General features: G+C 69.2%; 44 protein-coding genes, 2 tRNA genes, 1 other RNA gene and 2 pseudogenes. 27 read left to right on the forward strand and 22 right to left on the reverse strand.

Annotated features, from left to right (window positions below; genetic code table 11):
• The coding region (locus LI92_RS03605; protein WP_046316024.1) for a histidine phosphatase family protein at positions 1-251 on the forward strand (251 nt) is incomplete at its 5' end.
• 8 nt (positions 252-259) lie between these two features.
• On the opposite strand, the gene LI92_RS03610 is transcribed toward LI92_RS03605, so the two are convergent.
• The gene (locus tag LI92_RS03610) at positions 260-586 is read right to left on the reverse strand and encodes a LapA family protein (RefSeq protein WP_046316026.1); all 327 of its coding nucleotides are present in this window, start codon (positions 584-586) and stop codon (positions 260-262) included.
• A 103-nt stretch (positions 587-689) separates the two neighbouring features.
• Here LI92_RS03610 and LI92_RS03615 point away from each other — a divergent pair, with 103 nt between their 5' ends.
• The gene (locus tag LI92_RS03615) at positions 690-1,286 is read left to right on the forward strand and encodes a putative glycolipid-binding domain-containing protein (protein WP_046316029.1); all 597 of its coding nucleotides are present in this window, start codon (positions 690-692) and stop codon (positions 1,284-1,286) included.
• On the opposite strand, the gene LI92_RS03620 is transcribed toward LI92_RS03615, so the two are convergent.
• Positions 1,252-2,193 carry a prephenate dehydrogenase gene (locus LI92_RS03620; RefSeq protein ID WP_046316032.1) on the reverse strand — a complete coding sequence of 314 codons (942 nt, stop codon included), beginning with the start codon at positions 2,191-2,193 and terminating at the stop codon, positions 1,252-1,254. The two genes, LI92_RS03615 and LI92_RS03620, sit on opposite strands and share 35 nt — an antisense overlap.
• An 84-nt stretch (positions 2,194-2,277) precedes the next feature.
• Between LI92_RS03620 and LI92_RS03625 the strand changes: the two genes are divergently transcribed.
• From LI92_RS03625 to LI92_RS03635, 3 genes are all read left to right on the forward strand, one after another.
• Complete coding sequence (locus LI92_RS03625; protein ID WP_046316034.1) at positions 2,278-2,799, forward strand: tRNA adenosine deaminase-associated protein; 522 nt, start codon at positions 2,278-2,280, stop codon at positions 2,797-2,799.
• Positions 2,796-3,263 (forward strand): nucleoside deaminase, encoded by a 468-nt coding sequence (locus LI92_RS03630; protein ID WP_046316036.1) that lies wholly within the window; start codon positions 2,796-2,798, stop codon positions 3,261-3,263. Before LI92_RS03625 ends, LI92_RS03630 begins: the two co-directional genes overlap by 4 nt.
• 29 nt (positions 3,264-3,292) lie before the next feature.
• A tRNA-Ser gene (locus tag LI92_RS03635) sits at positions 3,293-3,383 on the forward strand.
• Between the two features lie 80 nt (positions 3,384-3,463).
• On the opposite strand, the gene LI92_RS24245 is transcribed toward LI92_RS03635, so the two are convergent.
• The 3 genes from LI92_RS24245 to LI92_RS03650 all read right to left on the reverse strand — a co-directional run bounded on the left by LI92_RS24245 (position 3,464) and on the right by LI92_RS03650 (position 6,277).
• A complete protein-coding gene (locus LI92_RS24245; RefSeq protein ID WP_082109532.1) occupies positions 3,464-3,787 on the reverse strand; it encodes a DUF4333 domain-containing protein in 324 nt (107 codons plus the stop codon).
• 289 nt (positions 3,788-4,076) lie between these two features.
• Positions 4,077-5,519: a neutral zinc metallopeptidase gene (locus LI92_RS03645; protein WP_286134835.1), complete on the reverse strand. Its 1,443-nt coding sequence runs from the start codon at positions 5,517-5,519 to the stop codon at positions 4,077-4,079.
• Between the two features lie 26 nt (positions 5,520-5,545).
• Positions 5,546-6,277: an Rv3717 family N-acetylmuramoyl-L-alanine amidase gene (locus LI92_RS03650; RefSeq protein ID WP_046316040.1), complete on the reverse strand. Its 732-nt coding sequence runs from the start codon at positions 6,275-6,277 to the stop codon at positions 5,546-5,548.
• Positions 6,278-6,327: 50 nt separating this feature from the next.
• On the opposite strand from LI92_RS03650, the gene LI92_RS03655 reads away from it, so the two are divergent.
• Together LI92_RS03655 and LI92_RS03660 are read left to right on the forward strand one after the other, a co-directional pair.
• Positions 6,328-7,692 (forward strand): WS/DGAT/MGAT family O-acyltransferase, encoded by a 1,365-nt coding sequence (locus LI92_RS03655; protein WP_046316042.1) that lies wholly within the window; start codon positions 6,328-6,330, stop codon positions 7,690-7,692.
• Between the two features lie 2 nt (positions 7,693-7,694).
• Positions 7,695-8,168, forward strand: a complete 474-nt coding sequence (locus LI92_RS03660; protein WP_046316043.1) for an NUDIX hydrolase — start codon at positions 7,695-7,697, stop codon at positions 8,166-8,168.
• Here the strand turns inward: LI92_RS03660 and LI92_RS03665 are convergent.
• The 3 genes from LI92_RS03665 to LI92_RS03670 all read right to left on the reverse strand — a co-directional run bounded on the left by LI92_RS03665 (position 8,165) and on the right by LI92_RS03670 (position 10,601).
• Positions 8,165-9,961: a fatty acyl-AMP ligase gene (locus LI92_RS03665; protein ID WP_286134836.1), complete on the reverse strand. Its 1,797-nt coding sequence runs from the start codon at positions 9,959-9,961 to the stop codon at positions 8,165-8,167. The genes LI92_RS03660 and LI92_RS03665 overlap by 4 nt on opposite strands.
• Positions 9,962-10,037: 76 nt before the next feature.
• On the reverse strand, positions 10,038-10,172 hold the full coding sequence (locus LI92_RS24250; RefSeq protein ID WP_286134837.1) for a DUF8730 family Cys-rich protein: 135 nt from the start codon (positions 10,170-10,172) through the stop codon (positions 10,038-10,040).
• A 12-nt stretch (positions 10,173-10,184) separates the two neighbouring features.
• Positions 10,185-10,601: a DUF302 domain-containing protein gene (locus LI92_RS03670; RefSeq protein WP_046316047.1), complete on the reverse strand. Its 417-nt coding sequence runs from the start codon at positions 10,599-10,601 to the stop codon at positions 10,185-10,187.
• A 77-nt stretch (positions 10,602-10,678) separates the two neighbouring features.
• On the opposite strand from LI92_RS03670, the gene LI92_RS03675 reads away from it, so the two are divergent.
• The 3 genes from LI92_RS03675 (at position 10,679) to LI92_RS03685 (ending at position 13,852) form a co-directional block, all read left to right on the forward strand.
• A complete protein-coding gene (locus LI92_RS03675; RefSeq protein WP_046316049.1) occupies positions 10,679-11,584 on the forward strand; it encodes a haloalkane dehalogenase in 906 nt (301 codons plus the stop codon).
• 206 nt (positions 11,585-11,790) lie between these two features.
• Positions 11,791-12,834 carry an ATP-dependent DNA ligase gene (locus LI92_RS03680; RefSeq protein WP_046316112.1) on the forward strand — a complete coding sequence of 348 codons (1,044 nt, stop codon included), beginning with the start codon at positions 11,791-11,793 and terminating at the stop codon, positions 12,832-12,834.
• Position 12,835: 1 nt separating this feature from the next.
• Positions 12,836-13,852: a DNA polymerase domain-containing protein gene (locus tag LI92_RS03685; RefSeq protein ID WP_046316051.1), complete on the forward strand. Its 1,017-nt coding sequence runs from the start codon at positions 12,836-12,838 to the stop codon at positions 13,850-13,852.
• Position 13,853: 1 nt separating this feature from the next.
• Here LI92_RS03685 and LI92_RS03690 read toward each other — a convergent pair whose 3' ends face one another.
• On the reverse strand, positions 13,854-14,519 hold the full coding sequence (locus LI92_RS03690) for a TetR/AcrR family transcriptional regulator (RefSeq protein ID WP_046316053.1): 666 nt from the start codon (positions 14,517-14,519) through the stop codon (positions 13,854-13,856).
• 131 nt (positions 14,520-14,650) lie between these two features.
• Between LI92_RS03690 and LI92_RS03695 the strand changes: the two genes are divergently transcribed.
• The 3 genes from LI92_RS03695 (at position 14,651) to LI92_RS03705 (ending at position 18,668) form a co-directional block, all read left to right on the forward strand.
• A complete protein-coding gene (locus LI92_RS03695; RefSeq protein ID WP_046316055.1) occupies positions 14,651-15,070 on the forward strand; it encodes an MmpS family transport accessory protein in 420 nt (139 codons plus the stop codon).
• Positions 15,067-17,979, forward strand: coding sequence for an MMPL/RND family transporter (locus LI92_RS03700; RefSeq protein ID WP_046316058.1), 2,913 nt, complete (start codon positions 15,067-15,069; stop codon positions 17,977-17,979). Before LI92_RS03695 ends, LI92_RS03700 begins: the two co-directional genes overlap by 4 nt.
• Before the next feature lie 197 nt (positions 17,980-18,176).
• On the forward strand, positions 18,177-18,668 hold the full coding sequence (locus LI92_RS03705; RefSeq protein ID WP_502691391.1) for a DUF5078 domain-containing protein: 492 nt from the start codon (positions 18,177-18,179) through the stop codon (positions 18,666-18,668).
• Between the two features lie 43 nt (positions 18,669-18,711).
• On the opposite strand, the gene LI92_RS03710 is transcribed toward LI92_RS03705, so the two are convergent.
• The 3 genes from LI92_RS03710 to LI92_RS03720 all read right to left on the reverse strand — a co-directional run bounded on the left by LI92_RS03710 (position 18,712) and on the right by LI92_RS03720 (position 19,994).
• Positions 18,712-19,095: a DUF4226 domain-containing protein gene (locus LI92_RS03710; RefSeq protein ID WP_052740691.1), complete on the reverse strand. Its 384-nt coding sequence runs from the start codon at positions 19,093-19,095 to the stop codon at positions 18,712-18,714.
• Between the two features lie 30 nt (positions 19,096-19,125).
• Positions 19,126-19,827 carry a lipid uptake coordinator LucA gene (lucA, locus tag LI92_RS03715; RefSeq protein WP_046316064.1) on the reverse strand — a complete coding sequence of 234 codons (702 nt, stop codon included), beginning with the start codon at positions 19,825-19,827 and terminating at the stop codon, positions 19,126-19,128.
• A gap of 81 nt (positions 19,828-19,908) precedes the next feature.
• Positions 19,909-19,994, reverse strand: a tRNA-Ser gene (locus LI92_RS03720).
• A 203-nt stretch (positions 19,995-20,197) separates the two neighbouring features.
• Here LI92_RS03720 and ffs point away from each other — a divergent pair.
• The 4 genes from ffs to LI92_RS03735 all read left to right on the forward strand — a co-directional run bounded on the left by ffs (position 20,198) and on the right by LI92_RS03735 (position 24,297).
• An RNA gene (gene ffs / locus LI92_RS22150) (signal recognition particle sRNA small type) lies at positions 20,198-20,292 on the forward strand.
• A gap of 31 nt (positions 20,293-20,323) precedes the next feature.
• Positions 20,324-21,598 (forward strand): aspartate aminotransferase type Ic, encoded by a 1,275-nt coding sequence (locus LI92_RS03725; RefSeq protein WP_046316066.1) that lies wholly within the window; start codon positions 20,324-20,326, stop codon positions 21,596-21,598.
• 95 nt (positions 21,599-21,693) lie between these two features.
• The gene (locus LI92_RS03730; RefSeq protein WP_046316068.1) at positions 21,694-22,305 is read left to right on the forward strand and encodes a CHAP domain-containing protein; all 612 of its coding nucleotides are present in this window, start codon (positions 21,694-21,696) and stop codon (positions 22,303-22,305) included.
• A 54-nt stretch (positions 22,306-22,359) separates the two neighbouring features.
• Positions 22,360-24,297 (forward strand): DNA polymerase III subunits gamma/tau, encoded by a 1,938-nt coding sequence (locus LI92_RS03735; RefSeq protein WP_046316070.1) that lies wholly within the window; start codon positions 22,360-22,362, stop codon positions 24,295-24,297.
• Position 24,298: 1 nt separating this feature from the next.
• Here the strand turns inward: LI92_RS03735 and LI92_RS03740 are convergent, their stop codons facing one another.
• On the reverse strand, positions 24,299-25,585 hold the full coding sequence (locus LI92_RS03740; protein ID WP_046316072.1) for a class I SAM-dependent methyltransferase: 1,287 nt from the start codon (positions 25,583-25,585) through the stop codon (positions 24,299-24,301).
• Between the two features lie 164 nt (positions 25,586-25,749).
• On the opposite strand from LI92_RS03740, the gene LI92_RS03745 reads away from it, so the two are divergent.
• Positions 25,750-26,964 (forward strand): FAD-dependent oxidoreductase, encoded by a 1,215-nt coding sequence (locus LI92_RS03745; RefSeq protein WP_082109533.1) that lies wholly within the window; start codon positions 25,750-25,752, stop codon positions 26,962-26,964.
• Positions 26,965-26,983: 19 nt separating this feature from the next.
• Here the strand turns inward: LI92_RS03745 and LI92_RS03750 are convergent, their stop codons facing one another.
• The 3 genes from LI92_RS03750 to LI92_RS03760 are packed head-to-tail and all read right to left on the reverse strand — an operon-like array spanning position 26,984 to position 30,482.
• Entirely contained in the window at positions 26,984-28,288 is a 1,305-nt protein-coding gene (locus LI92_RS03750; RefSeq protein WP_046316075.1) for a class I SAM-dependent methyltransferase, read from the reverse strand.
• On the reverse strand, positions 28,285-29,664 hold the full coding sequence (locus LI92_RS03755) for an FAD-binding oxidoreductase (protein ID WP_046316077.1): 1,380 nt from the start codon (positions 29,662-29,664) through the stop codon (positions 28,285-28,287). The genes LI92_RS03750 and LI92_RS03755 overlap by 4 nt, the downstream gene beginning before the upstream one ends.
• 53 nt (positions 29,665-29,717) lie before the next feature.
• Positions 29,718-30,482, reverse strand: coding sequence for an Rv3717 family N-acetylmuramoyl-L-alanine amidase (locus LI92_RS03760; protein ID WP_046316079.1), 765 nt, complete (start codon positions 30,480-30,482; stop codon positions 29,718-29,720).
• A 117-nt stretch (positions 30,483-30,599) separates the two neighbouring features.
• On the opposite strand from LI92_RS03760, the gene LI92_RS03765 reads away from it, so the two are divergent.
• The 3 genes and pseudogenes from LI92_RS03765 to LI92_RS03775 form a co-directional block, all read left to right on the forward strand.
• Entirely contained in the window at positions 30,600-30,935 is a 336-nt protein-coding gene (locus LI92_RS03765; protein ID WP_046316081.1) for a YbaB/EbfC family nucleoid-associated protein, read from the forward strand.
• Positions 30,936-31,547 carry a recombination mediator RecR gene (gene recR, locus LI92_RS03770; RefSeq protein WP_046316084.1) on the forward strand — a complete coding sequence of 204 codons (612 nt, stop codon included), beginning with the start codon at positions 30,936-30,938 and terminating at the stop codon, positions 31,545-31,547.
• A 115-nt stretch (positions 31,548-31,662) separates the two neighbouring features.
• Positions 31,663-31,911 (forward strand): annotated as a pseudogene (locus LI92_RS03775) (hypothetical protein); the annotation flags it as partial.
• Positions 31,912-31,941: 30 nt separating this feature from the next.
• Here the strand turns inward: LI92_RS03775 and LI92_RS03780 are convergent.
• From LI92_RS03780 to LI92_RS03800, 5 genes are all read right to left on the reverse strand, one after another.
• A complete protein-coding gene (locus LI92_RS03780; protein WP_046316088.1) occupies positions 31,942-32,127 on the reverse strand; it encodes a rubredoxin in 186 nt (61 codons plus the stop codon).
• A 52-nt stretch (positions 32,128-32,179) separates the two neighbouring features.
• Positions 32,180-33,403, reverse strand: coding sequence for an alkane 1-monooxygenase (locus tag LI92_RS03785; protein WP_046316090.1), 1,224 nt, complete (start codon positions 33,401-33,403; stop codon positions 32,180-32,182).
• A 107-nt stretch (positions 33,404-33,510) separates the two neighbouring features.
• Positions 33,511-34,788, reverse strand: a complete 1,278-nt coding sequence (locus tag LI92_RS03790) for a PucR family transcriptional regulator (RefSeq protein WP_046316092.1) — start codon at positions 34,786-34,788, stop codon at positions 33,511-33,513.
• 52 nt (positions 34,789-34,840) lie between these two features.
• Positions 34,841-35,554 (reverse strand): type 1 glutamine amidotransferase, encoded by a 714-nt coding sequence (locus LI92_RS03795; RefSeq protein WP_046316094.1) that lies wholly within the window; start codon positions 35,552-35,554, stop codon positions 34,841-34,843.
• Positions 35,547-36,773 carry a Mur ligase family protein gene (locus LI92_RS03800; protein ID WP_046316096.1) on the reverse strand — a complete coding sequence of 409 codons (1,227 nt, stop codon included), beginning with the start codon at positions 36,771-36,773 and terminating at the stop codon, positions 35,547-35,549. Before LI92_RS03800 ends, LI92_RS03795 begins: the two co-directional genes overlap by 8 nt.
• A gap of 144 nt (positions 36,774-36,917) precedes the next feature.
• On the opposite strand from LI92_RS03800, the gene LI92_RS03805 reads away from it, so the two are divergent.
• Positions 36,918-37,907 (forward strand): DEDDh family exonuclease, encoded by a 990-nt coding sequence (locus LI92_RS03805; RefSeq protein WP_046316099.1) that lies wholly within the window; start codon positions 36,918-36,920, stop codon positions 37,905-37,907.
• A gap of 257 nt (positions 37,908-38,164) precedes the next feature.
• On the opposite strand, the gene leuA is transcribed toward LI92_RS03805, so the two are convergent.
• On the reverse strand, positions 38,165-40,036 hold the full coding sequence (gene leuA, locus LI92_RS03810; RefSeq protein ID WP_046316101.1) for a 2-isopropylmalate synthase: 1,872 nt from the start codon (positions 40,034-40,036) through the stop codon (positions 38,165-38,167).
• Between the two features lie 275 nt (positions 40,037-40,311).
• Here leuA and LI92_RS03815 point away from each other — a divergent pair, with 275 nt between their 5' ends.
• The 5 genes and pseudogenes from LI92_RS03815 to esxG all read left to right on the forward strand — a co-directional run.
• Positions 40,312-41,577 (forward strand): aspartate kinase, encoded by a 1,266-nt coding sequence (locus tag LI92_RS03815; protein WP_046316103.1) that lies wholly within the window; start codon positions 40,312-40,314, stop codon positions 41,575-41,577.
• On the forward strand, positions 41,578-42,624 hold the full coding sequence (locus tag LI92_RS03820) for an aspartate-semialdehyde dehydrogenase (protein WP_046316104.1): 1,047 nt from the start codon (positions 41,578-41,580) through the stop codon (positions 42,622-42,624).
• Between the two features lie 59 nt (positions 42,625-42,683).
• A complete protein-coding gene (locus LI92_RS03825; RefSeq protein WP_046316116.1) occupies positions 42,684-43,829 on the forward strand; it encodes a DUF4185 domain-containing protein in 1,146 nt (381 codons plus the stop codon).
• Positions 43,830-43,947: 118 nt separating this feature from the next.
• The gene (fdhD, locus tag LI92_RS03830) at positions 43,948-44,787 is read left to right on the forward strand and encodes a formate dehydrogenase accessory sulfurtransferase FdhD (RefSeq protein WP_046316106.1); all 840 of its coding nucleotides are present in this window, start codon (positions 43,948-43,950) and stop codon (positions 44,785-44,787) included.
• A 170-nt stretch (positions 44,788-44,957) separates the two neighbouring features.
• Positions 44,958-45,040, forward strand: a pseudogene (esxG, locus tag LI92_RS03835) (type VII secretion system protein EsxG); the annotation flags it as partial.

Raw genomic sequence — 45,040 nt, forward strand, 5'->3', positions numbered from 1 at the left:
ATGTGTATAAGAGACAGGACGACACCATCGCGGTGTTCAGCCACGGCGGCGTGATCAACGTGGTGCTGCACCAGATTCTGGGCACTCAGCGGCTGCTGTCGTTTCCCATCGACTACGTGTCGATCACCCGGCTGCTGTACTCCCGGTCGGGGCAGGCCGCGGTGGCGTCGACGAACGGCACCGAGCACGTGTGGGACCTGCTGCCCCGCAACCAGGCCCGGTTGCCCGGCGGACAGCACGCCGCGGGCTGAGCGGCGGGTTACCGCTGAGCCGCGATGTTGCGCTTGGCTACGCGCCGCAGCTGGAAGATCCGCGCGGTGCCGACCAGGGCGGTCAGCAGGCCGCCGCTGATCGCGGCCAGCAGGATCGCCACCCCCTTCGGCAGGCTCCAGGTCCAGGCGAAAAATGCCAGGTCCACCGGTCCGGTGTTCTGCATGATGAACACCAGCAACACGATCAGGACCAGGAACCCGGCGATCAGCGCGCTCCACAGCGCACCGGCACGGGTGAACGGCATCGACGCCGGCGGCGGCGGTGTACTGGGCTGGCCCTGCGGGTCGACGGGCATTGTCGAGTCGCTGCTCATAGGGACATCTTGCCCGTTGGGCGCCCGAAATGAATCGGATCTTGCGGGTTTGCGCACCGGGGGCCGGTCTGCGGACCGTGGGCCGGTCCCTTACGGTGGGCTGATGAGCGCAGCCCCCTCCGGCCCGTGGCCGGCGATTTTGACCTGGCGGGCGCCCGACGCCCCCCGGATGGAGTCGGTGCGGGTGCAGCTCTCGGGAAACCGGATCAGGGCCAATGGCCGGATCGTGGCCGGAGCCACCGCCGAGAACCCCGCGTTCGGTGCCTATTACGACCTGCACACCGATGAGTCCGGCGCCACCAAACGGCTGGGGCTGACCGTCACGCTCGCCGAACGGGAACGTCAGCTGGTGATCGCCCGCGACGAAGAGAACATGTGGCTCATCACCGATGCCCGAGGACAGACCCGCGCCGGGTACGACGGCGCCCTGGACGTCGACATGCTGTTCAGTCCGTTCTTCAACACCCTGCCGATCCGGCGGGCCCGGCTGCACGAGCGGGCGGCGGCGATCACCTTGCCCACGCTGTACGTGAACCTGCCCGAGATGTCCGTGGTGGCGGCGACCGCCAGCTACAGCAGTGCCGGCCCCGGAGCAGGGATCAAGGTGACCACCCCGGGAACCGACGCGCGCGGCACCACCTTGACCGTCGACTCCGAGGGGTTCGTCATCGACTATCCCGGGTTGGCAACGCGGATCTGATCCCCCCGCCGGCCCGGCCCGCGGCGGCCAGCTCCCGGCGCCAGTCCACGGCCCCGACCACGACCGTGACGATCTCACTGCGCGGGAAGTTGTCGTAGCGCGTGCGCGCGGCATGTCCCTTGTTGACCAGTTCGGCCACCGAATCCGACGCCGACAGCGAGTCGCGCGCATCGCACAGCAGCGCGATGGCGCGGTCCAGCGCCGGCAGCAGTCGTCGCCAGTTGGCCTCGCACATCGCCCGGACCAGGTCCGGTGCCGTCCCGGCTACCCGGGTGCCGTCCCGGAATGATCCGGCGGCCAGCGCGAACGCCAACGGGACGTCGGCTGCGGTGACGGCCAGCGCCTCGGCCAGCAGATGCGGCAGATGGGAGATGGCGGCTGCGGCGGCGTCGTGCTCCTCCGAGCGTGCGGGCACCGCCACCGAACCGCAGTCCAGAATCAGGTCCAGCACCGTGGTGAACACCGCCGGATCCACATGGTCGTCGACGCTGATCACCCACGGTGCGCCCTTGAACAGATCTGCGTGCCCGGCCGGCCAGCCGGAGTGGGCGGTGCCGGCCATCGGGTGACCGCCGACGAAACGGGCCTGCAGTCCGGCGGCGGCGATCTCGTCGAGCACCGGGCTCTTGACGCTGGTGACATCGGTCAGGGGGCAGTCGGGGGCGAGCCGGGCGATGGGGCCGAGCAGCATCGGCAGCGCCGGCACCGGCACCGCGATCACGATCAGGGCGCCGGTGTCGGCGGCGCGCGTCAGGGCCGTCTCCAGCTCGGTGGTGGCGTCGAAGCCGTCGGCGATGGCGGCGTTCACCCCGTCTGCCGACCGGTTGTAGCCGAACGCGGTGCGGCCCGCGGCGGCGGCCGCGCGCAACACCGAGCCGCCGATCAGTCCGAGCCCCAAGACACACACCGGAGTTTTCACTGTGCTTTCCGCCACTTGTCCAGGTTGGCACACGCTGGTCAAGGGCGGGGACGGCGACTACCGTAGGCGCCCATGGAAGCGCAGGGTCCGTCCACGCAGGACCGTTCAGCCGGCACGCTGGACGGTTTCGGGGTGGCCGTTGTGCGGGAAGACGGCCGGTGGCGTTGCACGTCGATGCGCGCCGCGGCGTTGACCAGCTTGGCCGGGGCGGAGACAGAGCTGCGCGAGTTGCGAAGCTCGGGCGCGGTGTTCGGCCTGATCAACGTGGACCACGAATTCTTCGTGATCGTGCGCCCTGGTCCGGCCGGTACCCGGCTGCTGCTCTCGGATGCCACGGCCGCCTTGGACTATGACCTGGCCGACGAGGTGCTCGAGGCGATCGACGCCGATATCGACGCCGACGACCTGGAGGATGCCGACCCGTTCGAGGAGGGCGACCTGGGGGTGCTCGCCGACATCGGGCTGCCCGCCGCGGTGCTCAGCGTCATCCTGGACGAGGCCGACCTGGCAATCGAGGAGCAGCTGCACCGGATCGCCATCGAGATGGGATTCGACGACCAGCTCAGCGCGGTGCTGCCGCGGCGCCGTCGGTGACCGGCCCGCCCAGCGACGAGGACCTGATCCGCGCGGCCCTGGTGGCTGCCGGGCAGGCCGGGCCCCGCGACGTCCCGGTGGGAGCGGTGGTGGTGGGTCCCGACGGCACCGTACTCGCCCAGGCGGCCAACGCCAGAGAAGCGCTGGGCGACCCCACCGCGCACGCCGAAATGCTGGCTATTCGCGCGGCGGCCGCCGTGCTGGGCGACGGTTGGCGGCTGACCGGCGCCACCCTGGCCGTCACGCTGGAGCCGTGCACCATGTGCGCGGGCGCACTGGTGGCCGCGCGGGTGGCCCGGCTGGTGTTCGGGGCGTTCGAACCCAAGACCGGCGCGGTCGACTCGCTGTGGGACGTGGTGCGCGATCGTCGGCTCAACCACCGGCCCCAAGTGCGCGGCGGGGTGCTGGCCGCGGAGTGCGCTGCACCACTGGAGGCGTTCTTCGCCCGGCAGCGATTGGGCTGAGAGCCCCTTTGTTGGGTACGCTGTCCCGCGGTGGCGTGTCCGAGCGGCCTAAGGAGCACGCCTCGAAAGCGTGTGTGGGGTAACCCCCCACCGAGGGTTCAAATCCCTCCGCCACCGCCACGTGAGAAATCACATCGGTCACGGATTTCCCCGGCTTCGTGCCGGGGTTTTCTGTTGGTCCTGTCGACGGTTCGGTGGGGTCATCGCGGCCGGTCCACCGAATAGGTCCCGGCGTCGTCGGCGAACTCCACCAGCACCTGGCGCAGGGCGCCGTTGACCAGCACCGTGCAGGTGAAGCCGGTGCCCCTGCGCACCGTCGGGTTGACCCCGTTGTTGCATCGGACGTCGGTCACGTCGTCGCGGCCGTAGCCGTTGATCGGGTCGGTCAGCACCCGGCGGACACCGTCTTGGGCGGCCCGCACGTCGAGTTGTATCTGCTCGGATTCGCCGACGGCGGCGCGCAGCACCCACGCCAGCAGTACACCGAGGGCGAGCAGCGCGGTGACGCCGGCGGTGATCAGCAAGGTCCGGTTCGACGGGCGCTGCAGGTCGGGTTGCTGCGCGGCGGCATCCGGGGAGATCTGCGCGGGCCGCGGACGCGGCGCGGGTGTGATTGGCCGCGGGCCCGGCGGCGGCCGGTGCGTCCGCGGTGGCGGTGCCGGTCGGCGGAACTCCAGATACCAGGGTTGCTCCGGCGGGCGTGGGCGCTGGTTTGCGGGCCCGGTCGGTCGGTGTGGTTGCTGCGGCGGCCGCGGAATCGGCCGCCCCTGGGGCGGCTTGCGCGGATCTTCCGGACCGTTCATGGCCTGCCGCTCATCCCGGGAACCGCTCGAAGCAGCCGTCGACGTCGCCGTAGAGCCCGGAGCGGAACGCGAGGATGCGGGTGAAACCCGCCGGTACGGTGTCGTCATTGGCGTCGCTGGCGACGATCCCATTCATCAGCAGACCGGTGACCGCCTCATCGAGGTCGCCGCCGGCCAGCATCAGACCCGGGCCGGCGGACACCGTCATCGGCTCGGCCATCCGGCGTTGGGCCACCCCGCTCAGACATGCGGTCCGCAACGCCGCCGCAGCCGACTCCAAGCTGACCTCGCGTTCCCGTTGCACCGCCAGCGCGTAGCGTGACGTCACGGCCGACAAGCCGGTGTTGTCGCCTTGGGGCATACCGAGGGTCGATTGGTCCGTCGGTGCGCTGAGCTCCTGCAGGCCGGCCATGTCGACGACGATCAGGTTGGACTCCGGGCAGTAGGCCACCGGGTCGGCGTGGTGGCCGCTGGGGCATTTGCCCGAGGTGGCCAGGTCCGGCGGGCGGGCCAGGCCGAAGATCTGGCCGAGCTGTTCCATCAGGGTCGACAACACCGACTCGTCGATCGTGAGGTCGCTCTGGGGACTCCGCGAATCGAACAGCGAGCCCGGCAGGTTGCCCCGGCGCTTGCGGACCTCGTCCATGGTGATCGCGGCGCACATGTCCGCACCGCCGTCGAAACCGGTCTGGAAGGCGCCGACCCGGTCCAGCGCGGTGCCGTGTTCATCGGAGACCGACACCGGATTGTCCGCCGTCGACACCGGGTCGCGGATCACGATCAAACCGGCCAGCACGTGGTTGAGGCCGTCGCCGGTGCTCAGCTGCAACCGGGGGGAATCGCCTGCCGCCACCCACCGCAGGTACACCCCGGCGAAACAGTCGGCCTGCTGCTCGCGGACCAGGGTGCGCGTCAGCGGGTTGACGGTACCGGCCATGTGCTGCAGGGCATGGCCGTATTCGTGCGCCAGCGTGCCGCTGATCGCCATGTCGCCGAAGTACTTTCGCGCCGTGGGCAGAAATTTGGCGCGGTCCCAGGCGAGGGTGTCGGGCTTTCGGCAGTACATCGCGTTCGGCAGGTGGTAGACGTCGCCGCCGCACACCGGCGGGCCGTCGGGATCGGTGGAGTCGTAGGACATCAGCGTCGAGACCGGCGCGAAGCGCCCCGGCAGTATCTGCGCGTAGTGCTGCGTCCAGAAATCCTCGATGTCGTCGATGGCCAGCAGCGACAACCGGTCGATCTGCCCGCCGTCGCTGTTGTGCACTCGGGCGGTGACGGGGCCGATCTCACCGCGCGGCCCGCTGGGGCCTTCCGCGGTGGGCAGACCGCCGACCCGTCCGGGGTCGTACAACATTGCCATCGCGTGGCCGGCGATCACCGTCGGTGTGGTGGTCTCGGCGCAGGAGCACAGCGCCGGCAGCAGGGCCGCCACCCCGAGAAGTGGTGCGGCCATTCGGTGGAATCTGCGTCGCAGCATTCTCACCTGCTCAGGTAGGCCACGATTCCGGTGGCGACGGCCGCGGCGTACTGCGCTCGCCCGTCGGCACTGTCGAGCAGCGCCGCGTCCTGCGCGTTGCGCATATTGCCCAGTTCGATCAGCACCGCCGGATATTCGGCCAGGTTCAGCCCGGCCAGATCCGCCCGCCCGTAGAGGCCGTCGGTACCCAGGTAGCTGGAGGGCGGAATCCCGGCGGCACTCAAGGCATCCCGGATGTCGCCGGCCAACGCCAGGGCCGGGCCGGACTGGGCGTCGTTGAGCGGCGGGCTGGAGTAGTTGACGTGAAAGCCCCGGCCCGCGGCCGGCCCGCCGTCGGCGTGAATGGACACGATCGCGTCCGGGCGCGCGGCGTTGGCGGCGGCGGCCCGAGCGTCGATACACGCGGCGGGCGAGGAGTCGTCGGCGCGGGAGAGCTCGGTGTGCACGCCCAGGCTCTCCAGCTGCGCCCGGATCCGGTTGGTCACATCCCAGTTCAGGCTGTGCTCGGGGTAGCCGGCGTCGGTGGCGGTGCCGCTGGTCTGGCAGGGCTTGGTGCCGCCGCGGCCATTGGGAACCTGCCGGGAACTCGAGGCGTCGCTGACGCCGCTGTGCCCCGGGTCCAGAAACACCGTCTTGCCGGCGACGTCGGCGTCGGGGTAGGCGGTGGGCGCAACGGTGCCGGCCGCGAGGAAGCACGCGGCCGAGGCGACACAGACAACGGTCCGGCGACGCACGGGCCAAGACTAGCAAGCGGGCACCGGTCGGGCCGGGGTCTAATGGATCGATGCAGCTGATGTCACCGCTCGATTCAGTCTTCCTCCTGACCGAGACGCGTGAGCATCCGATGCACGTCGGCGGGCTGATGCTGCTGGAGCCGCCGGAGGGCGCCGGGCTGGAGTTCGTCGGCGAGCTGTACCGGGACCTGCTGGGCTCCCGGGACCTGCAACCCGCTTTCCGCAAGCGCCCGGCCTCGCCGCTCGGCGGGGTCTCCAGCGTGGCCTGGGCCTTCGACGACGTCGACGAGGTCGACCTGGAGTACCACGTGCGGCGTTCAGCGCTGCCGGTGCCGGGCCGGGTGCGCGACCTGCTGGAGCTGACCTCACGGTTGCACGGCAGCCTGCTCGACCGGCACCGCCCGTTGTGGGAAGCCCACGTGGTCGAAGGCCTCAACGACGGCCGGTTCGCCGTCTACGTCAAGGTGCACCACAGCCTGATCGACGGAGTCTCGCTGCTGCGGCTGCTTGGCCGCACCCTCTCGACCGACCCGCGCGATCCCCAACTGCGGACCCCGTGGACGGTCCGGCCCTCGTCCCGGCCCCCTCGTCCCGCCCCGTCGCGGCTCGGCGAACTGGCTCAGCTGGTCAAAGACGCTGCGGCCCTCGGACCCTCGACGGTGAAATTGGCGCGCGCCGCACTGCTGGAGCAGCAGCTGACCCTGCCGTTCGAAGCGCCGCGCACCATGCTCAACGTCAAGATCGGCGGTGCCCGCCGGTGTGCGGCGCAGTCCTGGCCGGTGCAGCGAGTGGCCGCGATCAAACGGGCCGCCGGGGTCACCCTCAACGACGTGGTGCTCGCGATGTGCGCCGGGGCGCTGCGGGCCTACCTCGCCGAGCGTGACGCTCTGCCGGATCATCCGCTGGTGGCCATGGTCCCGGTCAGCCTGCGCACCGAAGCCGAGGCCGACTCCGGCGGCAACCTGGTCGGCACCATCTTGTGCAACCTGGCCACCGACCTGAGCGACCCCGCTGCGCGGCTGGCGACCATCAGCGAGTCGACCCGCAGCAACAAGAAGGTGTTCAGCGAACTGCCGCGCGCTCAGGCGCTGGCACTGTCGGCGGCCAACATGGCCCCGTTGGCGCTGGCCGCCGTCCCCGGCTTCGTCTCGGCCGCCAAGCCGCCGTTTAACGTCGTCATCTCCAATGTGCCCGGCCCGGCTGAGCCGCTGTACTGGCGGGGCGCCCGCCTCGACGGCAATTATCCGATGTCGATCGCGGTGGACGGGCAGGCGCTGAACATCACGGTCATCAGCAACGCCGGCAACCTCGACTTCGGGCTGGTGGGCTGCCGGCGCTCGGTTCCGCACCTGCAACGGCTGCTGGGGCACCTGAACACCGCGCTGGAAGACCTGGAACGCGCTGTGGGTGTGTGAGCGTGGCCAAGCGCAGCGCCGGGCTGCTGCTCTACCGGTGGGGGAGCGGTGGCGGCGTCGAGGTGTTGATCGCCCACCCCGGCGGACCGTTCTGGGCGCGCAAGGACGACGGCGCATGGTCGATCCCCAAGGGCGAGCAACCCGACGGTGAGGATCCGTGGCAGACCGCGCGCCGGGAGTTCGCCGAGGAGATCGGCCTGACACCGCCCGATGGTGAACGGACTGAGCTGGGCGTACTGCGTCAGGCCGGCGGCAAACTGGTCACCGTGTTCGCGGTGTGCGGCGATCTGGACGTCACCGGCGCACGCAGCAACACCTTCGAACTGGAGTGGCCGCCGCGGTCGGGACAGCGTCGAGAGTTCCCCGAGGTCGATCGGGTCGGCTGGTTCCCGCTGGATCAGGCACGCGTCAAACTACTGGCCGGACAGCGGCTCGCCCTGGACCGGTTGACTGCTCACCTGGGGATCGAGCCCTAACCCTGGGGCGGCGTTCCCTGTTGCTGCGAACGCCGCTGCGCCAAGCTGGAGACGATCATCCGGGCCAGCGTGCTCGCGCCCGTTGGCTGCAGGGACTGCACGGCGGGCGCGGCTGCGGCATGCCACTGCGCCAGCGGATTCAGTTCGCCGGCGAGGTACTGGCGCCGGCATTCGCCCCGCTGAATCTTGCCGCTGGAGGTGGTGGGCACCCGCATCGCCGGCACCAGCAAGACGTCATGGGTTTCCAGGCCGTGCTGCTCGCGGACCGCCGCGCGGATGGACTCCATGATTGCGGCGTGCTCGCTCTCGGCGACCTGCTGCCGATAGTCCAGTTCCTGCACGACCACCAGTCGGGTGTCGCCGTTCGGTTTCGGCTGCACCGAGAAGACCGCGCCGCGGTCGGCCAGCAACCCCGGATGGCTGGCCTGCACCGTCGGCTCGATGTTGTTCGGGTAGTAGGTGCTGTCGCCGATGGTGATGAGGTCCTTCCACCGCCCGGTGACGAATACCTCGCCCTGGCAGAGGAATCCCATGTCGCCGGTGCGCAGGAAGGGGCCTTCACCGGTGTCCGACAGGAATCCGGCGAAGCTGTGCGCGTTCTCTATCGGCCGTGCCCAGTAACCCTGCGCAACGCTGGGCCCGGACACCCAGATCTCGCCGACCTCGTCCGGCCCGAGAAGGCGGCGGGTCTCCGGGTCGGCGATCACGACTCGTTGGCCGTACACCGGTGGGCCACAGCTGACCACTGCGACGGCGGCGGTGTCGGCGGTGACGTCGACGGCGCGGTTCTCGCTCAGCGCCTTGCTGTCGACGTAGCGGACGCCGGCGACGTCCGGGGTGGGGTCTGCCGAGACCAGCAGGGTGGCCTCGGCCAGGCCGTAGCACGGCAGAAACGACTGGATCCGGAATCCCGCCGGAGCGAAGGCGTCGGCGAACTCCTGAATGGTCGACGCGTGGATCTGCTCGGAACTGCTCGCCGCGGTGGTCCAGTGCGACAGATCCAGTGCCGCGCGCTCGTCGGGGGTGCTGTTCTTGACACACAACCCGTAGGCGCTGTTGGGTGCCGCGGTCGTGTTGGCCTTGAACCGGGACATGGCCTCCAGCCACGCCATGGGCCGCTGGAAGAAGACGATCGGCGACATCAACACGGTGGTGCAGCCGACGTAGATCATCTCCAGGACTCCGCCGATCAGTCCCATGTCGTGCTGCTGCGGCAGGAAGTAGACGGCGGTCTCATGCTCGGTGCCGTGGTAGGCCCGCCGGATGGACTCCAGGTTGTGCATGAGGTTGCCGTGCGTGACCACCACACCCTTGGGTGATTTGGTCGAGCCGGAGGTGTACTGGATCATCGCCGTGGTGCTCGGGTCGATGTCGGGCTGCTGCCACGTGTCGGGGTCGACGCCCTGGTCGGTGGTGGACCACCGCAGCGCCGACATGCCGGGCACGTCGGCGGCCGCCATCTGAAGTTGCGTCTGGGTGTTGGAGGTCGCCACCGCGAAGCTGGGCTGCGCGTCGGGTGCGACCAGCTTCAGGCGGGCCAGCGGAGTGTCGACCGGCACCGCGATCGCGCCTGCGTAGAAGCAGCCGAAAATGCTGATGATGCTGTCCAGGCCTGGGCGGCAGATCGCCAGCACCCGCTGCCCGGCAGCACCCTGGCGTTGCAGGTCGGCTGCCACCGCCCGAGCCTTGGCGTCGAGTTCGCGGTACGTCAGGCTGGCCGTGACGTTGTTGCCGTCCGGGGCGAAGCGGAACGCGACTTTGTCCCCATACCGGTCGGCTTGTATCCGCAGCATGTCCACTAAGTTGTGGGCGTTTGGCATGAACTGCTCTGGCATCCAGACACCATAATGCGTGCGGCCCGCGGCAGGGCTAGGAGCGTGGCGACTCCGCGTGGCCGGCGCACCACTGATCGGGTGGCACCTGCGCGCGTACGTCGGCGACGTGGTCGCCGCAGCCGTCCCAGGTGATCTTGCCGCAGACCCGACACGGCACGGGATAGCACATCGGCGGCTCCTTTCAGGTGGCGCGAAACGCACCCGCCAGGGTATCGATGACGTTGCGGATCTTTTCGCTCACCTCGGCGGCGATCTCCGCCAGCGCCGGATTGTCGATGATCTCGGCCATCAGCTGCGGGTTCATCGCCTCCACCAGAACCGTGCCCGGGTGCTCGGTGTCCTCGCGGACCACGACGTTGCACGGCAGCAACACCCCGATGCGCTTCTCGGCCGTCACGGCGCGGTGGGCCAGGGGCGGGTTGCAGGCGCCCAGGATCAGGTAGCGCTCGATCTCCTCGCCCAGCTTGGCTTTCAGCGTGGCCTGCACATCGATCTCGGTCAACACGCCGAAGCCGTTGTCTTTGAGGACCTCTCGCGTCTTTTCGGTAACCGCGTCGAAATCGGCGCCGGTCACGGCAGTGCTCAATGCCACGGACATGGGAACCTCCTCGGTTGGGATGCGATCAGTGTATCAGACACCCCCGGGGGTATATACCCACCCGGTATCGTCACCCCATGCACACCCTGCGCACGCCCGAGGACAGGTTCGCCGGCCTCCCGGATTTCGCCTACCCGCCGCAGTTCTGCGACCTCGACGACGATGACGGCGGCACGCTGCGGGTGGCGTGGGTGCAGGACGGTCCCGAGGATGGCGATCCGGTGCTGATGCTGCACGGCGAGCCGTCGTGGTCGTTCCTGTACCGCAAGATGATGCCGATCCTGGCGAAGGCCGGATATCGGGTGATCTGCCCGGATCTGGTCGGGTTCGGCCGGTCCGACAAGCCGGCCCGCGCGCAGGACCACACCTATGCACGCCACGTCGAGTGGATGCGCGCGCTGGCGTTCGACGTCCTCGACCTGCATGGGGTGACCCTGGTGTGCCAGGACTGGGGAGGGCTGATCGGGCTGCGGGTGCTGGCGGAGAACCCGGACCGGTTCCGCGGCGTCGTCGTGGCCAACACCGGACTGCCCACCGGCGACGTCGCGATGCCGGAGGTCTGGTGGCGTTTTCGGGAGGCGATCCAGGCCGCGCCCACGATCGACGTCGGCCGGTTCGTGCAGTCCGGGTGCCGCCGACCGATGAGCGATGAGGTGCGGGCCGGCTACGACGCCCCGTTCCCCGACGACAGTTATTGCGTGGGACCGCGGACCATGCCGTCGCTGATCCCGACCACCCCCGAGGATCCCGCGGCCGCGGCCAACCGGGCGGCGTGGGCCGCGCTGAGCGCCTCGCAGATCCCGATGCTGGTCGCGTTCAGCGACGGCGACCCGATCACCGGCGCCATGGGGCCGATCTTCCAGCGCACGATGGCCGGGGCGCGGGGTCGATCTCACCCGGTGATCGAAAACGCCGGGCATTTCCTGCAGGAGGATGCCGGCGAAGAGCTCGCGCGCCACGTGGTGGAGTTCCTGCGCCGCTGACGGTGTGCGCCCCCGGAGGGTCTCGCCGGGGCGCGTCCGCCGGCGAGTAATCCCGCCGGAGAGGCATTGTGATGGTTGCCCGCCTTTGAGCGACAACGTCGCCAGTCCGGCGCGGGCGGGCTGCGGTTTGTCGCTCAAAGGTGGGCAATAGACACATCACCCGCTGCGCCGAGAATTCTGTGACAGATGAGGTCGCAGCAGCCATCATGGACACCATGGACCTGCCCGTGGCCCCGCCGGTGGCTCCGATGCTCGCCAAGGCGGCGGCCAAGGTTCCCGCCGACGAAGGGGCAGTCGGAGCCTGGTCCTACGAACCGAAATGGGATGGCTTTCGTGCCATCGTGTTTCGCGACGGCGACGACGTGCTGCTGCAGTCCCGCAACGGCAAACCGCTGAGCCGCTACTTTCCCGAACTGCTGGACGCAGTGCGTGCCGAAGTCGCCCCGCGTTGCGTGCTCGACGGCGAGGTGGTGGTGCCGCGCCGGATCGGCGGCCGCACCCGGCTGGACTGGGACTCGCTGAGTCAGCGCATTCATCCCGCCCAGAGCCGCGTGCGCCTGCTGGCCGAACAGACGCCGGCGCAGTTCATCGCCTTCGACGCGCTGGCCGCCGGCGACAGCGCCCTGCTCGACGAGCCGTTTCGGGTGCGGCGGGCGGCCCTGTCCGAGCTGATCACCAGTGGCGCCAGCTGTCATGTCACCCGCGCCACCGCGGACCCCGAGCAGGCCATGCGCTGGCTCACCACCTTCGAGGGCGCCGGGCTGGACGGGGTGGTGGCCAAACGGACCGACGGGCCGTATCTGCCGGGCAAGCGGGAGATGGTCAAGATCAAGCACCGCCGCGACGCCGACTGCGTGGTGATGGGATACCGCATCCACAAGAGCGGTGCGGGTATCGGTTCGCTGCTGCTGGGGCTCTACCGTCCCGACGGTGAGCTCGCGATGGTCGGCGGTGCGGCCGCGTTCAGCGACGCCGACCGGCTGGCGCTGCACCGCGAGCTGGAGCCGCTGCGCATCGGTGACGTCCGCGATGGCGAGCCCAGCCGGTGGAACTCGGCTGCCGACAAGCAGTGGATTCCGATCCGGCCGGAGCGCGTCGCCGAGGTCGCCTATGACCAGATGGAAGGCGACCGCTTCCGGCACACCGTGAAGCTGCTGCGGTGGCGCCCCGATCGGGACCCGGCCAGCTGCACCTTCGACCAGCTTGAGGTGCCACTGAACTACGACCTCGACGACGTGTTGGTGACCTGACATGGCCGAGCCCGAGGTGGTGGACGTCGACGGTGTCGCGGTCCGGCTCACCAGCCCCGACAAGGTGTATTTCCCCCGGTTGGGCGCGCGGGGCACCAAGCGGGCGCTGGCCGCCTACTACCTGGCCGTGGCGAGCGGCCCGCTGCTGCATGCCCTGGCCGACCGGCCCAGCCACCTGCAACGGTTCCCCGACGGCATCGACGGCGCGGAGGTCTACCAGAAGCGACTGCCCAAGGGGCACCCGCAGGAGCTGCAGACCTGCCGGGTCACGTTCCCGTCCGGGCGTACCGCTGACGCTCTGAAGGTCACCCGGCCCGCCGACATTCTGTGGGCGGTGCAGATGAGCACCGTGACCTTCCACCCATGGCCGGTGCGCTGCGGTGACACCGACCACCCCGACGAGCTGCGCATCGACCTCGACCCGCAGCCCGGCACCGGATTCGACGAGGCCCGAGCGGTCGCGCTGCAGGTGCTGCGCCCCCTGCTCGACGAACTCGGTCTGATCGGCCACGTCAAGACCTCCGGTGGCCGCGGCCTGCACGTGTATCTGCGGATCAAAACCGACTGGGACTTCATCGCGGTCCGCCGGGCCGGTATCGCGCTGGCCCGCGAAGTGGAGCGGCGTGCGCCGGACGCGGTCACCACATCCTGGTGGAAGGAAGAACGCGGCGCGCGGATCTTCGTCGACTTCAACCAGAACGCCCGCGACCGCACCATGGCATCGGCCTATTCGGCGCGGGCCACGCCGATCGCCACCGTCTCGACCCCGTTGACCTGGGACGAGTTGACCCAAGCCGACCCCGACGACTACACCATCGCCACGGTGCCGGATTTGGTCGCCCGGCGCGGCAATCCCTGGAGCGCCATCGATGACCTCGAACAGTCCCTCGACCCGCTGCTGGCCCTGGCGGCCGACGACGAGGCCCGCGGGCTCGGCGACCTGCCCTACCCGCCGAACTATCCGAAAATGCCGGGCGAACCCAAACGGGTGCAGCCGAGCCGGGAAAAATCAGACTGAATCATTTCGTGCAGGACAGCAGCCCGATGCAGGTTGCGGTGAGTAGTCGGGTCAACGCGGTGGTGAAGTTCAAATTCCAATCCGGGGGAACCTGAGCTTCCATCGCGTAGGCGTCGGCGAGGTCCGCGGAGGGATGGGCGATCTGCCACAACGGCGCCGCCAGCGAGTACGAGGCCAGCAGCAGGTCCAGGGCGCCTTCCTTGCCGAGGCCGGGCAGGGCGCGCTCGATGGCGTCGGCCATGGCCAATCCCGCCGCGGTGCTCTTCCGCCGGACCTCGACGACGACGTCGGCGTCGACCTCGTGTTCCAGATGCAGGTGCAGGTTGGCCAGCATGTCGCAGAACAGCGGGTCTGCGACCAATCCGCTGGTCAGGGTGCTCGCGACTCGTGCCGGGGACATCGGGCCGGGCTCGCTCAGTGCCGTGCAGACGTAGGACTCCCAGCGTTCCCAGCTCTCGGCGGCCAGCCGGAGCAGTACTTCCTTATGGGAACTGAAGTAGCGCCGAACCGCCGAATAGTGCACGCCGGCGCGACTGGCGACGGCCGTCAACGTCACGGACGCGACCCCGGTCTCGGTCGCGACCGAGCGCGCCGCCTCCATCAGCGCTTCGGCCCGCTGGCGCTTCTTCTCCTCGCTGCGGGCGCGTTGGAAGGTCGCCTGACGCACAGCGACGAGGATAACGCACACGATGTGCGTTGCAGGTCTCCGCGGAAGTGCTGTAGCGTGCGCTTACGCTCGTGAACGTGGGTTAGGGTACCCAAAGATGCTTGGTGAAGGGGACTCCGATTATCAAGGTATTGAGTCGGGTGTGGATACCCCTGGTGATACTGGCGGTGGCCGGTGTCGCCGCATTCACCGTTACCCGTATCCACGGCTTGTTCGGCTCCGAGAAGCGTCCCTCCTACTCCGACGGCCAACTCGACGAGACCAAGCCCTTCAACCCCAAGCGATTGACCTACGAGATCTTCGGGCCGCCCGGAACAATCGCTGACATCAGCTATTTCGACGTCAACTCCGAACCGCAACGCGTCCAGGACGTCGCGTTGCCGTGGCGCCTGGACATCGTCACCACGCTCCCCGCGGTGGTGGGCAGCATCATGGCGCAGGGCAACAGTGACAGCATCGGCTGCCGCATCACCGTCGACGGCGAGGTCAAGGCCGAACGCATCTCCAACCAGGTGAACGCCTACACGTTCTGCCTGTTGAAGGCCGCATGAGCGGGCCCGGAACCCACGGCGCCGGCGCGCAGGCTCACCGACCGTTCATCGCACGCACCATTCGGCGGTTCGCGATACCGATCATCCTGGGCTGGCTGGCGCTGATCGGGGTTTTGGTGGCCACCGTTCCGCCGCTGGAGGTGGTCAGCAAGCAGAACGCCGTCTCGGCGAGCCCCGAAGACGCGCCCTCCATGCAGGCCATGACCGAGATGGGCCGGGTCTTCCAGGAGTCGGACTACGACAGCACCGCCATGATCGTGCTGGAGGCCGACCACGAGCTGGGTGATGCCGAGCACGTCTACTACGCCGAACTGGTCGACAAGCTTCGCGCCGACACCGCACACGTCCAGCACATCCAGGATTTCTGGGGCGATCCGATGACCGCGGTCGGCGCCCAAAGTCCCGACGGCCGAGCCACCTACGTCCAATTGAACCTGGTCGGCAACATCGGGCAGTCCGCTGCGAACGAATCCATCGAGGCGGTCCGCGACATCGTGGACTCTGTCGAGACCCCGCCGGGGCTGACCGTCTACGTCACCGGAACCGCGGCGCTGGCCGCCGACATGAACCATGCCGGCGACAAGTCGATGTTCAAGATGATGGCGGTCACCATCCTGGTGATCCTGACCATGCTGCTGCTGGTCTACCGATCGATCATCACGGTCGTGCTGCTGCTGGGCATGGTCTATATGGAGATGAACGCCGCCAGCGGGGTGGTGGCGTTCATGGGCCATCACCACTGGGTCGGATTGACGACGTTCTCGGTGAACCTGCTGGTGTCGCTGGCGATCGCCGCCGGCACCGACTACGCGATCTTCCTGATCGGCCGCTACCACGAGGCGCGCCAGGCCGGCGAAGACCGGGAATCGGCGTACTACACCGCATTCGCGGGCGTCGCTCACGTCATTCTGGGCTCGGGGCTGACCATCGCCGGAGCGGTGTTCTGCCTGCACTTCACCCGCATGCCCTACTTCGTCACGTTGGGCATCCCCTGCTCGGTGGGCATGCTCATCTCGGTTCTGGCGGCGTTGACGCTGGGTCCGGCGTTCATCACCGTCGGCAGCCGGTTCGGCCTGTTCGACCCCAAGCGCGCCACCAGCACCCGCGGTTGGCGGCGGGTCGCCACGGTGATCGTCCGCTGGCCCGGCCCGGTGCTGGTCGCCTCGCTGGCGGTCGCGGCCGTCGGCCTGCTGACCCTGCCCGGATATGCCCCGGCCTACGACGACCGCAAGTACATTCCCGCCGACATCCCCGCCAACGAAGGCTTCTCCGCGGCGGACCGGCATTTCTCGCAGTCCCGGATGCTGCCGGAGGTCTTGCTGATCGAGACCGACCACGACATGCGCAACCCGTCGGATTTCCTGATCATCGACAAGCTGGCCAAGTCGGTGTTCAAGGTCGTCGGAATCTCCCGGGTCCAGGCGATCACCCGCCCGCAGGGCACCCCGCTGGAACACACCTCGATCCCGTTCCAGATCAGTATGCAGAACGCCGGCCAGCTGCAGACCATGCAGTTCCAGAAGAAGCGCATGGACGACATGCTGACCCAGGCCGAGGCGATGGCGCAGACCATCGCCACCATGCGCCAGATGTACGGCTACATGAGCCAACTGGCCGGCACCACCCACGAGATGGTTGCCGACATGGACGTCCTACAACAGCAGATCTACGAGATCCGCGACCACATCGCCGATTTCGAAGACTTCTGGCGTCCGATGCGCAACTACTTCTACTGGGAGCCGCACTGCTACGACATCCCCATCTGCTTCTCGCTGCGCTCGGCGTTCGACGTGGTCGACAGCGTCGATCCGATGAGCGACAGCATGGACAAGATGATCGCCCACATGGGCGACATGGATGCGCTCATGCCGCAGATGCTGGCCACCTTCCCGCCGATGATCGACACCATGGAAACCATGCGGACGATGATGCTGACGATGCACAGCACCATGTCCGGCATCTTCGAGCAGATGGACGAGATGAGCACCAACGCCACCGCGATGGGTAAGGCGTTCGACGAGTCCAAGAACGACGACTCGTTCTATCTGCCGCCGGAGGTTTTCCAGAACCCGGACTTCAAGCGTGCGATGAACATGTTCTTCTCCCCGGACGGTAAGGCCGTCCGGATGATGATCTCGCACCGCGGCAACCCGGCCACGGCTGAAGGGATCTCACACATCGACAAGATCCGCGTCGCCGCGGAGGAAGCGCTCAAGGGAACGCCTCTTGAGGACGCCAAGATCTATCTCGGTGGAACCGCATCGCTGTTCAAGGACATGCACGACGGTTCCAACTACGACCTGCTGATCGCCGGAATCGCTTCGCTGTGCCTGATTTTCATCATCATGCTGCTGATCACCCGGGCGCTGATCGCCGCGCTGGTGATCGTCGGCACGGTGGCGCTGTCGCTCGGCGCCTCGTTCGGGCTGGCGGTGCTGTTCTGGCAGTACCTCATCGGCGTGCCGCTGCATTGGCTGGTGCTGGTGATGTCGGTGATCATCCTGCTGGCGGTGGGCTCCGACTACAACCTGCTGCTGGTGTCGCGGTTCAAAGAGGAGATGCACGCCGGACTGCAGACCGGCATCATCCGGGCGATGGGCGGCACCGGCAAGGTGGTGACGTCGGCCGGGCTGGTGTTCGCCTTCACCATGACCTCGATGGCCGTCAGCGACCTGCAGATCATCGGCCAGATCGGCACCACCATCGGCCTGGGGCTGATGTTCGACACGCTGATCGTGCGGGCGTTCATGACGCCGTCGATAGCGGCGCTGCTGGGCCGCTGGTTCTGGTGGCCCATCAACGTACTGCCGCATGTGGGCGGGAAAGCGGCCCGGCACCGAGCTGCTGCCGCCGACGCGCGCGGCGGCGAGGACGCCGAAACGACCGAGAGTCTGGCCCCCAACCGGTAGCCGGCGGCGGCTGCCCACGGCACCGGAGGCCGAAAACTAATTAGGTAGCATGACTAAAGTTATGTAGCATTGGGCATCGCGCCCGGGAGCCGCACGGCCCTCCGCCGCCCGCACCCACCTCGCCGGATCGCCCGGCTCAGAGGCCCCATCGGCGGGTTTCGGTGCTCGACAAACTCACAGAGGAAAGGACCGGGGGAATGGCTACAGTGGATCGCATGCGCATGCACCGCTCGACTCTCCGCGGAGCCGCCGTGGCCGCTGCCGCCGCAGGCGCGGCGGTGGCCGCCGTGTTGCTTCCTGCGACCGCCTCGGCCGACGCGACCGACGACTTCCCGATCCCGCGGCGGGTGATCCACACCGACTGCAGTGCCGAGCAGATGCTGGCCGCCAGCCGCGACCTGTCGCCGATCTACTACGAGCGCTACATGATCGACATGCACAACAAGCCGGTGCAGGTGCAGCAGGCCACCATCGACAAGATGCACTGGTTTTTCTCGCTCAGCCCCGAGCAGCGCCGGGCATACTCGGAGGAGCTGGCGACCAATTTCGCCGACCCGCTGACCGTGGCCTGGCCCAACCACGCCAAGATCTTCTTCAACAACAAGGGCGTCGTCGCCAAGTCGACAACAGCCTGCGATCAGTACCCCCGCGACGACATGTCGGTGTGGGACTGGGCCCCCAAGCCCTAGCGGCAAGACCAGCGGTCGACGCACGCCCGCCCGGACTCGGGCATCACGAGTTCGCGCTGAGTCCCGCGCCGTCACCTCCGGCGAGCTGATAGCGGCGGGTCAGGGCCCGCGCCTCCTGAGCCCGGTGCTGGTTGTCGGACGCCGCATCGGAGACCACCCGGTGAACCTCGCGGGTCTTGGCGGTCAGGAACCGCTGGAATTGGCGGGATCCGGCGGGTGTGTCCAGCCCCGGCCAGGTCTCGGCCGATTCGCGGACCTCGGCCTCGATGGCATCCAGACGCTGCCGGGCATCGGCGTTGCTCTGCACGGCCTGCCGCAGCAGCGTTTGAAACTCCCGGTCGGCTGCTGCCGACGCCGCCAACTGCCGCGCAAGCGCGTCCTGGCGCGCGCGTGCCGCATCCGCGGAGGCGCCGGGATTGTCGGCCATAGCCCTCAGGGTAGTCGGGCCGGATCGGGCTTAGTTGTCCTTTTTCGCCCGCCGCTTGCCGGACGGGCGCGGTTTGTCAGTCGCGGCGCCGGCTGTCTCGGGTGCTTCCTCGCCCGCCGATTCGCCCTCGGGGGTTTCGGCGTCGGCGGTTTCGTCGGCCGGGGCGGTCTCGTCGGTGTCGTCAGCGGTCTCGTCGCCGGTGTCTTCGTCGGTGTCTGAGTCCTCGGCCTCCGCGGCGTCGGCCTTCTTGTCCCGCCGGCGCTTGCGCTGCTTTTCCGCTTTAGGCTTGATCGGTTTCGGTGGCGGCGGCGGCATCTCGGCGACAAACGCCAGATAGAACGCGCCGATGCCCAGCAGGGCGATCGCGGCCGCGGCCCCGTAGATGCCGAACAACCACATGCCCGCGTCATCCAGTGACAGCCAGATCTCGCTGACCGCGGTGCCGGCGATCAACACGGCGGCCACCGCGTGCGCCACGATCGAGCCGGTCAGCAGAGTAAGCGCCAGCTGCGGGGTGCCGAACTCCGGCTTGCGGGCCTGCTTCAACACTGCGGCCACCGGCAGGGCCATCGCCCCGATCAGCACGCCCAGGAGCACCCGCATCACGGTGCCCAGCGTGTGCGGGCTGAAGCCGGTCAGCTCCCACCAACGGGGCAGCACGAAGAGGAAGTAGAGGATGGCGGCCAGTGTTGCGAGTGACGCGTGCCAAACCGTGGCGACGGTACGACTCACGCCACCTCCCATGCTCGTCAGCTAGTGATTCAGGTGCGGCCGGACCTTGATCTTTCGGTCCGGCCGCACCTGAATCGGGTGCGGAGGATAGGGGATTTGAACCCCTGAGGGCTATTAACCCAACCCGCGTTCCAGGCGAGCGCCATAGGCCACTAGGCGAATCCTCCGTCGGCAATGGTAGCTGAACCCCGAGAAAGCTCCGCGCGCTCCTCATATCCGCCTGGCTTCGCCGCGCTCGCGACCACCGCTGTGCCCGATGGCGGTGGCCCGCAGCGCCCGGCTTCGCCGCGCTCGCGACCACCGCTGTGCCCGATGGCGGTGGCCCGCAGCGCCCGGCTTCGCCGCGCTCGCGACCACCGCTAGACTTGCGGGCGGACCCCGCGCGGCGTCCATCCTGTGAACTCCCCCAGGGCCGGAAGGCAGCAAGGGTCAATGGGCTCTGGCGGGTGCGCGGGGTCCCCTCATATCGGGCCTTCGACGCTGGAAAGGCGCACCCGTGTCGCTGCAATCCCTCAACCGTGCCGACCTGACCGCGCAGCATGAGCGCTACCAGCGGGACTACGCCGACCTGCAGGCCAAGAAGCTGTCCCTGGACCTCACCCGCGGCAAGCCGGCGCCGGAACAGCTTGACCTGGCCAACGGGCTGCTGGCTCTGCCCGGCTCCGACGACTTCCGGACCGACGACGGCACCGACACCCGCAATTACGGCGGCCTGCAGGGCCTGCCCGAGCTGCGGGCCATTTTCGGGGAGCTGCTCGGCATCGCGGTGCCCAACCTGATCGCCGGCAACAACGCCAGCCTCGAGTTCATGCACGACGTGGTCGTCTACTCGATGCTGCACGGGGGCGTGGACTCGCCGCGTCCGTGGTCCCAGGAGCCGGTCGTGAAGTTCTTGTGCCCGGTCCCCGGTTACGACCGGCACTTCGCGATCACCGAGACGCTGGGCATCGAGATGATCCCCGTGGCGATGCGCGAGGACGGCCCGGACGTCGACCTGATCGAGGAACTCGTCGCCGTCGACCCCGCGATCAAGGGCATGTGGACGGTGCCGGTGTTCGGCAACCCGACCGGCATCACCTATTCCTGGGAAACGGTGCGCCGGCTGGTGCAGATGAAGACCGCCGCGCCGGACTTCCGGCTGTTCTGGGACAACGCCTACGCGGTGCACACCCTGACCACCGAGTTTCCGCACCAGATCGACGTGCTCGGCCTGGCCGCCGCCGCGGGAAACCCCAACCGGCCGTACGTGTTCGCCTCCACCTCCAAGATCACCTTCGCCGGTGCCGGTGTCAGCTTCTTCGGTGGCTCACTGGGCAACATCGCCTGGTACCTGCAGTACGCCGGCAAGCGTTCGATCGGACCGGACAAGGTCAACCAGCTTCGCCACCTGCGGTTCTTCGGCGACGCCGACGGCGTCCGGGTGCACATGCGCCGTCACCAGGAGATCCTGGCCCCGAAGTTCGCGATGGCCGCCGAGATTCTGCAGCGGCGCCTCGCCGACGCCAAGATCGCGTCGTGGACCGACCCCAAGGGCGGCTACTTCATCAGCCTGGACGTCTGGCCGGGCACGGCCCGCCGCACCGTCGCGCTGGCCAAGGACGCCGGCATCGCGGTCACCGAGGCCGGGGCGTCCTTCCCGTACCGCAAGGACCCCGAGGACAAGAACATTCGGATCGCCCCGTCGTTCCCGTCCACCGACGATCTGCGCGACGCCGTTGACGGTCTGGCCACCTGCGCGCTGCTGGCCGCCGCCGAGCACATGTTGGGCTGAGCGTGTCGAAACCGGCGTCCGCGCCGGAGCCGCCGCCTAGCATTCTCCGAAGTTGTGTCAGCAAGGCTGTCGAGAGTCCGGTGGAGGCCCGAGGAATGGCGATCAGGTTCGGTGTCGGCGGCTGCGCGGCGCTGGCGATAGGTCTTAGCGCGCTCGCGCAGGCGCCCGCCGTACTGGCAGATCCCGTTCTCGACGTCTCCTCCGCGCAGGCGCTGGACATCGCCCCCGAGGCCGCCTTGCCGGCGATGCCGCCGCGGGCCGCCCAGGAGCTAGACGTCTTTCGGCGGGCCGCCGCCGATGCCGGACTGGGGCATCCCGTGATGTACGGGGACGGCCAGTGCTACCCCCTGGTCCAGGAGTACATCCACGCGGTGGGTTCCTCGTGGCGCAACAGAGATCCCAGCGGCAACGCCTTCGACCTCTACGAACATTTCCCCACCAACGGACTGGCCCAGTTCTTCGACCAGGTTCCGTTCGCCGGCGGTCTCAACGCGCCGCAGGTCGGGGACATCGTCGTCTACGGCCCGGGGGGGTATGTCAGCGAGCACGGGCACGCTGCGGTGGTCACCGATGTCCGCGGCAGCGGTCCCCTGCTGAGCTATGAGGCGGCCGAACAGAACTCCGGCGGCCGGCTGTTCGTGACGCTGAACTGGCGCGATTACAACCCCCTGTACAACACATTGGGCTATCTGCGCCCGAAGCTCTAACCCTGTGCCTGCGGGGCCTGCACCGCCGTCGGCCCGAGCAAGTAACCTGCTGGCGTGGCGCTCTACCGCAAATACCGGCCGGCAACCTTCGCCGAAGTGGTGGGGCAGGAACACGTCACCGAACCGCTGTGCACCGCCTTGTCGGCGGGCCGGATCAACCACGCCTACCTGTTCTCGGGGCCGCGGGGCTGCGGCAAGACGTCGTCGGCGCGCATCCTGGCCCGGTCGCTGAACTGTGCGGAGGGCCCCACACCGACGCCGTGTGGCACCTGCGACTCGTGCGTGGCGCTGGCCCCCAACGGGCCCGGCAGCATCGACGTCGTCGAACTGGACGCGGCAAGCCACGGCGGTGTCGACGACACCCGCGATCTACGGGACCGCGCCTTCTACGCCCCGGCTCAGTCGCGCTACCGGATCTTCATCATCGACGAAGCGCACATGGTGACCACCGCGGGTTTCAACGCGCTGCTCAAGATCGTTGAGGAGCCGCCCGACCACCTGATCTTCATCTTCGCCACCACCGAGCCCGAGAAGGTGCTGCCGACCATCCGGTCCCGCACCCACCACTACCCGTTCCGGCTGCTGGCGCCGCGGACCATGCGGGAGTTGATCGGGCGGATCTGCGCGCAGGAGCGCGTCGCGGTCGATGACGCGGTCTATCCCCTGGTGATCCGTGCCGGCGGGGGATCGCCGCGGGACACCTTGTCCGTGCTCGACCAACTGCTGGCCGGTTCGGAGCCGATGCCCGACAGCCCCGACATCAGCCACGTGCACTACCAGCGGGCGCTGGGCCTGCTGGGCGCCACCGACGTCGCCCTGATCGACGAGGCGGTCGACGCCTTGGCGGCAGGCGACGCCGCGTCGCTGTTCGGTGCGGTGGAATCGGTGGTCGACGCCGGCCATGACCCGCGCCGGTTCGCCGTCGACCTGCTGGAGCGGTTCCGGGACCTGATCGTGCTGCAGGCCGTCCCCGACGCGGCGGCCAAGGGTGTGGTCGATGCGCCGGAAGACATGCTGGAACGCATGCACGAGCAGGCCGCCCGGCTGGGCCCGGCGACCCTGGCCCGCTACGCCGAGGTGGTGCACGCCGGCCTCGGCGAGATGCGCGGTGCGACAGCACCCCGGCTGCTGCTCGAGGTGGTGTGCGCCCGGCTGCTGTTGCCGTCGGCGTCGGACACCGAAGCCGCACTGCTGCAACGGATCGAACGCATCGAGGGTCGCCTCGACATGTCGATTCCCGCGGCGCCGGCACGGCCCGGCGCCCCCGCGGGGGCGCCGCCGGCGGCAGCCGAAGCCGCGCCGGCGGCCAAACAGTTCACCCGCCGCTCGTCCCGCGCCGCCGAGCCCGTGCCGGTGGCCCCGCCGGCGCCGGCAGCCCCGGTAACCCCGCCGGCAGCCCCGTCCGCGCCGGTAGCCCCGCCGGCACCGGCTGCCTCACCCGCTGCACCCGCGCCGGCGCCTGTACCGGTTTCAGAACCGCCACCCGCACCCACGCCGCGGCCAGTCCCCGAAACCGCGCCGGCACCCGCGGCGGCAGCCACCCCCGGCGAGCCGGACGTGGCGGCCGTCCGCGCGATGTGGACCACGGTGCGCGACAAGGTGCGTCAGCGCAGCCGCACCACCGAGGTGATGCTGGCCGGTGCGACCGTGCGCGCGCTGGACGGCAACACCCTGGTGCTGACCCACGAATCCGCGCCACTGGCCCGGCGGCTGTGCGAACAGCGCAACGCCGAGGTCATCACCGAGGCACTCAAGGACGCCCTCGGGGTGAACTGGCGGGTGCGGTGCGAAGCCGGTAGCCCGGCCCCGGAGCCGGGCCGTGCGCCCGCGCCCACCGAGGTCGACATGGAGTCGGCGCGGCGTGCCGACGAGGAGGCCATGCTGGCCGAGGCCGCCGCGGGCTCGGAGGCGCCGCCGCGGCGCGATCCCGAAGAAGTGGCGCTGGAGCTGTTGCAGAACGAGCTGGGCGCCCGCCCCATCCGGGGCGAGTGAGCTAGGGCTGCCACCAGGGCCGCAGCGGCAGATCGTCGTCGCCGTCGCCGTCGACATTGCTGGCCAGCACCTGGTGCAGCTGAAACAGGTTGCGCTCGAAGCACAGCACCGACGCCGCCATGTACAGTCCCCACACCTTGGCCCGGCCCAGCCCCACCTGGGCGACGGCCTCGTCCCAGTGCGACACCAGGTTGCTGCTCCACTGCCGCAGCGTCATCGCGTAGTGGTGGCGGAAATCCTCTTCGTGCAGCACCTCAAGTCCGGTCTGCTGGATGTCGGAGATCACCCGTCCCGAGCCGGTGATCTCCCCGTCGGGAAAGACATACCGGTCGGTGAAGGCGTCGCCCCGGTAGACCGAGTTGTCCGGCAGTGTCACACACTGGTTGAGCAGCAGCCCCCCGGTGCGCAGCTTCGACTTGAGGCAGCCGAAGAAGGTCCGGTAGTTCTTCACCCCGATGTGCTCGCTGACCCCGATGCTCGAAACGGCGTCGAAGCCGGTCTCGCGCACATCGCGGTAGTCGCTGTGGCGGACCTCGGCCAACTCCGGCAGACCCTCTTCGGCAATGGCGCGCTGCGCCCATGCCACCTGCTGGGCGGACAGGCTCACCCCCAGAGCGTGGACGCCCCGGCGGGCGGCGTACCGAACCATGCCGCCCCAGCCGCAGCCCACGTCGAGCAGGCGGTCACCGGGCTGCAGGCGCAGCTTCTCGAAGATCAGCCGGTACTTGTTCTCCTGGGCCTGCTCCAGGGTGGCATCAGCCGTCGGGTAGATCGCGCAGCTGTAGGTCATCGACGGGCCCAACACCCATTCGTAGAAGGTGTTGGAGACGTCGTAGTGGTGATGGATCGCATCGGCGTCACGGGTCTTGGAGTGCCGCAGTCCCTCGGCTACCCGGCGCCACTTGGGCGGCGCCTCCTCCGGCGGAGGCGCGATCGGCCTGAGGTTCTTCAACCCGATGGACCGGACGATATTGGCCAGTGCCCGCGGTGACGGGTGCTTGAACTCCAGATCCGTCAGCGCGTTGAGCACCGGATACGGATTGCCCGGATGCACCCCGTGCAGTTCCAGGTCCCCAGCCACGTAGGCGCGGGCGATCCCGAGTTGACCCAAGGAGGTGGCCAGGTAGTTGGTGGCGCGCGGAGTCAGCAACTCCACGCCCAGGGCCGCATCCGGCGGTCCGACGCTGCTGCCGTCATAGGCCGAGATCCGCAACGGCGGCTCCCCGCCGCCGGCGAGCAGCATCAAAACCTCGGCCAAGCCGAGCCGGTCTGTCTGGGTAACCGTCATCGCCGCATCCCCCCGGCGATACCGACAATGACCCGCACCCCCGCGGTGGGCATCGCCTGCCAAAGAGCCTAGGACCGGCCTATCGGCTGAGCAAGACCGCCGCGAAACCGCGAAGAAACCCATATGGCGTGCTGGCCGTTGTCTGCCCGGTAGCGTGGGCTGGCGTGACTGACACCACCACGTGCGCGATCGTCGGTGGTGGGCCGGCCGGTATGGTCCTGGGCCTGCTGCTGGCACGAGCCGGCGTGCGGGTAACGCTGCTGGAGAAGCACTCCGACTTCCTGCGCGACTTCCGCGGCGACACCGTGCACCCCAGCACCCTGCGACTCCTCGACGAACTCGGCCTCTGGGAGCGCTTCTCGGCGTTGGCGCACAGCGAGATTCATCAGGTCCGGCTCGACATCGCCGGACGCGACACCACCGTGGTCGACTTCGGCCGGTTGCGTCGCCAGCCGCACCCCTACATCGCGATGGTGCCGCAGTGGGACCTGCTCAATCTGCTCGCCGAATCCGCCCAGACCGAGCCGACATTCACCCTGCGCATGCGCACCGAGGTCACTGGGCTGTTGCACGAGAACGGGCGGGTGGCCGGGGTCCGCTATCGCGGCGCCGACGGTCCCGGCGAGCTGCGCGCCGATCTCACGGTGGCCTGCGACGGCCGCTCGTCGGTCGCGCGGCACGAAGCGGGCCTGCACTCGCGGGAGTTCCCGGTGAATTTCGATGTGTGGTGGTTTCGCCTGCCCACGAACGCCGCCGCCCAGCCCACCCTGCTGCCCCGCCTCGGCTCGGGCAGCGTCGCGATCATGATCCCGCGGGACAACTACTTTCAGGTCGCCTATCTGGGGCGCAAGGGTACCGACGCAGACGTGCGGGCGCGCGGCATCGAGGCCTTCCGGCGCGAGGTGGTCGAGCTCATTCCCGAGGCTGCTGACTCGGTGGAGGCGCTGCGCAGCCTCGACGACGTCAAACACCTCGATGTGCGGGTCAACAGGTTGCGGCACTGGAGCATTGATGGACTGCTGTGTATCGGTGATGCCGCGCATGCCATGTCCCCGGTCGGCGGCGTCGGTATCAACCTGGCGGTACAGGACGCGGTGGCCGCGGCGCGGATTCTGGCCGAACCACTACGGCAAGGCCGGGTGAGTCGGCGTGACCTCGCCGCCGTGCAACGCCGCCGGGAATTTCCCACCGTCGTCACCCAGTCGATTCAGCGGGTGGCCCACCGAGCGCTGAACCCGATCCTGCGAGGTGAGGATCTGAGCCCGCCGGCGGCCGCGGGCGCCGTGTTGGCCGCATTGCCGTGGTTGGCGGCCGTTCCGGCCTATCTGGTGGGGGTGGGAGTGCGCCCCGAACGCGCCCCGGATTTCGCGCGCCGCTAGGAGTTGCGGCGACCCGCCGCTAGGGCTGCCACCACGGCCGCAGCGGCAGATTCTGCGCACCGGCCCCGTTCGCCGCGAGCACGTGGTGCAACTGAATCGCGTTGTGCTCGAAGCCCAGCCGGGAGCCGGCCATGTACAGGCCCCACACCTTGGCGGTGGCCAGCCCGACCTCGGCGACCGCGTCATCCCAGTGCGCCACCAGATTCGCGCACCAATCGCGCAGGGTCAGCTCGTAGTGGTTGCGCAGGTTCTCGTTGTGTAGCACTTCCATGCCGGCGTCCTGGATCTCGCTGACGATGCGGCCAGACCCGGCCAGCTCCCCGTCTGGGAAGACGTAGCGGTCGATGAAATAGCCCGCCGTCGCAATGGACTTGTTGTCCGCCCGGGTGATGCAGTGATTCAGCAGCAGCCCCCCGCGACGCAGCTTGGACTTCAGAAAGCCGAAGTATGCGGGATAGTTGGCGACGCCGATGTGCTCGGTCATGCCGATCGAGGAGACCGCGTCGAAGCCGGACTCGTCGACATCGCGGTAGTCGCAGTGCCGCACCTCCGCCAGCTCGGACAATCCCTCGTCGGCGATCGCGCGCTGGGCCCATCGGGCCTGCTCCGCCGAGAGCGTGGCGCCGATGGCGCGCACTCCCTGCCTGGCCGCGTAGCGCACCATGCCGCCCCAGCCGCATCCCACATCGAGCAGGGTGTCGCCGGCGGACAACCGCAGTTTGTCGAAGACCAGCCGGTACTTGTTCTCCTGGGCCAGCTCCAGTGTCGCCTCCGGGTGGGGGTAGACGGCACAGGTGTAGGTCATCGACGGGCCCAGCACCCACTCGTAGAAGTCGTTGGACACGTCGTAGTGATGGTGAATGGCCTCGGCATCGCGGGATTTGCTGTGCCGCAAACCTTCGGCGATGCGTCGCCAGCGGGGCAGGGCCTCTTGGGGTGGCGGGGCGATCGGCACCAGGTGCTCGATGCCGATCGAGCGCACGATGTTGGCCAGCACACGCGGCGAGGGCCGTTTGAAGTGCAGCTCGTCGGCCAGCGCCTTGAGCAACAGGTAGGGATCGCCCGGGTGCACGCCGTGCACGCCGAGGTCGCCGGCGACATAGGCGCGGGCCATTCCCAGATCGCCTGGGGCGGTGGCCAGGTAGGTGGTGCCGCGCGGGGTCAACAGCTCCAGGCCCAGGGGTGCGTCGTCGGGTCCGGTGCTGCTGCCGTCGTAGGCGGTGAAACGCAGCGGCAGGTGGTTGTCGGTGGTCAGGGTCTCCAGAACCTGGGCGAGGCTCAGTCGGCCGGTCGTAATGCGCAGCTGTTCGCTTTCGATCGTCATCGTCGTCGCACCGCCTTGGCGTAGAGGTCCAGAAGCCGGGAGTCGGGGTCGTAGGTCTGCTTGATCGCCCGGTAGGTCGCCCCGCCGTAGAGCGCGTCGAACTCGCTGGGGGTGTAGTAGGCGTCGGAGTACAGCGACTTGTGGCCGTCGAGTTCGCTCACCGTGGCTTCGATGAGGCGGTTGGTGGCGCCTTCGGTGGCACCTGCGGGGACCGATGACCAGAATCCGACGTTGACGTAGGTGCGGTTGGGCCGGATCGGGTACAGCGGCCACTGTTCGTCGCCGCGCAACCGCAGTGGGCACAACCACACCGGCTCGATCGGCACGTGAGCGAAGAACCAGTCGAGGAATTCCTCGCAGCGTTCCAGCGGGACCTCGATGTCTTGCACCACGCGCTCCCGCGGTGGGCGGTTATGCCGCTTTTCGATCCGGTCGGCGATGGAGAACCGCTGGTCGTAGGCGATCAGTTTCGAGTAGACGCTGCTGCGCCGGTAGCGCCGCGGCCACCACCGGCGTATCAGGGGGCGCTGCGCCCCGAACGCCCGCGAGCACCAGAACCAGTCGGTGTCCCAGCGCCAGAGGTAGTCGTGAATGGTCAGCCGGTCGTCTTTGATGCCGCGGCCATGCCGGATCGAGCGGTAATAGATCTGCTGGCCGGTGTAGTCGCTGACCGCGCCGGGCGAGTCGGTCTGAATACCGACACACAGGTAGCTCTCCCGCGGGCTGAACACCACCCCGTCGAGGTAGTCCACCGGGACTCCGTCGAGCCCGCCGGTGTCGACGATGCGGTCCATCGTCGACACCAGCTCGCCCAGGGAGTCGAAGCGGATGTGCCGCAATGCGACGAAGGGCTTGACGGCTTCCAGCTCGATGCGCAGCCGGGTCGAATATCCCAGGGTGCCGTAGGAATTGGGAAAGGCGTGGAACAGATCCTCATGCTGACCCCGCGACACCGTGAGCAGTTCGCCCGCTCCGGTCAGCACGTCCATCTCCAGCACCGACTCGTGGGGGAGACCGTTGCGAAACGATGCCGACTCGATTCCCAGGCCGCTGACCGCGCCGCCCACCGTGATCGTCTTCAGTTGCGGGACCACCAGCGGGGCCAGGCCGTAGGGGAGGGTGGCGGCGACCAGATCCTCATAGGTGCACATGCCGTCGACGTCGGCGGTCCGGTTCTCCGCGTCGATGGCGATGACGCTGACCAGCCCGGAGGTGTCCAGGCCGGGGCCTTGGCGCTTGGCGCGCGCCCGAAACAGGTTGGAGGTGGGCTTGGCCAGCCGGACCGCCGCGTCAGCGGGGATGTTCCGGTAGCTGTCCAGCAGGCGTTGCACCCCCCGCGTGTGGGATGTCGGTGTATCGGCCGGCCGAACGGACATCACTTTCCACGCTAACGGCGGATCGGCAGATGTGCACGTACCGCCGCCGCGGGTCAGGGAATCAGCGTTTGGCTGCTCAGAAAGCCGGCGACGCCCCGCGCGACGGCGTCGGCGTAGCGCTGCCGGCCCGCCGGACTCTCCATCAGGGCCGCATCGGTGGCGTTCTTCATGTTGCCCAACTCGACCAGGATCGACGGGTACTCGGCCAGGTTCAGCCCGGCCAGGTCGGCTCGCCCCTTGAGGCCGTCGGAGCCGATGTAGTTGGCCGGGGGGATGCCGGCGGCCTGCAGCTGCCCGCGCATGACCTGCGCGAACCGCACCGCCGGGCCCTCCTGGGCCGGGTTGAGCGGTGGTGCGGAGTAGTTGACGTGGAAACCGCGGCCACCGGGCGCCCCGCCGTCGGCATGGATGGACACGATGGCGTTGGGGTGCAGGGAGTTGGCCATCGCGGCGCGCGCGTCGATGCAGGGCGCCGGGCCGGTGTCGTCGCCCCGTGACATCGCGGTGCGTACCCCCAGGGCGGTCAGTGCCTGTCGGATCCGCAGCGTGGTGTCCCAGGCGAAGCTGTGCTCGGGGTAGCCGGAATTGGTGGCGGTGCCGCTGGTCTGGCAGTTCTTGCTGCCGCCCCGGCCGTTGGGCACCTGGCGGGCCAGGGCCGCGGGGTCGCCCCCGCCGCTGTGTCCGGGGTCGAGGAACACGATCATCCCGGCGATGCTGCCCGGAGCGGCCGAGGTCAGCGGGGCGCTCGGTACCGCGGCGGCCACCACCACGCCGGCGGTGATCGCGATACCGACACGGACAAGAACTGGTACGCGCACGCCGCCAACGTAGGCTGAGGCCGACTACGCTGGGTCTCTCACACGCTGCGGGTCTCTCCAGCTGAGACCAAGCCGCAACCCGGTCGAGACCGCGCTCACCACAACGCAAGGAGTGTCATGCAACCAGGAGGCCCGCCCGACATGTCGGCGCTGCTGGCCCAGGCTCAGCAGATGCAGCAGCGACTGCTTCAGGCGCAGCAGGAGCTGGCCGCCACCGAGGTGCACGGAGAAGCCGGCGGCGGCCTGGTTAAGGTCACGGCCAACGGCAGCGGCGAGGTGCTCGCGGTGCAGATCGACCCGAAGGTCGTCGACGCCGACGACATCGAGACGCTGCAGGATCTGATCGTGGGTGCGCTCGCCGACGCCTCGAAGAAGGCGCACACGCTGGCCCAGCAGCGGCTGTCGCCGTTGGCCGGCGGCATGGGCGGCGCGCTCGGCATGCCGGGGGCCTAGGTGTTCGAGGGTCCGGTCCAGGACCTGATCGACGAGCTGGGCAAGCTGCCGGGCATCGGCCCCAAAAGCGCCCAGCGGATCGCCTTTCACCTGTTGTCGGTGGAGCCGCCGGAGATCGATCGGCTGACCGCGGTGCTGACCAAGGTCCGCGATGGCGTGCAGTTCTGCGAGGTGTGCGGCAATGTCGCCGATGCGCAGCGTTGCCGGATCTGCGGGGATCCGCGCCGCGACTTCGCCCAGATCTGCGTCGTGGAGGAACCCAAGGACGTGGCGGCCATCGAGCGAACCCGGGAGTTCCGCGGCCGCTACCACGTGCTCGGCGGTGCGCTGGACCCGCTCTCCGGCATCGGCCCTGAGCAGCTGCGGGTGCGTGAGCTGCTGAATCGGGTCGGCGAGCGGATCGACGGGGTGGACGTCAGCGAGGTGATCATCGCCACCGACCCCAACACCGAGGGTGAGGCCACCGCCACCTACCTGGTGCGGGTGCTGCGCGACATCCCCGGTTTGGCCGTGACGCGTTTGGCGTCCGGGCTGCCGATGGGCGGTGACCTGGAATTCGCCGACGAGTTGACTCTGGGCCGGGCCTTTACCGGCCGGCGCGCCATGGCCTGAACGGCACCGTCCCGCGAAACCGACGTTTTGCAGGGGCGTTCTCGCACTTTCTCTGCACAACGTCGGTCTCAAAGAGTGGTCAGGGATTGTCGGCCGGGCCTGGCAGCATGCCGCCATGGGCGAGGTCTTCATCGGCGGCGAGGCGATCGCCGCCGGCCGGCTGACCCGCCACGAACTGCGGCGCTGGTATCGGGCCCTGCACCGCGGGATCTATGCGCACAAAGATGCGATCCTCACGCTGCGTGACCGCGCGCAAGCCGCCTGGCTGGCGTCCGGGCGCACCGGGGTGATCGCCGGGGTGGCGGCCTCGGCGCTGCATCATGCCGAATGGGTGGACGCCGACCTCCCGGTGCGGTCTCGCGGCTGGCGACCCTGACGACCCAGCCCCTCGCCGCTACCGGGGACGGGCCACTTCTACCATCTCGAAATCGGCCTTGGCCGCGCCGCAGTCCGGGCAGCTCCAGTCCTCGGGGATGTCGGCCCAGCGGGTACCGGGGTCGATGCCGTCCTCCGGCCAGCCCAGCGCCTCATCGTATTCGAATCCGCACTGCAGGCACCGGAACAGCTTGTAGTCGGTCATAGGTTCGCTCCCGTCGATTCGTACCCGCAGCCCGAGCACTGGTAGGCGGCCATCAGCGGACTGTCTGGTAGCGGGCCAGGATCTCTTCCCGGCGGCGCGGCGAGATGTTGGCCCGGGTGATGTCGCCGTCGTAGTGCGCGAGCACCCGGTGGTCCATCAGCCTGCGCCACAGCGGCGGGAAGTACGTCACCCCGATCAGGGCTCCGTAGCCGGCCGGCAGGTTCGGCGAGTCGTCGAAACTGCGCAGCGTCTGGTAGCGCCGGGTCGGATTGGCGTGGTGATCGCTGTGCCGCTGCAGGTGGTACAGGAACAGGTTGGTGACGGTGTGGTCGGAGTTCCAGCTGTGCTGCGGTGTGCAGCGCTCGTAACGGCCGTTGTCCCGCTTCTGCCGCACCAGCCCGTAGTGCTCCAGGTAGTTCACCGACTCCAGCAGCGAGGCCCCGTAGACCGCGTTTATCACGACGTAGGGCAGCAGGGCGACGCCGAACACCGCGATCATGACGCCCCAGAACACCACCGACATCGCCAACGCGTTCACCACGTCGTTGCCCGGCCAGGTCCGGGGGTTCCACGGGTTCTTGCCGGTCCGGCGGATGCGTTGCGCCTCCAGCTGCCACGCCGAGCGGATGCCGCCGACCACGGTGCGCGGCAGGAACTCCCAGAACGACTCGCCGAAGCGCGCCGAGGCGGGGTCTTCGGGGGTGGCCACGCGGACGTGATGGCCGCGGTTGTGCTCGACGTAGAAGTGTCCGTAGCAGACCTGGGCCAAGGTGATCTTGGCCAGCCAACGCTCGAGCTTCTCGCGCTTGTGGCCCAACTCGTGGGCGGTGTTGATGCCCACCCCGGCCACCGTCGCCGCGGTGAAGGCCACCCCGATCTTGCCCAGCCAGCCCAGCGAGCCGTCGTAGCCCAGCCAGCCCAGGTCCGAGGCGGTGAACAGGTAGGCGCCGAAGACGGCGGTGGCGTACTGGAAGGGGATGTAGGCGTAGGTGGCGTAGCGGTAGTACTTGTCCTCCTCCAGCGCGGCCATCACCTCATCCGGCGGGTTCTGCCCGTCGGCGCCGATCCACAGGTCCAGAGTCGGAAGCAGCACGTAGATCAGGAACGGCCCGACCCACAGCAGTGTCTGCGAGGCGGTCTGCCAGCCGGCCTGGTTCATCGCCCACACCAGCGGCAGCACGGTGAACAGCATGGTGGGCGCGATCAGGCCCAACAGCCACAGGTGACGCTTCTTGTCCTGCCAGATCGCCGGCTCGCCGGCCACGTCGGTACTCACCGCGGTTCACCCTTTCGCCTGGGTCACGCCACCGCACCGGTGGATGCCCTGACGTTAGAGGGGGCCGTGGCCGCGCCGCTCGTCCCGTGCAGCCGGAATTCGGCCGGCTATATGTCCGCAGAGGACAACACTGCAGCGCCGTACCACTGGCACAGCAGCAGGGCGATCTCGACGTCGAGACGGTCCTCGGCGATCGGGCGCCCGCGCCGCTCCACCGCCCGCTGCACCCGGTACTTCACCGTGTTGACATGCAGGTGAAGCTGCTCGCCGGCCGCTTTGAAGCTGGACCCCGTCCGCAGGAACACCCGCAGCGTCTCGCGCAGCCGGCCGTCGCCCTCGGTCGCGCAGGCCAGCGGGCCGAGCACCTCGCCGACCCACGCCCGCGCGGCCGCCAGGTTGTCACCGCCGAGCAGCGCCGCGGCCGCCAGTCCGGGGTCGCCGGCGGCGCTGACGCGAGCGGCGGGCTCGCCGGCGGCGACGGCCAGCCGGTGCGCCGCCATCGCCTGCTGGTGCGAGCGGCGGAAACCCTCGACACCGGCGAGCGGATCACCGATGGACACCCAGGGTTCGTCGTCCGCGGCGAGCGCGCAGGCCCGGATCTGTTCCACCGCATCGGCTTCGGCGGCCGACGGCAGCGGAAGCCAGGCCCACCCGGTGGTGCTGTCGGCCGGCACGAACAGCGGTGCCCCGCGCACCGGCAGTGAGTCGGCCAGTTGCTTGACGAAACTCTCCGCTGCCGCCAGCCGGTCGCCGGCGGAGTCGGGATACCACACCACCACCCCCACGTGCGTGCGCCGCAGCGGGTAGCGGATCGCGGTGGTCATGGCATCGACGTCGAGGCTCTCGCCGGCAAGGATTTCGCGGACCCGCAACGCGCGCACGGCGTTTCGGCTCTCCAGCCAGCGTTCCCGCTCGGCCTGGTATACGGCGGACACCTGCTGGGACATCTCGTCGACGTAGCCGAACATCAGCGTCGACATGCTGCCGAGAACGCTCAGGCTCAGATCGGGGTCCAGCTCGGCGGCTCGGATCTCCGCCAGCACCAGCTGCAGCGCCACCGAGTGGCCCAGCCGGTAGCCGCGCACCAGGGCGTTGACCGGCACCCCGCGCTGGGCCAGCCGGCGGGAATGCTCCAGAGCGACTGCGGGGGCGGCGATCTCGGTGACCGGGATGTTGTGGCGGATCGCCGAGAAGTACGCCTCGACATTGGCCGCAACGGTCTCATGCAGCAGTTGCAGCAGCGACGAGTCGCTGGTCAGGTCCGGCGACTGCTTGGCAACCAGATCCTCGATCACCGCGATGGTCTCGTCCAGGCGGTCGTAGAGGCGCTGCGAGATGGCGATCGCGGCCTCGGCGACGTTCGCGTCGTCGGTGGGAGCGGCCATAGCCAGACCGTAGTCGCCGGCTCGGCGAATGCAACGCGCCGGGCGGCGCGGGCTAAACCCGCCGGGGTGCGGCCAGCCGTTCCCGGCGCAGCAGGTCCACTTCCGGCAGCTGTAGGGCAGGCAGGTCGCCGACCACCTTCGACAGCAGCAGATCCGCCAGCTCCGGGTTACGGGCCAGGCAGGGTCCGTGCAGATAGGTGGCCACGACGCTGCCCTGCACAGCACCGTCGTAACCGTCGCCGTCCCGGTTTCCGGCACCCTTGGTGACCGCACTCAGCGGCGCGGCGTCCGGCCCCAGCACGGTGCCGCCGCGGTGGTTCTCGAACCCGGTCAGTGGCGCGCTCAACCCCGCCAGCAGCGGGGTGGCGACCACTTCGCCGATGCTGCGCGACTCCTGCGGCGAGGTGGTCACATCGAGTAACCCGACCCCGTCGACGCGTTCCCCGGCCGAGGTCTCATACCAGTGCCCGAGCACCTGGATCGCCGCGCAGATCGCCAGCACCGGCGCGCCGCGGGCGGCCGCGCGCTGCAACCCCGGGTGGGTGATCAGATGCCGGGTTGCCAGCCGCTGCGCGTAATCCTCGGCGCCGCCCAGGGTGTAGAGGTCCAAGGATTCGGGCACCGGGTCGGCCAGGGTGATCTCGACGATCTCGGCGGGGATGCCGCGCAGCAGTAGTCGCTGTCGCAGCACCACGGCGTTGCCTCCGTCGCCGTAGGTGCCCATCACGTCGGGCAGCACCAGCCCGATCCGCACCGGATCAGCCATTGCCCAGCCTCCGCTGCAACTGCAGGAACGCGGTGTAGTTGGCGACCACCTCGACCGGCCCGGGTGGGCAGGACGCGATCGCGGCGAGGGTGTCGTGCACCAAGGTGTGCTGTACACCGGCGTAGCCGAGCCGTACCGCCAGATCGGTGCCGCGCTCGCCGGAGGCCACCACGTGGACACCTTCGAAGTGTTCGAAACGGACGTCCCACAGCCACGAGAGGTCTTCGCCGTCGGGCACCTGCCCGTTGACGGCGATCACCACCCCGGCGGCGTGCTTGTCGACCATCGACAGGGCCTCTTGCCAACCGGCCGGGTTCTTGGCCAGCAGCATCCGCACGGTGTGGTCACCCACCTGGATGGTGCGGTAGCGGCCGGCCACCTCGTCGACGGCGGACACCGCGGCCACCGCTTTGGCCGGATCGGCGCCCAGCGCCACCGCGGCCGCGACGGCCTGGGCGGCGTTGCCGCGGTTGACGGTGCCGGGCAGCGCCAGGTGCATCGGCAGCACCAGCCCGTCCGGTCCGTACAGGGAGTCGTCGTCGAACCACCACTGTGGGGTGGGGCGGCTGAACTCACTGCCCGTCGAGCGCCAGTGCTCCTCGCGGCGGTCGATCACCTCGCCGCTGCGCGGGCAGCTGACCGAGTCGCCGGACCAGCCGGCGCGGGCGGCGACCCAGACCACGTTGGGGCAGTCGTAGGCGGCCGAGGCCATCAGGACGTCGTCGCAGTTGGCGACCACCACGGTCTGCGGGTGACGGGCCAGCCCCGTGCGCAGGGCGCGTTCCACGGCGTTGATCTCGCCGACGCGGTCCAGCTGGTCGCGCGACAGGTTGAGCAGCACCACCACGGCCGGTGACACCGCATCGGCGACATGGGGGACATGCATCTCGTCGACTTCGAGCGCCGCCAGTTGCGCGCCCCGGTCGGCGGCCAGCGCCGCCACCAGCCCGGCGTCCATGTTGGCGCCCTCGGCATTGGTGGCCACCGCGCCCAGGTCCTGCAGCGCGGCGGCCAGCATGCGGGTGGTGGTCGACTTGCCGTTGGTGCCGGTGACGATGGCGGTGCGCCGCCCCGTCCCGAGCTGGCGCAGGATCGAGCGGTCCAGAGTCATGGCGACCAGTCCGCCGATCATCGCGCCGGCCCCGCGCCCGGTCACCCGCGACGCCCACCGGGCGCTCGCCCCGGCGGCCAGCGCCATGCGTCCGCGGGCGGTGATCATGGCCGTGATTTTAGGGCGCGTGCGCCGGGCGAGGCGGGTTGCCCTGGCAAGGCAGCATGACCACACGCCCGCACCGCGCAGTTCGAGCGGCGACACGGGCGCCGGCGCTCCGTCTGGGACCACCGGTCATGCCATCCTCGTCACATGAGTGCTCGGTGGGGCCGCCCGGCCCGCGAATCCGGCGACGGTTGGGTGGTTGTCGACGTCGAGACATCGGGCTTTCGGCCCGGGCAGGCCCGGGTGCTCAGCCTCGCCGCGCTGGTGCTCGACCCGCAGGGCCGGGTGGAACATTCGGTGTCACATCTGGTGAACCCCGGTACCGACCCGGGTCCCACCCATGTGCACGGGCTGACCGCCGAAATGCTGGCGGGGCAGCCACGATTCGCCGACGTCGTCGACGAGGTCGCGGCCCTGCTGCCGGGGCGCACCCTGGTGGCCCACAACGTGACGTTCGACTACACGTTCCTGGCGGCCGAAGCCGAGATGGCCGGTGCGGAACTGCCCGTCGACTCGGTGATGTGCACCCTGGAGCTGGCCCGCCGCCTGGATCTGGGTCTGCCCAACCTGCGGTTGCAGACGCTGGCCGCGCACTGGGGCGTCGTCGCGACCCGGGCGCATGACGCACTCGATGACGCCCGGGTGCTGGCCGGGGTGCTCCAGCCTGCGCTGCAGCGCGCCCGGGAACGCGACGTGTGGCTGCCGGTGCGGCCGGTGACCCGCCGCCGCTGGCCCAACGGCCGGATCACCCACGACGAACTGCGGCCGCTGAAGGCACTGGCCTCACGGATGCCGTGCGCGTACCTCAACCCGGGCCGCTACGTGCGGGGACGCCCGCTGGTGCAGGGCATGCGGGTGGCGCTGTCTGCGGAGTGCACCCGCACCCACGAGGAACTCGTGGAACGCATCCTGCACGCCGGCCTGGCCTACAGCGACGTCGTCGATGCCCACACCTCGCTGGTGATCTGCAACGAGGAGCGGCCCGAGCAGGGCAAGGGCTACTTGGCGCGCGAACTCGGTGTGCCGACGGTCTCCGACCGCGACTTCATGGCCTGCGTCGAGCGGGTGGTCGACGGCACCGGCATCGAAGAGTTCGTCGATGCCGGTGCGGCCGGCGAGCAGATTTCGCTGTTCTGACGCAACTTCCCCGTCCGTCACTGCAGCCGCTGCTGCCTCGGCTGTCAGCGCCGGGCGGGCGCAACGCGTGTGCCCGCCTCTGAGCGACAACCCGACAACCCGAGAACCGTCAACCCGATAACCCGAGAAGTCGGCAACCCGACAACCCGGCCCACCCGACAACCATCGCCGTCGCGGTCCGTTGTCGCTCAGAGGTGGGCACACATCACCCACCCGACCCGCAGTTGCCCGTGGGGCGGATGTGGCGAGAAGGAACCTCAGCCGAGCCGGGCGGCCCGGTTCACCGCCGAGACCACCGCCCGCAGCGACGCGGTGGTGATCGACGGTGCGATCCCGACGCCCCAGACGGTGTTGCTCTGCTCATGCGTCCGACCCGCGTCGCCCGGCTCCGCCGCGCTCGCGATCGGCCGGCCGATCCTCGCCTCCACGTAGGCCGCGGCCTGGGCCTCCTCGCCGGCACTCATCGCGTGCTCGGAGTAGTCCAGCACGCTCACGTGCACGCCGACGTGACTCAGCGCGTCGACGAACGCGGCCAGCGGGCCATTGCCCGCCCCGGTGATGGTGGTCTCCTCGCCGTCGACCTTGACCACGGCCTCGATGCGGTCGATGCCGTCGTCGGTCTCGGCGGCGGTCAGCTTCTGGTGCATCCGCTCCAGCGGCCGGATCGGGTTGAGGTACTCCTCGGCGAAGGCGTCCCACATCTGTTTGGGGGTGACCTCGCCGCCCTCCCCGTCGGTCAGCTGCTGGATCACCTTGGAGAACTCGATCTGCAGCCGGCGCGGCAGCACCAGCCCGTGATCGGTCTTCATCACATACGCCACGCCGCCCTTGCCGGACTGCGAGTTGACCCGGATCACCGCCTCGTAGGTGCGGCCCACATCGCGGGGGTCGATCGGCAGGTAGGGCACCTGCCAGAGCATGTCGTCGACGTCGGAGTCCGCGGCGTCGGCGTCGAACTTCATCTGGTCCAGGCCCTTGTTGATGGCGTCCTGGTGGCTGCCGGAGAACGCCGTGTAGACCAGGTCGCCTCCGTAGGGGTGGCGCTCGGGCACGCCCAGCTGGTTGCAGTACTCGACCGTGCGGCGGATCTCGTCGATGTTGGAGAAGTCGATCTGCGGGTCCACGCCGCGGGAGAACATGTTCAGGCCCAGCGTCACCAGACAGACGTTGCCGGTGCGTTCGCCGTTGCCGAACAGGCAGCCTTCGATCCGGTCGGCGCCGGCCGCATAACCCAGTTCCGCGGCTGCCACGGCGGTGCCGCGGTCGTTGTGCGGGTGCAGGCTCAGGATCACGCTGTCCCGGCGCTTGAGGTTGCGGCTCATCCACTCGATCGAGTCGGCGTAGACGTTCGGCGTGGCCATCTCCACCGTTGCCGGCAGGTTGAAGATGATCGGGTTGTCCGGCGTCGGCTCGATCACATCGCCCACCGCGTCACAGACCGCCTTGGCGTATTCGAGCTCGGTTCCGGTGTAGGACTCCGGCGAATACTCGTAGCGCCACCGGGTGTCGGGGTACCTGGCGGCCTCCTCCAGGCACTTGCGCGCCCCGGCCACCGCGATGGCCTGCACCGCGGCCTGGTCGGCGCGAAACACCACCCGGCGCTGCAGGATCGACGTCGAGTTGTAGAAGTGCACGATCACGTTCTTCGCGCCCGCGCAGGCGGTGAAGGTGCGCTCGATGAGCTCGTCGCGGCACTGGGTCAGCACCTGCAGGGTGACGTCGTCGGGTACCGCGCCGGTCTCGATGATCTCGCGGACGAAGTCGAAGTCGGTCTGGCTGGCCGACGGGAAGCCGACCTCGATCTCCTTGTAACCCATGGCGACCAGCAGGTCGAACATCCGGCGTTTGCGGGCCGGGCTCATCGGGTCGATCAGGGCCTGGTTGCCGTCGCGCAGGTCGACCGCACACCACAGCGGGGCGCGATCGATGACCCGGTCGGGCCAGGTGCGGTCCGGCAGGGTGATCGCCTCGACCTCGTCGGCGAAGCTGCGATAGCGGTTGACCGGCATGGCCGAACCGCGCTGGGGATTCCAGACGGGCTGGCCTGGGGCGCGCGGCCCCGCGGGCTGGGTGATGGCGCGCGCGGACGTGAAGGCGTCCGGGCTCGAGGGGGTGGAATAGGTAGTCACGTTTTCGCTCCGGCTTGTGAGGGCTTGTCCAAAAAGACTCAGACCGGCGCATCGGCGAAACCCGCGACGGGAAGCCGGTCCTGGTCAGACCCCGTCGCGGCGTCCGAGCAGGAGCGCGCGCAGCACGTCGATGAGTTTACACGCCGATGACGCGGCCCCGGCGCGATGTCCTCGCACGATGCTGCTCCGGAGGCCGAGTGAGCGGGCGGAATGCTTCCCCTATCCTTGTTGAGGTTATAGAGGCCCGATCAGTCAAATCGGCGGAAAGGACGACCGTGGCGCTCGTCGTGCAGAAATACGGCGGATCGTCGGTGGCCGACGCCGACCGGGTTCGTCGGGTCGCCGAGCGCATCGTCGAGACCAAAAGGGCCGGCAACGAGGTCGTGGTGGTCTGTTCGGCGATGGGCGACACCACCGACGACCTGCTGGACCTGGCGCAGCAGGTCTGCTCCGCGCCGCCGGCCCGTGAGCTGGACATGCTGCTGACCGCCGGGGAGCGGATCTCCAATGCGCTGGTGGCGATGGCCGTGGAGGAGCTGGGCTGCAACGCGCGGTCCTTCACCGGCTCGCAGGCCGGCGTCATCACCACCGGGGCCCACGGCAAGGCCAAGATCATCGACGTCACGCCGGGCCGGCTGCAGGCCGCGCTCGGTGAGGACCAGGTGGTGTTGGTCGCCGGCTTCCAGGGCGTCAGCCAGGACACCAAGGACGTCACCACGTTGGGCCGCGGCGGCTCGGACACCACCGCGGTGGCCCTGGCCGCGGCGCTGCACGCCGACGTCTGCGAGATCTACACCGATGTCGACGGCATCTTCAGCGCCGACCCGCGCATCGTGCCCAACGCCAAGCGCCTGGACACCGTCACGTTCGAGGAGATGCTCGAACTCGCCGCCTGCGGCGCCAAGGTGCTCATGCTGCGCTGCGTGGAATACGCCCGCCGCTACCACCTGCCCATCCACGTCCGGTCCTCCTACTCGGACAAGCCCGGCACCATCGTTTCCGGATCGATCAAGGACATCCCCATGGAAGACGCCATCCTGACCGGAGTCGCGCACGACCGCAGCGAAGCCAAGGTGACCGTGGTCGGCATCCCCGACCTGCCCGGCTACGCCGCCAAGATCTTCCGGGCCGTCGCCGACGCCGACATCAACATCGACATGGTGTTGCAGAACGTCTCCAAGGTCGAGGACGGCAAGACCGACATCACCTTCACCTGCCCCCGCGACAACGGCCCGGCCGCGGTGGCCAAGTTGGAGTCGCTCAAGAGCGAGATCGGCTTCGCCGAGGTGCTCTACGACGCCAAGGTGGGCAAGGTGTCGCTGATCGGAGCCGGGATGCGCAGCCACCCGGGCGTCACAGCCACGTTCTGCGAGACGCTGGCCGACAACGGGGTCAATATCGACTTGATCTCCACCTCCGAGATCCGGATCTCGGTGCTGTGCGCCGAGGACGATCTGGACAAGGCCGTCGTCGCCCTGCACGAGGCGTTCGCCCTCGGCGGCGACGAGGCGGCCACCGTCTACGGCGGGACGGGACGCTAAATGGTCGCCATCGGTGTGGTCGGTGCCACCGGCCAGGTCGGCCAGGTGATGCGCGCCTTGCTCGAGGAGCGCAACTTCCCGGCCGAGGAGGTCCGGTTCTTCGCCTCGGCGCGCTCGGCCGGGCGCAAGCTGGCATTCCGCGGCGCCGAGATCGAGGTCGAGGACGCCGAGACTGCCGACCCGGCCGGGCTGGACATCGCGCTGTTCTCCGCCGGGGCGACCATGTCGCGGGTGCAGGCGCCGCGGTTCGCCGCCGCGGGGGTCACGGTGATCGACAACTCGTCGGCGTGGCGCAAGGACCCCGAGGTACCGCTGGTGGTCTCGGAGGTGAACTTCGACCGGGACGTGCGCGGCAAGACGTTGCCCAAGGGCATCATCGCCAACCCGAACTGCACCACGATGGCGGCGATGCCGGTGCTCAAGCCGCTGCACGACGAGGCCGGCCTGATCCGCCTGATCGTCTCCACCTACCAGGCTGTCTCGGGCAGCGGGCTGGCCGGCGTGCAGGAGCTGGCGACCCAGGTCCGGGCGGTGCTCGACGGCGCCGAGCAGCTGGTGCACGACGGTGGCGCGGTCGAGTTCCCGGCACCCAACAAGTACGTCGCACCCATCGCGTTCAACGTGGTGGCGCTGGCGGGCTCACTGGTCGACGACGGCTCAGGCGAGACCGACGAGGACCAGAAGCTGCGCTACGAGAGCCGCAAGATCCTCGGTATCCCCGAGCTTTTGGTCAGCGGCACCTGTGTCCGGGTGCCGGTGTTCACCGGCCACTCGCTGTCGATCAACGCCGAGTTCGCCCGGCCGCTGTCGCCGCAGCGCGCCGCTGAGCTTTTGGCCGAGGCTCCGGGTGTGACGGTGACCGACGTGCCGACCCCGTTGGCCGCCGCGGGCGCCGACGACTCGCTGGTGGGCCGCATCCGGGTCGACCCGGGTGCTCCCGACGGGCGTGGCCTGGCCCTGTTCGTCTCCGGGGACAACTTGCGTAAGGGCGCGGCGCTCAACACGATTCAGATCGCCGAGCTGCTGGCTGAGGCTTCAGGCTCCTAACGCGGCTCCCCCAGGCGCCGAACGTGCACTCAGCCCGAGATTCTCCAGGATTATTCGGGCTGAATACACGCTCGGCGTCATCAGCGGTGCTGGCACTGCTGTTGGCGCTGCCCGCGACGGCGCACGCCGAGCCGCCCGCACCCATCCCACGTCCGGTGCTGTGGCCGCTCGCCGAGGGCCAAGTGGTGCGCATCGGCCCCACCGCCGGAACCGGTACGCCCACCGGCGATTACGGGATCGGCGCCACCGACCTGTGCGAGTTCATGGAGTTCCCCAGCGCGGTGCTGCAGATCTGTGGAGACAGTTTCGCCGGGCAGGGCGTGGGCTACGGCGGCTGGTATTCGCCGATCGCGCTGCGCGCCGACCCCGACTCGGTGGATGACCCCGCCGGGGTGCGCTACACCGGGGTGCTGGGGGTCGACAAGCCGCTGCTCGCCGACCCGACGCCGGTGGGCGCAACCCAGCTGCCGGCCGGGATCGTGTCGATCAACCGGACCAACTATCTGCTGGTGACCACCGCGAAGATGCTGGTGCCGCAGAGCTCGCGGCTGGTGAAAGCCGATCCGGCGCAACCGGGTTGGCAGACGGTACCCGGATCGGTGCGACCCGCCTCCTATCAGGGTCACGGCCAGTCCCAGATCAGCGGCTACTACGACCCGGTGCCGACGCCGGACTCGGCCACCGGCTGGGTGTACATCGTCGCCAACAACTTCGACCGCAGTGCCGCGGTGACGCTCTACCGGGTCGCCCCGGCCCGGTTCACCGACCGCAGCGCCTGGCAGGGCTGGTCGGCGAGCGCCGGCTGGGGACATCCGCCCACACCGCTGTGGAACGACCAGATCGGTGAGCTCAGCCTGCGCCAGGTCGACGGCAAGCCGGTGCTGTCCTACTTCAACGGCACCACCGGCAACATGGAGGTGCGGGTGGCCTACGAGCCGACCGGGCTGGGCACCGCCCCGGTGACCACCGTGGTGCAGCACGCCGAGTGGCCGGATCCGCCGGTGCCCGTCGAGACCCTGCCGTCACCGTTCGACAACCGGCTGGCCCAGCCCTACGGCGGCTATATCTCCCCGGGATCGACGCTGGACGAGCTGCGGGTGTTCGTCAGCCAGTGGAACACCCAGCCGCGCGACCGGGCGCCCTATCGGGTCATCCAGTTCGCGGTTAACCCGTTCAAGCCCTGGTCGGTCAGTCCACCGTCGTGATCGCATCCCCGGTGACACCCGCCCTCGTCGCCGGCTCGCTGCACCCCGGCCTGCCGTGTCACGCCCCTTCGGCGGCGGCCGGGCGCGGGACGCGAAACCGACCCGCGATGATGGAGCGATGAGTCGGATAACGCAGCGCCGGCGGATCACCCGCTTCGTCGCAGGGGAGGCGACGCAGCGGCTGGAGACACTGGCGGTGGAGGAACCGCTGGAGATCCGGCTGGACGGCCGGCCGCTCACCGTCACCATGCGCACCCCGGGATCCGATGTCGAGCTGGCGCAGGGCTTCTTGCTCTCCGAGGGCATCATCGCCGGGCGGGACGATGTGCGCGGCGCGCGTTACTGCGGCGAATCGGGGTCCGCCGACACCTACAACGTGCTGGACGTGACGCTGGCGCCGCACGTGCCGCCCCCGGTGGTGGACATCTCCCGCAATTTCTATGCCACCTCCTCGTGTGGCATCTGCGGCAAGGCCGCCCTGGACGCGGTGCGCCTTTCGAGCCGGTACCGCCCGGGCGACGACCCGGTCCAGGTGCCCGCGGCGGCGTTGACGGCGCTGCCCGAGCAGTTGCGGGCCGCGCAGGACGTCTTCGCCCGCACCGGAGGTCTGCATGCCGCGGCGCTGTTCGACTTCACCGACGGGGGCACCATGCAGGTCGTCCGGGAGGACATCGGCCGGCACAACGCCGTCGACAAGGTGATCGGCTGGGCGCTGGAGCGCGGCCGGGTTCCGTTGACCGGGTCGGTGCTGCTGGTCAGTGGGCGGGCTTCGTTCGAGTTGACCCAGAAGGCGGTGATGGCCGGGGCGCCCGTCCTGGCCGCGGTGTCGGCGCCGTCGTCGCTGGCGGTCGACTTGGCCGAGGAATGCGGGTTGACGCTGGTCGCGTTCCTGCGGGGCGACTCGATGAACGTCTACAGCCGTGCCGACCGCATCACCGGTGACGATCTGCGGCAATAGATCGAAAACCCAGGTAAACGGCGTAGCATCAGGCCTCAGTTATCGACCGGACCGATTGCGTGCCGTCCGGGAAAGCGCTCCGTGCCCGCGCGATCGGCCCGGTTGCATCCTCGAGGGAACCCGAGCGGCCCGGTTCGCGACTAATCGGTAGTTGACGAATAGGGGTGGAGATGAGCTTGTTGGATGCGCATATTCCGCAGTTGGTGGCCTCGGAGTCGGCGTTCGGCGCCAAGGCGGCGTTGATGCGGTCGAC

This window comes from Mycobacterium sp. UM_Kg1, from assembly GCF_000972925.1.
Lineage (GTDB): Bacteria > Actinomycetota > Actinomycetes > Mycobacteriales > Mycobacteriaceae > Mycobacterium > Mycobacterium hiberniae.

Coding starts and splice junctions, on each gene's coding strand:
- LI92_RS03610 (WP_046316026.1), bottom strand. CDS start 586: ATGAGCAGCGACTCGACAATGCCCGTCGACCCGCAGGGCCAGCCCAGT.
- LI92_RS03615 (WP_046316029.1), top strand. CDS start 690: ATGAGCGCAGCCCCCTCCGGCCCGTGGCCGGCGATTTTGACCTGGCGG.
- LI92_RS03625 (WP_046316034.1), top strand. CDS start 2,278: ATGGAAGCGCAGGGTCCGTCCACGCAGGACCGTTCAGCCGGCACGCTG.
- LI92_RS03645 (WP_286134835.1), bottom strand. CDS start 5,519: ATGGCCGCACCACTTCTCGGGGTGGCGGCCCTGCTGCCGGCGCTGTGC.
- LI92_RS03655 (WP_046316042.1), top strand. CDS start 6,328: ATGCAGCTGATGTCACCGCTCGATTCAGTCTTCCTCCTGACCGAGACG.
- LI92_RS03665 (WP_286134836.1), bottom strand. CDS start 9,961: ATGCTGCGGATACAAGCCGACCGGTATGGGGACAAAGTCGCGTTCCGC.
- LI92_RS24250 (WP_286134837.1), bottom strand. CDS start 10,172: ATGTGCTATCCCGTGCCGTGTCGGGTCTGCGGCAAGATCACCTGGGAC.
- LI92_RS03670 (WP_046316047.1), bottom strand. CDS start 10,601: ATGTCCGTGGCATTGAGCACTGCCGTGACCGGCGCCGATTTCGACGCG.
- LI92_RS03675 (WP_046316049.1), top strand. CDS start 10,679: ATGCACACCCTGCGCACGCCCGAGGACAGGTTCGCCGGCCTCCCGGAT.
- LI92_RS03680 (WP_046316112.1), top strand. CDS start 11,791: ATGGACACCATGGACCTGCCCGTGGCCCCGCCGGTGGCTCCGATGCTC.
- LI92_RS03685 (WP_046316051.1), top strand. CDS start 12,836: ATGGCCGAGCCCGAGGTGGTGGACGTCGACGGTGTCGCGGTCCGGCTC.
- LI92_RS03700 (WP_046316058.1), top strand. CDS start 15,067: ATGAGCGGGCCCGGAACCCACGGCGCCGGCGCGCAGGCTCACCGACCG.
- LI92_RS03705 (WP_502691391.1), top strand. CDS start 18,177: ATGGCTACAGTGGATCGCATGCGCATGCACCGCTCGACTCTCCGCGGA.
- LI92_RS03710 (WP_052740691.1), bottom strand. CDS start 19,095: ATGGCCGACAATCCCGGCGCCTCCGCGGATGCGGCACGCGCGCGCCAG.
- LI92_RS03730 (WP_046316068.1), top strand. CDS start 21,694: ATGGCGATCAGGTTCGGTGTCGGCGGCTGCGCGGCGCTGGCGATAGGT.
- LI92_RS03740 (WP_046316072.1), bottom strand. CDS start 25,585: ATGACGGTTACCCAGACAGACCGGCTCGGCTTGGCCGAGGTTTTGATG.
- LI92_RS03750 (WP_046316075.1), bottom strand. CDS start 28,288: ATGACGATCGAAAGCGAACAGCTGCGCATTACGACCGGCCGACTGAGC.
- LI92_RS03755 (WP_046316077.1), bottom strand. CDS start 29,664: ATGTCCGTTCGGCCGGCCGATACACCGACATCCCACACGCGGGGGGTG.
- LI92_RS03765 (WP_046316081.1), top strand. CDS start 30,600: ATGCAACCAGGAGGCCCGCCCGACATGTCGGCGCTGCTGGCCCAGGCT.
- LI92_RS03780 (WP_046316088.1), bottom strand. CDS start 32,127: ATGACCGACTACAAGCTGTTCCGGTGCCTGCAGTGCGGATTCGAATAC.
- LI92_RS03790 (WP_046316092.1), bottom strand. CDS start 34,788: ATGGCCGCTCCCACCGACGACGCGAACGTCGCCGAGGCCGCGATCGCC.
- LI92_RS03795 (WP_046316094.1), bottom strand. CDS start 35,554: ATGGCTGATCCGGTGCGGATCGGGCTGGTGCTGCCCGACGTGATGGGC.
- LI92_RS03800 (WP_046316096.1), bottom strand. CDS start 36,773: ATGATCACCGCCCGCGGACGCATGGCGCTGGCCGCCGGGGCGAGCGCC.
- LI92_RS03805 (WP_046316099.1), top strand. CDS start 36,918: ATGAGTGCTCGGTGGGGCCGCCCGGCCCGCGAATCCGGCGACGGTTGG.
- LI92_RS03820 (WP_046316104.1), top strand. CDS start 41,578: ATGGTCGCCATCGGTGTGGTCGGTGCCACCGGCCAGGTCGGCCAGGTG.
- fdhD (WP_046316106.1), top strand. CDS start 43,948: ATGAGTCGGATAACGCAGCGCCGGCGGATCACCCGCTTCGTCGCAGGG.